Here is a 57671-nt window from a genome sequence, read left to right on the forward strand (position 1 = left end):
AAAGGCCGCGCTGCCTGCAGATGTAAACGCACCAAAAGCTGCTTAGTCTCTCGCGCTTTTACGTCAACTGCTTCCGTTTAACTCATTGCTTAAACGGAAGCAGTTTTTGGCGTTTTGAGATCGAAAAGTGGGGCTCGTAATCACCGGTACAGATGTGTGTGAGCCCCACTTCGGTTTTCACGCTAACTCAGCGATAGAAACAGCTTTTCCAGTTTTGCTTGGTCTAGTTCCGTGCCTTCTTCGCGGAGACATTTTTTCATGCCTACCGCAATGATGGAAAAACCAGCTTTGTCTATTGCTTTGGAAACGGCCGCCAGTTGGGTGATTGCAGCTTCACATTCCTCACCGTCCTCAAGCATGCGGATAACGGCTGCAAGTTGTCCATGAGCACGTTTGAGACGAGTGATGGATGCTTTTACTTCTCCTGGTTCTAAATGCATACTGGCCTACACTAATCGAGAATGCGACCATGTTACATAACCACCATCAAGATTTGAAACGGTTATACCGTGACCAGAAAGAAGCGACGTCGCGATATGTCCGCGCAGACCCACTTGGCAGAAAACGATGACTTCGTCTTCGATGTGGGCGATGTTTGCGCGTAATTCGTCGACAGGTATATTGATTGCTCCTGGAATGCTACCAGCAGCGAATTCGGCTGCGGTTCTCACGTCGATAAGTTGCACCCCGGCGATCTGTTCAATTTCGTGCCATTGTATGCTGCGTTCATCGTTTTTTCGGTTGTCTGCAACCATTCCAGCGATGTTGATGGGGTCTTTAGCAGAGCCGAATTGCGGCGCATAGGCCAACTCTAGGTCGGCAAGATCTGTGGCTGTTAGACCCGCATGCATTGCGGTTGCGATGACATCGATGCGCTTATCGACGCCCGCGTCGCCGACTGCTTGCGCGCCGAGGATTGCGTCGGTGTCTGCATCGATAATCAGCTTGATATGGATAGGTGTTGCGCCAGGGTAGTATCCGGCGTGGTCGCCGGGGTGAACATGAACCACACGGACATTGCGGCCCGCGCTTCGGGCGCGCCGTTCATTCCAGCCCGTTGTTGCGGCAGCTATACCGAAAACGCCGACGATTGCGGTTGCTTGAGTCGATGTTCGGCTAACATTTCGGCCGGTTATTATATCCGCGACAAGTCGACCGTTTCGGTTTGCGGTCTGAGCCAGCGGAATAAGTTGGTCGCTGCCGTCTATTGAGTCACGTTTCTCGGCAGCATCACCCAGCGCAAAAATATTAGAAATATTGGTTTGGAGCTGGTCATTGACTTTAATTCCGCCGCGATCGCCAAGTTCGATTCCTGCCGCTTTGGCAAGGCTTGAGTCAGGCGCCACACCTATTGCTGCAATAACTAGGTCTGCTGAGAGTTCTTCACCTGTGGAAAGCGTAATTGTAACGTCGCCTATGGCGGTTACTTCGGTATTAGTCAGCACCGTGACTCCGTTTTCCCGGAGCCGTTGGGTTACTATTCCTGCCATCTCTTGATCAAAAGGTGTAAGAATATGCGGTGCTCGTTCGATAACGGTTACGTTCATCCCGCGATTTCTGAAGTTTTCAGCGAGTTCTAATCCGATAAAACCGCCACCGATGATTGCGGCAGTCTTCGTATTCGCAGTGAGCTTTTCGACGATTGCGTCTGCATCTTCCACGGTCCTCAGCATTGTGGCACGTTCGATACCAGGAATAGGGGGTGTGATAGGGCGAGCGCCAGGGGACAGGACCAGGAAGTCGTATTTTTGGGTGATCTGACCGGTTGGCGTCTGTACGGTTACTATTTGGTTTTCTGGATCAATAGCTGTCACGCGATGGTTGACGTGGACATCGATATTAAAGCGACTGGACAGTGATTCTGGTGTCTGGAGAAGTAGCGACTCCCGCTCGGGGATGATGCTGCCAACATAGTAGGGCAGGCCGCAGTTTGCGTATGAAACATGAGGGGATGCTTCAAACACGATGATCTCCATGTTTTCGTCACGACGCCGCAGTCTGGTTGCAGTGGACATTCCGCCAGCGACGCCGCCAACAATCACAGTTGTAGTCATGGTTAGTTGCCTCCAAACAGTTTGGAAAGAAAACCGCCACCGGTTTTCTGATGGCTGCGATCGCAGGTGCACCACTGTCCGGCGGGCACTTGAGCTTTGACTTGGTCTACGTGTTGTCCGCAGCCCGCCCAGGTTGTTTTACCGCAGGTTTTACAAGGTACTGGTCGGCACATAATTTCTCCGTTTCTGAATTATTTTTTACGAGGTACGCTATACCTTAGATATACCCCAGGGGGTATATTTTTCGCAATTTTTAACCGTGCTACAGTCTGAGGAATGGATCTACATTTCGACGAGGCTTTCACGGAACGAACTCCACGCGTGGTAAACGCTGCAAAACTTCATAAGACGCAGGCGCGTAAGAAGGCGAACCGGTTTATCGTCGAAGGTGAAAATTCGGTGGAGTCAGCGGTAGCCACCGGAGCGGCAACTGATGTTTTTGTTACCGAGACCGCTGCGGAAAAGTTCGAACCAATCATTCGGATGGCTGGCCATATGAATGTGTATGTGCACCCGATTACGGAAAAAGCGGCCAAAAGTTTGTCGGACACATCAACCACCACCGGACTGTTCGCTATTTGTACACCGGTACTGTGGCCGCTAGCCAAAGCCCTCAGCGGAAAACCAACATTGGTGAGTGTTCCGGTGCGAACAAATGATCCTGGCAATGCAGGTACACTGATTCGAGTCTCGGATGCGGTTGGTGCGGATGCTGTGATTTTTGCGGGCGAGACAGTAGATCCCCACTCTTCAAAAGTGGTTCGATCCTCGGCCGGATCGCTTTTTCATTTACCAGTTGCGCGGGAAATAGATACCGATGCGGTCGTGGACAAACTTCGTAACCGAGGGTTGTTGATTATAGCTACTGCCGCAGACGGGGAAGTCTCACTTGATCAGGCTGACGCCATATTGCGTAAACCAACCGCGTGGTTATTTGGAAACGAAGCACACGGATTGGGTGAAGATCTACTACAGCAAGCCGATTATCGGATTCGCATCCCGATTCGTGGCAGGGCGGAGTCACTGAATCTTGCAACTGCTGCTGCGATATGTCTCTATGAGTCTGCCAAGGTGCAAAATCAATTAGACCAGAGCTGACCTTGGGCAAAGCTGCCGTTTGGGCTAGTATAGGTTGGTTGATAAAAACCCCAGGGGAAATAAGGAGACAAGGACATTGTCCATGCTGACTGAAGCTAGCTTAACCGCGGCTGCCGAAGCGGCGGAACAGGCATTCCATGCTGCTGCCAATCTGGAAGAACTGGCCGTCGCTCGTCGAGAGCATTTAGGTGACGATGCGCCGATTCCGCAGGCGCGTCGTACCCTGGGATCATTGCCAAAAGAAGACCGGAAGGAAGCTGGTCGCCTGGTCAACGTGGCACGTGGTCGCGTCGAAAAGCAATATGCAGAGACTAAGGCGCTGTTAGAACAAAAGCGAAACGCCGAGGTGTTGAAAGCTGAGCGGGTCGATGTAACCATCCCCACTACCCGCACGCAAACCGGTGCGCTGCATCCGATAACAACATTGAGCGAAAACATCGCGGACATCTTTATCGCAATGGGGTATGAGGTAGCAGAAGGCCCCGAGGTTGAGGCGGAGTATTTCAATTTCGATTCATTAAACTTCATCCCGGATCACCCAGCCCGTACACTTCAAGATACTTTCCACGTATCGGTGCCTGGATCGAAACAAGTATTACGTACACATACATCTCCAGTTCAGATGCGCACCATGCTGGAACGCGATGTCCCCATCTACATTGTGTGCCCGGGACGAGTGTTCCGAACTGACGAATTAGATGCGACTCATACGCCGGTGTTCCACCAAATTGAAGGGCTGGCAGTAGATAAAGGCCTGACAATGGCTCACTTGCGAGGAACTCTCGATCATCTTGCCAAAACTCTTTTTGGCCCTGAAACACGCACCCGCATGCGAACCAATTATTTCCCATTCACCGAACCTTCCGCTGAAGTCGACGTTTGGTTCGAAAACAAAAAAGGTGGTGCGGGTTGGATCGAATGGGGCGGATGCGGGATGGTCAACCCTAATGTACTCCGTGCCGCAGGAATCGACCCGGAAGTCTACAACGGTTTTGCATTTGGAATGGGACTGGAACGTACCCTGCAATTCCGTAACGGACTTAACGACATGCGGGACATGGTAGAAGGCGACGTTCGGTTCACCCTGCCATTCGGCATTCAGGCTTAATTTCAAAGGACGACAACAATGCTTATTTCGCAAAGCTGGCTTACTAAACTCCTGCGTGCTTCTAACCCTGAATGGCACGGAGTAACACCTGAAGAACTCGACGCAGGATTCGTTCGCGTGGGGTTTGAAACGGAAGGATTCTCAAGTATCCCAGAAACCACCGGGCCACTTGTTATCGGTCGGGTGGAAACTATAGAAGAACTTGAAGGCTTCAAGAAGCCCATCCGACACTGCATGGTGAATGTCGGCGATGCCAACGGCACCGGCGAGCTGCAATCGATTGTCTGCGGTGCTCGCAACTTCATTGAAGGCTCAACGGTGGTTGTTGCGCTTCCTGGGACTGTCCTACCAGGCGACTTCGCTATTTCCGCTCGTGAGACGTACGGCCGGATGTCAGCTGGCATGATTTGCTCAGCGGCGGAGTTGGGTCTTACGGATAAATCTGCTGGCATTATGACGCTTGACCCTAGTGTGGGGGAGCCCGGTGTTGATGCGCGTCCAATCCTGGAATTAGACGATACAGTTTTCGACGTAAACATCACGCCAGATCGCGGTTACGCGCTTTCCGCCCGTGGGCTAAGCCGGGAGCTTGCATCTGCTTTTGATCTCAGTTTTGCTGAGCCGACGGTGATAACCAACAATATCTCTGGCGGAGTTGGAGGCCCTAACCTTAGCATTGATCAGGGAACGAAAACTCGTCGGTTCGGTCTGAAATTGGTTTCCGGAATTGACCCAACGGCACAAACCCCTTACTGGATGCAGCGAGAGTTGATGCTTGCAGGCCAACGCCCAGTAAACGCAGCGACCGATGTGACCAACTACGTCATGTTGTTGTTGGGGCAGCCTATGCACGCGTTTGATGCCGACAAGATTTCTGGCGGCCTGGTTGTGCGTACCGCTGAAGCTGGTGAAAAACTCACCACGCTGGATCACGTCGAACGTAGTCTTGATAGTGAAGATGTCGTAATTTGTGACGATAATGGCATTCAAAGTATGGCGGGTGTCATGGGCGGCTCAACCTCCGAGATTTCCGACGACACCACTAATGTGTACTTCGAGGCGGCCAACTGGGATCCCATAACGACCGCTCGCACTTCACGGCGCCACAAGCTTAGCTCAGAAGCCTCTCGGCGCTTCGAACGGGGAGTTGATCCCGCATTAGTTGAAAGCGCACTGGAACTAGCGTGCACCTTATTACAGGAAATTGCGGGCGGCACCGTTGAACCATGGACCGTACTGGAAGGCGAGGTTCCTCGGCTTCCAACGATTACAATGAGCGTTTCCCGCCCGTCAGAAATCGCTGGTGTCGAGTATTCCCGTGAAACCGTTATCAGTCGACTCGAAGAAGTAGGGTGCACCGTAGCTATTAGCTCTTGTGGCGCAAAACTTGAGGTTACCCCACCATCCTGGCGCCCAGATCTTACTGAATCCTGTGATTTAGTGGAGGAGATTTTACGGCTCGAAGGGTTGGAAGATATTCCATCGATTGTGCCACCTGCGCCAGTTGGCCGAGGGCTCAGTCCCGCGCAAAAGCGTCGGCGTGCGATTGGGCATGCACTGGCGTACAACGGCTACGTCGAGATTCTGCCAACTCCGTTTATTCGCCAAGACACCTTTGATACGTGGGGCTTGGCTGCGGACGACGAACGGCGCAAGGCTGTGACCGTTCAAAATCCACTGGACGCCGACTACGCGGTGCTGGGCACAACGTTACTGCCGTCAATGTTGGAGGCGGTTTCGCGTAATGTTTCCCGAGGCATGACTGATCTTTACCTATTTGGTCAACAACAGGTTTCCATTGCTCGCGGCAATGGAATTTCGCCGATGCCGTCAGTGACTGCTCGTCCAGATGATGAGACGATCCACGAGCTGTTAGATTCTCTACCTGTACAACCGCTCCACGTTGCTACAGTTGGCGTCGGTGCTATAGAGACGGAAGGGTCGTGGGGCAGCGGTCGCGCGTATACCTACGCAGATGCGATTGAATCGGCCAAGATCGTCGCCCGTGCTGCTGGGGTGGAGTTGGAATTGCGTAATGCGGAGTATCTGCCGTGGCACCCCGGCCGGTGTGCTGAATTGATTGTGGACGGTATTGTTGTCGGATACGCAGGTGAATTGCACCCACAGGTTCTCGAACGCCTGGAACTTCCAGCTAGAACCTGCGCGATGGAGCTCAATGTTTCTGCGCTGCCACTGACCGAGGTCTTGCCAGCACCGGTGTTATCGGCTTTCCCAACCGTGAAACAAGATCTGGCGTTGGTCGTTGAGGAAAACATCCCTGCTGAAGACCTACGCAAAGTGATCGTTGAGGCAGCCGGTCCGTTGTTGGAATCTGTTGAGCTTTTCGACGTCTACCGAGCTGAAAGCCTTGGCGAAGGCAAGAAATCCTTGGCCTTTGCACTGACATTCCGGGCACCTGATCGGACGCTGACCGATGAAGAATGCTCAAAGGGGCGCATTGCAGCTGCTGAATTAGCTAAAGAACGTTTCGGGGCGAACATGCGTGCATAGAACCGCATTACCGTAATCCAACACCCGGTCGCATTATAGTGCGACCGGGTGTTTTGTTAACTGCGATGGATGGCGATTTTGGGGCAGTGAATCTGGATTGGGGAAGACGTGGCAATGCACGATTCAAACTCACGGTAGCAGTGAAAAAAATCCTTTCACGATTTTCGTCACTGATTGAAAAAGAAAGCATTACAACCCCTGAGGTTCCACTCCAAAAGAAGCGATTAAGAAAATACCTGTTCAGTGGCACTTTCGTACGCTCAAATTTTCCCAATTTTTACTTTTGGCAAAAAATTAAAATTAAGAAGAAAATAGCTCAGGCCTTAATTTTAGTATCAGACACTTTTTAAAAATAGAGTGCTTGCAGACCTGATTATCTTGGTGGTTTAGGATTGAATAGCGATGGAATACCGAGAAATACGTGATGTTGCCGAAACGAGCGGAGAATTCGAGGCGTGGGCGCTCCTGGCCCGTCGGCTGGGTGCAGAGTCCACAGTTTCTTGGCCCTATGCGCTGGGCAGGGGGCATGCTTTCTGCCAATTAACCCCGCACCTGGTTAGGCAGATGGAAACGGCATACCGGAATGAATTGCACAATCAGGCGTTGTGGCTACGGCTTTCGCCACAAGCGCGACAACATTTTCATTACGGGCTGGTAATTCGCGAAGTGGTGGCAACAACGTCGTTGGCTGGAATTTCCTATAGCCCTAAAACTGTCGACGATGCACTGGTACTAGGGCCAGAGGCCCAACTGCCTATTCGTGAATTGGCGTCAGCATATTTCGAGCTAGCCCAGCAAGCGCATGGGCTAAAAAATCCAGTCGAGAATCTTCAGGGATTCTTTTCTGCGGTGTTTCCAACCAGGATCATTGCGGAATTTTTTCCAGCAGATTCGGATACGGGGGACATAGAAGATGTCCTTGGGAACCTAAGCGATGTGGCGGCAACTGTTCATCCACCATGCTCTGCACTGATAACCAGCGCACTTGTGTATTTTTTGCTGCACCAGTTGATCCCCAACGGCGGCGCTCAAGCGGCTAGGTTCTTAAGCAGTGCATTACTAACAGCTATCTTCTCACCGACAACAGCTTTACAGTTTTCGCAGGCGATTTCCTCCGATCGAGAAAAACACCAGGCGCGTCTAGTAGACGCGAGCGATGAAAGAAACCATGGTGATCTAACGCCGGTCATCGTCGATTTCGTGGGATTAGTGGTGGCAGCCCAAGAACGGATACATGAGAAGTTAGTACGCCTTACTGCGCAACTAGATCGCATCATGCCCTTAGCTATTAGCCAGAAACCAACGGAACGCATTCTGTTTCTGGTTGCACAATCGGTGCTGTGCGGAAACGACTGGGGGATTACTTTAGAAGAGGCGACTCGATTTGTTGCCCGTGGTCCACAACAAACACGAACCTATCTCACCGAGTTAGAAAAACAGAATTTGGTATTTCGCCCCAGGAAACGGCCACAGCGTTTTGCATTGGATTCTTTAGGCTGGACACGGTTGGAAGATTGGGGGATCGGTCAAACAGGAACCGAAAAGTACGATTAGTGACGGAAACATTCCGGGTAGCTACGCGGAATTTCTGTCACTAGGAACTCGTAAAAGGAGTCTGCATATGGTGTGCAAAATTCAGGAGAAAAAGCATCAGCCACGTAGACTTTGTCCAGTGCTTTGCCTTCAATAACAGGGAAAAAGTAGCATTCGTCGCCTTCCCCGGTAACGAGAAACAGCAATTTGTCGTATTCGGTTGGATTGCCCTCACTTGAGTTGCGGTAAAAGGTGAAAATATCTTCCGGATAGTCGTCACTAAATTCAGGTGGCGCAACTGTAAAAGTCCAGTACCCTTGCAATTTTATTGTGTCGTATTCAAGCACAAACCGTCTGAATGATTCTGGTAGCCGCACCTTACTTTTAGCTTCAGCTTCAGTTACCCATTCAAGTTGTACCTTACTGGGGTGGAACGTGGTTTCGGCTGGTAGTTTGGCTATAAGCTGCTTTACCTGTGAATAGTGCTCTAGGTTACCGTCGGACATGTTCTTGGATTTTAGTCCCACAGCCATCGATTTGAGTACTGTCTAGGCGCTGGTTTTTCTCTTCGAATGTGGCTTTGCATTTTATGCAGCATAGTGTTGGTTGGGCGGTCAATTTTTTGTTGTTAGTACGAAAAACCTTGGCCTTTCCTTGCAGTAGTGTGCATGATTTTGTGGAAGTATTACATATAATTCTCAAACGTCGCATAAAAATTATGTTTGCGGAACGGCTTGCGTGTTACGTGTTGTGAAAATTCCCAGGAAAACGCTTAATTAAGAAAAACTTCAGCGCCTTAAGTTATGAATAATTTGCAAATGCGTGCATAATTGCTAGTATTGCTTGGTATGTCGATCAAGGTAGCGGTAGCGGGAGCGTCTGGTTACGCAGGCGGTGAGATTTTACGGTTGTTACTCACACATCCTTTGTATCAGTCAGGTGAAATTGAAATAGGTTGTCTTGCTGGTGCTTCAACAGCGGGGGAATCGGTGGCACGACTTATGCCACATTTGGTGGATCTTGCTGGTCGAGAGATCGAGCCAACTGATCCAAAGGTGCTGGCTGGGCATGACGTCGTCTTTTTGGGATTGCCGCATGGTCATTCCGCAGAAATCGCCAAGCAACTTCCACCAGAGGTACTTGTGATCGATTGTGCGGCCGACTTTCGGCTCCGCAACGAACAGGATTGGGTGAAATTCTATGGTTCTAGCTATTCCGGTAGCTGGCCTTATGGGATCCCAGAGTTGCCCGGAAATCGGGAAGTATTAGCCAAATCGAAACGTATTGCAGTACCCGGTTGTTTTCCGACGGGCGCTACTTTTGCCATGTTGCCAGCAATCGTCAATGATTTAGTCCTACCTGACCTTAATTTTGTATCCATCACTGGGGTGTCTGGCGGTGGGAAGAAAGCAAGCGTTGGACTATTGGGATCGGAAACCATGGGTTCCCTTAAGGCGTATAATACCGCGGGCAAACATCGCCATAATCCTGAAATTAAACAAAACCTTCAGGCCTTCTGCGATAGCGAAGTGTCGGTTAGTTTTACTCCGGTGTTGGCACCGTTACCACGGGGGATACTCACTACTGCCTCAGCTCCGTTAAAAGCACCATTGACTTCCCACGAGGCTCGGAATATCTATAACGAATTTTATCGATCAGAGCCATTTGTATATCTTGTGCCAGATGGCGAACAGCCACAAACCCAGAATGTTCTGGGCTCGAATATGTGCCATCTGCAGGTGGAGGTCGATCACGCAGCCAATAAACTGCTGGTGACTACCGCGATAGATAATTTAACAAAAGGAACCGCTGGTGCAGCGGTGCAATGCATGAACATCGCATTAGGCTTCGAAGAAACTGCTGGTTTGCCGCGTAATGCTGTGGCACCCTGAGCCTTTTCAACATTGAAGTTTTTACACGCCAGAAATTATGAACGGATAACCGATGATTACCGAACCACGTGGATTTGCAGCGGCTGGAACGACCGCAGGGATCAAGCCGTCCGGCAAGCCAGACATGGCTTTAGTAGTAAATGAGGGCCCTAAATTCGCAGCGGCAGCAGTTTTTACCCGGAATAGGGTCGTTGCGGCACCAGTCAAACTATCCCGATCCGCAATTGAAGATGGCCAATTACGTGCGGTCATCTTCAATTCGGGCAACGCCAATGCTTGTACCGGAGCGGTCGGCGAGCAAAATTGTGAAATGACAATAAAGAAAGTTGCCGATACTTTAGGATTTAATTTCCTTGATGTTGCTGCCTGTTCTACTGGGCTTATTGGGGATCAATTGCCGATGGACAAGGTACTGGCGGGCGTCGAAAAGCTTATCCCTGCGCTTGGTGCCAAGGGCGAAGAAGCGGCAGTAGCAATCATGACAACCGACACGGTGCACAAACAAGCCATTGTTTGTGCAGACGGATGGTCGGTGGCAGGTATGGGCAAAGGAGTTGGGATGATGGCGCCAAGTCTAGCGACAATGCTTGTGTGCCTTACAACCGATGCCGACGTGCCCAGTGAAATGCTAGATGAAGCATTGCGGAAAGCTACTGCGACAACCTTCGATTGCATCGATATTGATGGTTCTACCTCGACGAACGATACCGTCATCCTTATGGCGTCTGGTGCTTCTGGAAAAAGCCCTACTCAAGCCGAATTAGACGCAGCGGTATTCGCAGTTTGTGATGACTTAGCTGCGCAAATGCAAGCAGATGCGGAGGGGGTGACCAAGCGGGTAACTATTACTGTCACTGGCACCACGACCGACGAAATGGCGCACAATGCCGCTCGAACAGTCGCTCGGGATAATTTGTTTAAATGCGCAATGTTTGGTTCCGACCCAAACTGGGGTAGAACCCTCGCCGCGGTGGGGATGGCCGACGCTGATATGGACGCGGAAAACATAGCTGTTTATTTCAACAACCAAGCAGTATGTCTTAATTCCAGTGGAACTCCAGAAGCACGATCTGTCGATCTCACGGGGGCAGACATTGATGTCCACATAGATCTTGGAACTGGAGGAACGGGTGTCGCGAAAGTGCGAACCACCGATCTTTCGCTCCAGTACGTTGACTTTAATTCCGCGTATTCCACTTAACCGTAAAACCTATACTTCAGATTTTCGGAAGCAGATGATGAACGATCTCAACCCCCAAAAACGTGCCACAGTTCTTGCTGAAGCATTACCCTGGCTGCAACACCTACGCGACAAAATCGTCGTCGTGAAATACGGCGGCAATGCGATGGTAGATGACGATTTAAAGGCGGCATTCGCTGCTGACATGGTCTTCTTACGCACGGTGGGTGCGAAACCGGTCGTGGTTCACGGCGGTGGGCCGCAAATATCCCAAATGTTGGCGAGATTAGGGTTAGAAGGTGAGTTCCTCGGGGGGTTTCGGGTAACTACCCCCGAAGTGATGGATATTGTGCGGATGGTTCTTTTTGGGCAAGTTGGTCGTGACTTGGTCGGGTTGATCAATTCGCATGGCCCCTATGCTGTAGGGACCTCAGGAGAAGACGCGGGTTTATTCACGGCTGCAAAACGGCTTGTTGAAGTTGACGGTGAATTAACCGACATCGGTTTGGTTGGTGACATAGTTAGCGTCGATGCAAGCAGTTTGATGGACATTATTGAGGCAGGAAGAATTCCTGTCGTGTCTACGATCGCACCAGGTCAAGACGGAGAAATATATAATATTAACGCGGATACGGCGGCGGGGGCGCTTGCTTCGGCATTGGGTGCAGAACGTTTACTAATTCTTACAAATGTAGAAGGTTTATATACCAATTGGCCCGATAAATCTTCAATAATTTCTCAGACTTCCGTGAGTGAACTCAAAGAAATGCTTCCAATTTTGGATTCCGGGATGATTCCAAAAATGGAGTCTTGCATGCGATCGGTCGAGGAAGGAGTGCGTGCCGCGCATGTTATTGATGGTCGAATCGCGCACTCAGTTTTATTAGAACTTTTAACAGCTGGTGGTATCGGGACTATGGTTGTTCCTGATGATGTTGTTGCTGATTCCAGTAACCCCACCATTTATCGGGAATCCCAGGATTAAAGTGAGGACTACGCTGTGACCAATTCTGACAATCTTGCGCACTGGCAAGAAGTAATTATGGATACCTACGGAGCACCAAAAATTGAGGTTGTTTCCGCACTCGGTTCGGTTATCGAGGATTCAGAAGGGCGTAAACACATCGACCTTCTTGCAGGGATCGCAGTTAATGCTCTCGGGCATGCGCACCCTACGATAATCAAGGCTGTTACGGATCAAATCTCTAGATTCGGGCACGTATCCAACCTCATGGCTTCGGCACCCGTGATCGATTTGGCAACGGAATTGATAAAACGGTTCTCCTTAAGCTGCGCAGCTGATGCAAACGAGGCAATCGAAATTGCAGGTGAATCACGGGTTTTCTTCTGTAATTCGGGAGCAGAAGCGAACGAAGCCGCGTTGAAGATTGCCAGGCTGACTGGTCGCAGCAGGATCCTGGCCGCGGAAAATGGTTTCCACGGCAGAACCATGGGAGCGCTGTCGCTCACTGGACAATCGGAAAAGCGGCAGCCATTTTACCCGTTGCTTATGGGCGTGCAGTTCTATCCCTATGGTGACATTGATTATTTGCGCAAGATGGTGGAAATAGACGCCAACGACGTTGCAGCAATCTTCATCGAACCGATTCAAGGCGAAACAGGTGTTATTCCTGCACCTGAGGGATTCTTGCGCGAGGTTCGGTCACTTTGCGACGAATTTGGGATTCTCATGGTTGTTGATGAAGTACAAACAGGTGTTGGTAGGACCGGAAAATTCTTTGCCTTCCAACATGAGGGAATCCGCCCGGATATTGTCACCATGGCTAAAGGGCTAGGTGGTGGATTACCAATAGGCGCATGTCTGGCGTCCGGACCAGCAGCAACACTGCTGGCACCGGGGCAGCATGGTACAACCTTTGGCGGCAATCCGGTATCCTGCGCCGCCGGAAATGCACTGATAAAAGTTGTAGACGATAACTTCTGCACCACAGTTGCCAATCGCGGTGTTATTCTTGCCGAGCTGGCAGCCAACCTGCCCGGGGTAGTGGAGGTACGTGGTAAAGGCCTTATGCTGGGGGTTGTTTTTGAGCATCCAATTGCAAAGGAACTTGCGGCACGCGGAACGGACTACGGGGTTATCATCAATGCCCCAACCGAATACGTGCTTCGGTTGACCCCGCCGTTGATTATCAGCGAATTTGAGATGCAGGAAGCAACCAAGCGCCTTACTTCTTTGATCACAGACGTCTTAGAAGCTTATTTGGCGGAAAATGCTGCGGTTGAAGATTCTGAAAGTGATTCCGAAGAAGCAATCCTCGAGGGGGAGTTCATTCCCCAGGAAGCTGAAGAATAATGACCACTCGTATTTCTATTGACGGATCAACTGCCGGATCGCCGGCGGTAATCAATGGCGTTCGGCATTTTTTAGCCGATGATCATTTATCACCACGCGAACAGGCTGAAGTCTTAGAACTAGCAATTGCCCTTAAATCCGACCCGTTTTCCCATAGGCCATTTGAGGGACCACAATCCGTTGCGGTTTTATTTGATAAGACATCAACCCGGACTCGGTTCTCGTTTGCGACGGGTATCGGCCATCTTGGTGGCAACCCAATTGTTGTAGATTCTGGAAATACTCAATTAGGTAAGGGCGAAACCCTGACCGATACCGCTGCACTTCTGTCAGCGAATTGTGCAGCTATTGTGTGGCGAACCTACGCGCACCAAAATTTCCTGGAGATGGCGAAAACAGCCACGGTTCCGATTATCAACAGTCTGTGTGATGATTTTCATCCGTGTCAGATTTTGGCGGACCTGCAAACCGTCGTCGAAAAGCTCTGCCCGGAAACAGGACCGGCTGGCCTGTCTGGAATTAAAGCGGTGTATCTCGGTGACGGCGATAACAATATGGCTAATTCATATATGTTGGGCTTTGCAACCGCAGGTATTGACATCACGATCATCGCACCTACAGGTTTTCAACCTCGCCAGGAGTTCGTTGATCGGGCACAGCGACGTGCAACCGAGACCGGTGCTACGGTACAGGTCACCGACAATATTGAAGCTGTTACGGATGCGCACGTTGTTATCACTGATACCTGGGTTTCGATGGGGATGGAGAACGACGGTCTGGATCGAAAGACCCCATTCTTGCCGTATCAGGTAAATGATGAAATTATGAAGAAGGCGCATAATAGTGCAATTTTTATGCATTGCTTGCCCGCATACCGTGGTAACGAGGTAACCGCTTCAGTAATTGACGGACCGCAGTCCGTTGTTTACGACGAGCAGGCTAATCGACTCCACGCTCAGAAAGCACTTTTAGTATGGCTCATGGAACATCAACCAGAGGTAGGTGAGTAAATGAATAACAGTCCGATCACTCGGACGGTCCGCCAGGCCCTAATCCTCGATTTGTTGGAACAAAATCTTGTTTCCAGCCAAATGCAACTAAGCGAGCTTTTGAAAGAGAAAGGTGTCGAAATTACCCAGGGCACACTTTCTCGAGATCTAGATGAACTCGGCGCTAAGAAAGTGCGCCCAGAAAATGGTCGCGCGTTTTACGCTGTCGGAAGCGTTGAAGAAACAACGGTTCCGATCAGCGTTGGTACACGAGAAAAACTGCGGAAAATGCTGGATGACCTTTTGGTGTCTTCAGATTATTCCGGGAATATTGCTGTTTTGCGAACCCCGCCGGGGGCAGCGGCTTTCCTTGCCAGCTTTATCGATCGGGTAGGGATGGATGAAGTTGTAGGCACTATCGCAGGTGACGATACCGTTTTTGTTCTAGCGCGTGACCCAATGTCTGGAAGGGAATTGGCGGCGATGCTGAGTAATCGCTAGATAACCCTTTTCATGATTTTTCCAGCTACCGGGTTAACGCGGCTAACCTAGCGGTTTTTGTGGTAGCTGACGCTACATGTGTTACTTATTAAAGTTTCAATCTGTTTTTCATAGGAGTTGTTTCATGACCAATCGTGTCGTTCTTGCATATTCTGGCGGCCTAGATACCTCAGTCGCTATTCCGTATTTGGCGAAGATGACCGGCGGCGAAGTAGTTGCTGTTTCGCTTGACCTCGGCCAAGGCGGCGAAGACATGGAATCAGTGCGGCAACGGGCGCTGGACTGCGGCGCGGTCGAATCCATCGTCATTGACGCCAAAGATGAGTTTGCCAATGAATACTGCTTGCCAACGATCAAGGCAAACGGCATGTACATGAAGCAATACCCACTTTTGTCTGCTATTTCGCGCCCATTGATTGTCAAGCACCTAGTCGACGCCGCAAAAGAATTTGGGGGCACCCATGTTTCCCATGGCTGTACTGGCAAAGGCAACGACCAGGTTCGTTTCGAAGTCGGTTTCCGCTCCTTAAACCCAGACCTGGAAATCATCGCACCTGCTCGTGACTATGCTTGGACCCGGGATAAGGCGATCGCGTTTGCCGAAGAAATCAATCTACCTATTGAACAGTCGAAGAAGTCGCCGTTTTCCATCGACCAAAATGTATGGGGTAGGGCAGTAGAAACCGGCTTCCTTGAGGATCTGTGGAACCCACCTACTAAAGACCTCTATGCATATACCGAGGACCCAGCTTTAGGTAATGCGCCAGATGAGGTAATCATTTCGTTCAAGGCTGGGGTGCCAGTTGCGATTGATGGGCGTCCAGTAACCGTGCTGGAAGCAATCGAAGAAATGAACCGTCGGGCAGGCGCGCAAGGCGTTGGCCGACTCGACATGGTGGAGGACCGGTTGGTCGGTATTAAATCCCGCGAGGTGTATGAAGCCCCGGGTGCAATAGCTTTGATCACGGCGCATGAAGCATTAGAAGACGTCACTGTCGAACGCGAGTTAGCGCGCTACAAGCGGCTTATCGACGCCCGGTGGTCCGAGGAAGTCTATGATGGCTTGTGGTTTGGGCCGTTGAAGCGTTCCCTTGATGCCTTTATCGAATCCACTCAAGAGCATGTCACCGGCGATATTCGCATGGTCTTGCATGCTGGTAACTGCGTGGTTAATGGCCGCAGGTCCGATCATTCTCTCTATGACTTCAACTTGGCCACCTACGACACCGGTGATACTTTCGACCAGACATTGGCGAAGGGCTTCGTCGAACTACACGGATTATCCTCCAAGATCGCGAACCGCCGCGACCGCGAAGCTTAAAGCCTAACGCTAAAAGTTGTGCATTACATTAAAGCCCAAGGGGAGTAACTCTTGGGCTTGGTTAAATTTTAAGGAATACCTTCATGGAACATAACGGTACAAACGAAGGCGCCCTGTGGGGTGGTCGGTTTTCCGGCGGCCCTGCTGAGGCGATGTTCGCGCTTTCGGTTTCCACACATTTCGATTGGGTTCTTGCGCCTTATGATGTTTTGGCATCTAAAGCACATGCAAAAGTTTTGCATAAAGCGGGATTACTCAGCGATGAAGATCTAGAAACAATGCTTGCAGGTCTTGACCAATTGGGTGCAGATGTAGCCAATGGAACATTCGGCCCTGAACCCACGGATGAGGACGTTCACGGGGCTATGGAACGAGGTCTGATAGATCGAGTAGGAAGTGGAGTTGGCGGCAGGTTGCGCGCTGGCCGGTCACGAAACGATCAGGTGGCAACGCTGTTCCGGATGTGGGTGCGGGATGCGATCCGAGATATTGCTGCCCAATTAACCGATGTGATCAGTGCGCTGTCGAAGCAGGCAGCTAACCACCCAGGTGTTATCATGCCGGGCAAGACGCATTTCCAGGCGGCACAGCCTGTGCTCCTTGCTCATTCATTGCTGGCACATGTACATCCGTTGCTTCGGGACATTGAGCGTCTTCAAGACTTGGACAAACGGTTGGCAATTTCTCCATATGGTTCTGGTGCCTTGGCCGGATCATCGTTAAAACTAGATCCGGAAGCCATTGCTTTTGAACTCGGTTTCACGGATGCAGCCGATAATTCGTTAGACGCCACGGCATCTCGGGATTTTGCGGCGGAAACTGCGTTCGTTCTTGCACAGATAGCTATCGATCTATCGCGGCTATCTGAGGAGATCATCGCCTGGTGTACACCAGAATTTGGTTACGTGACACTTCACGATTCTTGGTCAACTGGCTCCTCAATTATGCCGCAGAAAAAGAACCCCGATGTAGCGGAGCTAACCAGGGGTAAGACTGGTCGCTTGATTGGAAACCTCAGCGGGCTTATGGCCACTTTAAAAGCAATGCCGCTGGCCTATAACCGGGATCTCCAAGAGGACAAAGAACCAATTGTCGATTCTGTGGCTCAGCTTAATCTGTTGCTTCCTGCAATGACGGGACTTATTTCCACCCTAACATTCCACCCAGAGCGGATGCGTGAACTTGCACCGGCTGGTTACACTTTGGCAACCGATCTGGCGGAATGGATGGTTCGAGAGGGGGTCCCATTCCGCGAGGCACACGAAGCATCTGGCGCATGCGTTCGTATTGCCGAGGCTCGCGGTGTCGGCTTGAATGAGCTCACGGACGAGGAATTTGCCAGCGTTGACAAACGATTGCACCCAGGTGTCCGGGATGTGCTTACGGTTGAGGGGGCAGTTGCGTCTCGTGCCACCAAGGGGGGTACCGCCCAGGTTCGCGTTGATGAGCAACGCCAGCGAGTCGATACCCTAACCGCAGAATACCTTGCGTGGGCTAATACTCCGGTGCGGGGTGAGAAAGATCATCGCAAGTAATCGTGATCCAGGCTAAGGCTGTGTAACACAATCGATGTGAAAACAACCACTCAAATTTTTGGTTCTAAAACCGATTATTTGAGTGGTTTTACATTTACACTGCAATATGTCAAAAGGAGAGTATAGATGAATCATAGTTTGCTTAACGACGCGCAACTGTGGCGTGGTCGACTCGACGCCTATGGTGCTGCGACGGCAGCTCCAGATCACCTTCGGTCATTGCTAGGTGACGATGATCAGGCGATTGCCTCTGCGCTGCACTATTTAGATAGCGCCATTGTCCATCAGTCAACGGTCTCTCATGCGGCCACCCCGGTTCTTGATTTTCTTGTGGACGCCTTGAAAGGCGGGGAAATCACGAATGAGAACGCCCGCACTGGAGTTATCGATTTTCTTACCTATCTTGGCGAATCCTTGCGCGATGCCAGTGGCCAGGATTACGGAGATGTTGAAATAGACCAAGAGTTGTATAACGAATTTCTCGCACTTGAGGACGCATCGGAGGTCGAAGAGTTCATGGAAGGCGAAGGCCTCGACTTATTTGAGCAAGTGTACTCACTTGCATATAAGGAATGTTCAGCAAAGAAAGACGAAGTTATTACTGTATTGGCAGCGATTCCGGGTACGGAAAACGTGGTTGCCGAATGGGAACGCGTTTAGTGATATAGCAAGGAAAACATCAAATCAAGCTGAATTGGGCGGGCTTTTAACGCTGGCTGTTTCAGTTTGCATGTACAAATATGAAAAAGCACCGAAAGAGCCTTTTGAAAAAGCGTCGGTGGCCGCAGACAGCTGATGGTGGCTACAAGGAAATCCCGCTTTCGTTCGACATTGACTGGTGTAATGCCTCACGATATTGCAAAGGGCTGCCGAACTTCGGATACCCCGTGGAACCTGCGTTGGCAGTTGAGGCGAATGGACCCCGGCGGCTCTTTGTGGGGAATATCCACGTAGGTGGTGGTTTCGACACAATATGGCAAGAGTTCGTGCTGGGGTATTCCGAACTTAGGATCTGGCCGATGATAATCACGGACGATTTTGATCCGACCGTTACCTGCCAACTCGACAGCGTTGGGATTTCTTCTTCCACACTGGAAGCTTTTATGGAATTAACGCGGCTGCACGATCTCACATTTTTCGGTTTAGCGGCTGGCTGTGAAACCAATTCGGAGTTTAGCTATATCCCACCCGATATCGGTTCTGGCGAAAAGCTCCTAACAGTTGCCGCATACTCGCCAGCAGATGTTCCGGCGCACATAGGGTGGATCGGTGCCGGGCATCGAGGAATTTCACCCGCAATAATTTCTTCTGTTCTTGCCAGTTGGCAGGAGCGCTTCGGAGCGGTTCTCATGGCAATGGGAAATAACTGTCTTAAACTTCAGGTCCCTAAATTGCAGCTTTCAACTGAACAGGAAAACCTGCTTGCTTTGGAACATCAACTTTTATGTCCAGACCTGAAGCTAGATTCGCCGGAAACAAAAGCGAACTACAGCCGCACAGTTCTTAAGAGCCGGAACTGGATTTTCCGCTGGTAATTACGCGGAAAAACAGTAGTGGATTTTGTGGTACGTAAGCGCGGCAGCATGATGGTGATCGCGTTTCTTCAAGGCTGCGTCGAAAAGCATTCGGAAAGTTTAAGACCAATCGACTAGGGTAATCCGGTATGAGTATGGATCCGAAATTGCTTGAGGTATTGGCTTGTCCACGTGACAAAGGGCCGCTGGAATATATCGAAGAAGAACAAGTTCTTGTAAATCCGCGCCTCAAGATTGCCTATCGCATTGATGATGGGATCCCAGTGATGCTTTCTGATGAAGCAATCGACTGGCCGAAAAAGTAGGAAAACGCTCCATACTGTTTAGAAAGACTTCAAGAATATGAATATCATCGATGAGCTCTCGTGGCGTGGCCTCATCAACCAATCCACTGATCTGGAAGAATTACGTCAAGCATGTGAATCTCCGATCACCCTTTATTGCGGTTTTGACCCGACCGGTGCTTCGTTGCACGCTGGTCACCTCGTTCCGCTCATCATGTTAAAGCGGTTTCAACAAGCTGGGCATCGGATCATTACACTCGCCGGTGGTGCCACCGGAATGATCGGCGATCCTCGTGATGTAGGGGAACGGTCCATGCTCTCCGACGCAGAAGTGCAAGTGAACGTTGAGTCGATCAAAGAACAGATTCGCAGGTTCATTGATTATGCCGAGGATAAAGCAATCATGGTGAACAATGCTGATTGGCTTGGCAAAATGAGCCTGATCGAGTTCCTTCGGGATCTTGGCAAAAACTTCTCGTTGAACACCATGCTTGATCGTGACACAGTCAAACGACGCTTGGAAAACGATGGCATTTCCTACACTGAATTTTCCTACATGCTACTGCAATCCTACGACTACGTGCACCTTAATCGGCAGTACAATTGTGTACTGCAGATTGGCGGCGGGGATCAATGGGGGAACATTGTGTCCGGCGTCGACCTTAACCGTCGCATGAACCAGAAGAAAGTTCATGCACTCACGGTCCCATTGGTCACTGACGCTTCCGGTGCGAAGTTTGGTAAATCCACAGGCGGCGGAAAACTATGGCTCGATCCGGAACTTACGTCCCCCTATTCTTGGTACCAGTATTTCCTTAACGCTGGCGACACAGTGGTTATTGACTACCTGCGGTGGTTCACATTCCTAAGCCAAGACGAAATCGTGGAATATGAAACTGCGGTTGCTGAGCGCCCACACCTTCGCGAGGCCCAACGCCGACTTGCACAGGAAATGACTACTTTGGTGCACGGTGCAGCGGCAACTGAAGCAGTTGAACTTGCGGCGCAAGCGCTTTTTGGTCGCGCCGATATCAGTGAATTGGATGAATCTACATTGCGTGGAGTGCTCTCTGAAACCCCGATAGCCGAAATCGGAGCAGAAGATCCTCGTAGCATCACGGATCTTTTGGTTGCAACAGGCTTAGCCAACTCAAAAGGCGCAGCCCGACGTACCATCAAAGAAGGAGGCGCCTACGCGAATAACGTTCGGATCGATTCGGATACGTGGGAGCCTGCCGCATCAGATTTGTTGCATGGTAATTGGTTAGTTTTACGCAAGGGGAAAAAGAACTTTGCCGGAGTGCGATTTGTCTAGCCCAACCACACTTTAAGGTCCTGAACTGCATAAGCGGTGACTATTGGGATATCAATAGTCACCGCTTTACCTTTTTGCTGAATCATGCGTTTTCGTTCATTGCTTGGGCTTTCTCAACCGAACGATTGATTGGTAAAACAACCAGTTCGGTAATGCGGATTCTGCTTGCGTTCACGCAAAATATTGTTATGCAAAAACTATTCGCCTCTGCTGCGTCGTATACAGTGCTTGGTTTACTTGCTGGTGTTTTCTACCGTGAGTTCACACGTGCCCAAGATTTCGTAGGGGTAACCCGGCTTTCCACCCTTCACACCCACTTACTTGTTCTAGGAACAATTATGTTCCTAGTCCTCCTTGCGCTCTCCGCAGTATTCAAACTGCATGAACATAAGCAGTTCACCATTTTCTTTATCGTCTACAACGTAGGTGTTCTTTGGACCACCGCATTCATGGTAGTCAAAGGAATTAATCAAGTGCTCGAACCGAATTTCACGATGTCACCAGCCTTAGCAGGAGTTTCAGGGTTCGGACACATCATCTTGACGATTGGTTTCTTCCAATTATTCATGATTCTGGGCAAACAGCTGAAGAAGTATTCGTAACTTGATTTGCAGGTGTAGGTGGCCGTTGAAATGCGCTTGAGAGCTTTTCGACGGCCACTGATTTGTTTTGGATCCATTCTTCGTATTGATTTTATGGTGTTGTGCTGGGGGTTTGTTGTTTGTTGTGGGGGTGTGTAAGTTATAGCGAGTCGCCGGCGGTGCTGGTGGTGTGGGAATCTTATCTTGTTGGGGTTGACGTTTGTGTTGGTCTTGGGGTAGGGTTTTCGGTTATTGTCTCCATTTTTATTCTGCGCGTTGTTTGTGTGGGGTGGGGTGGTGGTCATGTTGTTTGAGAACTCAATAGTGTGCCAATGTACTTTTGTTTTTTTGGTTGTTTTCTTGTTGTTTTTTGTTGTGGCTTTTGGTTGTGGCTGGCAAGTGTGGCTTGCTTGTTAAATGACTAGCTGTGCAGAAGATGATGGGTTGATGGCTTGTTGTTTTTTGTTGGTTTCTTTGCTTATGTTGTGATTTTTGTCCAACGTGGTGAGGGGACTGTTTTTGTTTTTTGGATGATCAATTTTTTTGATGGCGGTTGGTTTTGGCTGATCGTTGTTTTTTGTTGGTTGTTTGTTTTTTGCTGGTTTTGGGCTTTTCGCAGAGCCGTGCAGGAATTGTTTTTGTTCTTGTTTTTTGTGGAGAGTTTGATCCTGGCTCAGGACGAACGCTGGCGGCGTGCTTAACACATGCAAGTCGAACGGAAAGGCCCTGCTTGCGGGGTGCTCGAGTGGCGAACGGGTGAGTAACACGTGGGTGATCTGCCTCGTACTTCGGGATAAGCTTGGGAAACTGGGTCTAATACCGGATAGGACCATCATTTAGTGTTGGTGGTGGAAAGTTTTTTCGGTGCGAGATGAGCCCGCGGCCTATCAGCTTGTTGGTGGGGTAATGGCCTACCAAGGCGTCGACGGGTAGCCGGCCTGAGAGGGTGGACGGCCACATTGGGACTGAGATACGGCCCAGACTCCTACGGGAGGCAGCAGTGGGGAATATTGCACAATGGGCGCAAGCCTGATGCAGCGACGCCGCGTGGGGGATGACGGCCTTCGGGTTGTAAACCTCTTTCGGTAGGGACGAAGCCTTTTTAAGGTGACGGTACCTGTAGAAGAAGCACCGGCTAACTACGTGCCAGCAGCCGCGGTAATACGTAGGGTGCGAGCGTTGTCCGGAATTACTGGGCGTAAAGAGCTCGTAGGTGGTTTGTTGCGTCGTCTGTGAAATACCGGGGCTTAACTTCGGGGTTGCAGGCGATACGGGCATAACTGGAGTGCTGTAGGGGAGACTGGAATTCCTGGTGTAGCGGTGGAATGCGCAGATATCAGGAGGAACACCGATGGCGAAGGCAGGTCTCTGGGCAGTAACTGACGCTGAGGAGCGAAAGCATGGGGAGCGAACAGGATTAGATACCCTGGTAGTCCATGCTGTAAACGGTGGGCGCTAGGTGTAGGGGTCTTCCACGATTTCTGTGCCGTAGCTAACGCATTAAGCGCCCCGCCTGGGGAGTACGGCCGCAAGGCTAAAACTCAAAGGAATTGACGGGGGCCCGCACAAGCGGCGGAGCATGTGGATTAATTCGATGCAACGCGAAGAACCTTACCTGGGCTTGACATACACCAGATCGGCGTAGAGATACGTTTTCCCTTTTGTGGTTGGTGTACAGGTGGTGCATGGTTGTCGTCAGCTCGTGTCGTGAGATGTTGGGTTAAGTCCCGCAACGAGCGCAACCCTTGTCTTATGTTGCCAGCACGTGGTGGTGGGGACTCATGAGAGACTGCCGGGGTTAACTCGGAGGAAGGTGGGGATGACGTCAAATCATCATGCCCCTTACGTCCAGGGCTTCACACATGCTACAATGGTCGGTACAACGCGTTGCGAGCCTGTGAGGGTGAGCGAATCGCTGAAAGTCGGCCTCAGTTCGGATTGGGGTCTGCAACTCGACCCCATGAAGTCGGAGTCGCTAGTAATCGCAGATCAGCAACGCTGCGGTGAATACGTTCCCGGGCCTTGTACACACCGCCCGTCACGTCATGAAAGTTGGTAACACCCGAAGCCCATGGCCTAACCCCTTTTTGGGGAGGGAGTGGTCGAAGGTGGGATTGGCGATTGGGACGAAGTCGTAACAAGGTAGCCGTACCGGAAGGTGCGGCTGGATCACCTCCTTTCTAAGGAGCATGTTTTTTTGGCCACGTGTTGTGGTTGTGGTGCTCGTTTTGTGAGTATTTTTGTTTAATCCAGGTGGAGCATAACCGCCCCTGTTGTGTGGTGCATGCGTTGTGTGTGTGCTGGGTGGGGGTTGTCATGATGAGAAGCAGCGGTATAGAAGATGACTGTGTAGAGAAACTTTTGTGTGTTGGTGTGCTGTTGGGTGTCTGGGATGACGTGTGTTGTTCCGTGTGGTGCCTGTGGTCTGGTGCTGCCTGTGTGGGTGGTGGCAGGTTGCAGGTTGTGTTGTGTGAGAACTGTATAGTGGACGCGAGCATTGTGCCCATGCATGTTTGTGTGTGGGTGTGGTGTGTTTTTTCTTTTTTGTGTTTTAGTGTTTTTTGTTTGGTTCATTTGTGTGTTGTTGTGTAAGGGCGCACGGTGGATGCCTTGGCATGCTAAGCCGATGAAGGACGTGGAAGGCTGCGATATGCCTCGGGGAGTTGCCAATCGAGCGTTGATCCGAGGGTGTCCGAATGGGGAAACCTGGCCATGGTTATGTGTGGTCACCCATCAGTGAATGTATAGCTGGTGTGGGGGTTGACGCGGGGAAGTGAAACATCTCAGTACCCGTAGGAGGAGAAAACAATATGTGATTCTGCTAGTAGTGGCGAGCGAACGTGGAGGAGGCTAAACCGTATGCATGTGATACTTGACAGGGGTTGTGTGTGCGGGGTTGTGGGGCCTGACTTATAAGACGGCTGTTGACGTTTTGCTGTGCGTGTGTGTGTAAGCGGAAGTGGTGTGGAATCGCCTACCGGAGAGGGTGAGAGTCCTGTACGTGAATGCATGTGTGCGTGTGGTTGGTTGGGTGCCCGAGTAGCAGCGGGCTCGTGGAATCTGCTGTGAATCTGCCGGGACCACCCGGTAAGCCTAAATACTTAGTGTGACCGATAGCGGATTAAGTACCGTGAGGGAATGGTGAAAAGTACCCCGGGAGGGGAGTGAAAGAGTACCTGAAACCGTGTGCCTACAATCCGTCAGAGCCCTCTCTTTTTTGTGTGGGGTGATGGCGTGCCTTTTGAAGAATGAGCCTGCGAGTCAACGGCATGTCGCGAGGTTAACCCGTGTGTGGGGTAGTCGTAGCGAAAGCGAATCCTAATGAGGGTGTGTTGAGTGGCATGTCTTGGACCCGAAGCGGGGTGATCTACCCATGGCCAGTGTGAAGCAGCAGTAAGATGCTGTGGAGGCGCGAACCCACTTAGGTTGAAAACTGAGGGGATGAGCTGTGGGTAGGGGTGAAAGGCCAATCAAACTCCGTGATAGCTGGTTCTCCCCGAAATGCATTTAGGTGCAGCGTTGTGTGTTTCTTCCTGGAGGTAGAGCTACTGGTTGGTTGAGCGGGACTACAATCTTAGCAATGTCAGCCAAACTCCGAATGCCGGTGAAGTGTAAGCATGGCAGTGAGACTGCGGGGGATAAGCTCCGTTGGTCGAGAGGGAAACAGCCCAGATCGCCGGTTAAGGCCCCTAAGAGTGTACTAAGTGGGAAAGGATGTGGGATCGCGAAGACAGCCAGGAGGTTGGCTTAGAAGCAGCCATCCTTGAAAGAGTGCGTAATAGCTCACTGGTCGAGTGGTTCTGCGCCGACAATGTAGCGGGGCTCAAGTACACCGCCGAAGCCGCGGCAACCATCATATGTTTTTTGTGTGTGGTGGTTGGGTAGGGGAGCGTCGTGCACAGCTGTGAAGCATCTGGGTGACCGTGGTGTGGAGTGTGTGCGAGTGAGAATGCAGGCATGAGTAACGAATGATATGTGAGAAACATATCCGCCGGATGACTAAGGGTTCCTGGGTCAAGCTAATCTTCCCAGGGTGAGTCGGGACCTAAGGCGAGGCCGACAGGCGTAGTCGATGGATAACCAGTTGATATTCTGGTACCCGTATACATGCGCCCCTAATGAATCCATGGTACTAACCACCCATTTGTGGGATGAGACTGTGTTTTTCATGGTGTTGTTTCATGGTGCGTGGGACCTTCGTGGGTAGTAGTTAAACGATGGGGTGACGCAGGAAGGTAGCCGAGCCACTTATTGGATTGTGGTGTAAGCGTGTGGCCCGTAGGATAGGTAAATCCGTTCTACATGTTGGGTGAGGCGTGATGCGTACCCACGTATGTGTGGGGATGTTGGTGATCCTATGCTGCCGAGAAAAGCCTCTAGTGAGTGTGTATATGGCCCGTACCCATAACCGACACAGGTGGTCAGGTAGAGAATACTAAGGCGTTCGGGTGAACTGTGGTTAAGGAACTCGGCAAAATGCCCCCGTAACTTCGGGAGAAGGGGGACCACTGCTGGTGACAGACTGATGTGAGCTGGTGGTGGTCGCAGAGAAGAGAGGGAAGCGACTGTTTATTAAAAACACAGGTCCGTGCGAAAACGTGGAAGTTGATGTATACGGACTGACGCCTGCCCGGTGCTGGAAGGTTAAGAGGACCTGTTAGTAACACTTTGTGTTGCGAAGCGGAGAATTTAAGCCCCAGTAAACGGCGGTGGTAACTATAACCATCCTAAGGTAGCGAAATTCCTTGTCGGGTAAGTTCCGACCTGCACGAATGGCGTAACGACTTCCCTGCTGTCTCAACCACAGGCCCGGTGAAATTGCACTACGAGTAAAGATGCTCGTTACGCGCGGCAGGACGAAAAGACCCCGGGACCTTCACTATAGCTTGGTATTGGTGTTTGGTTCGGTTTGTGTAGCATAGGTGGGAGACTACGAACCCGGCACGCCAGTGCCGGTGGAGTCATCAAGTGAAATACCACTCTGATCGGATTGAGCACCTTAACCTTGGCCCATGATCTGGGTTGGGGACAGTGCCTGGTGGGTAGTTTAACTGGGGCGGTTGCCTCCTAAAACGTAACGGAGGCGCCCAAAGGTTCCCTCAGCCTGGTTGGCAATCAGGTGTGAGAGTGTAAGTGCACAAGGGAGCTTGACTGTGAGAGTGACAACTCAAGCAGGTACGAAAGTAGGGACTAGTGATCCGGCACCTACATGTGGAAGTGGTGTCGCTCAACGGATAAAAGGTACCCCGGGGATAACAGGCTGATCTTCCCCAAGAGTCCATATCGACGGGATGGTTTGGCACCTCGATGTCGGCTCGTCGCATCCTGGGGCTGGAGTAGGTCCCAAGGGTTGGGCTGTTCGCCCATTAAAGCGGCACGCGAGCTGGGTTTAGAACGTCGTGAGACAGTTCGGTCTCTATCCGCCGCGCGCGTAGAAACTTGAAGAAAGCTGTCCCTAGTACGAGAGGACCGGGACGGACGTACCTCTAGTGTGCCAGTTGTCACGCCAGTGGCACAGCTGGTTAGCTACGTACGGAAAGGATAACCGCTGAAAGCATCTAAGCGGGAAGCCTGTTCTAAGATGAGGTTTCACTAATGAGGTGCCCGGAAGACTACCGGGTCGATAGGCCAGAACTGCACGCATAGTAATATGCTCAGGTGACTGGTACTAATACACCCACAAACACCACCCAAAACAACCCAAACAAAACAAACACAAAAAACCGCGTCCACTACACAGTATCTGACACAACACCACCACAAAACAAAAACAACAATAATAATAATGATCGTGTCGGTGGCAATAGCGTCGGGGACACGCCCGGACCCATCCCGAACCCGGAAGCTAAGCCCGACAGCGCTGATGGTACTGCAAACGGAAGTTTGTGGGAGAGTAAGACACCGCCGACCAAAAAACTTAACAGTGAACAAGAAAGCGTGATGTATCGATAAACCCACAACGGAAATCAATACATCACGCTTTCGTTTATGCACAAGAAACAGGAAAAACATGGCAGATCACAACAAGAGTCGGTCTTCCCACTCACGAGGCAATCATGATTCGGATCGCCATGGCGGTTCCTCTCGATCTGGTGATTTCAAGAAGCGCAACCACCAGCGTTCTTTTAATAAAGATCGAGATCGCCGAGAAGAGGGCTTTGGCGGGGAGACAGGTCGCCGCGATGATAGGAATCGAGGTCGCCGCCACGGTTCGGATGACCGTCGCCACTCAAATCGCGGTGGCTCAAAGCGGAACAAATCTGTGATTCATGCACAACGTCCAGGCTATCGGGAAGAGCGCATTAATAAGCGGGTTAACGAGCCTGATCTGCCGTCAGATCTCGACATTCGTGATTTGGATCCGCTAGTTTTGCAAGATTTGAAAGTGCTTTCTAAAGAAAATAGTACGGCTGTTGCAAAGCACATGCTTATGGCAGCACTGTTGATGGAAGATGATCCACAATTAGCGCTACGTCATGCTCGCACTGCAAAGGACCGCGCTGGCCGAGTTTCAGTTGTGCGTGAAACCTGCGGAATCGCAGCCTATCATGCTGGCGAGTGGAAGGAAGCTTTATCGGAACTACGTGCTGCTAGGCGGATGAGCGGCGGACCTGGACTACTAGCTGTCATGGCTGATTGCGAGCGTGGGCTAGGTCGGCCAGAAAAGGCCATTGAACTGGCGAAGACAGAAGATTTAAGTTCGCTTTCAATTGCTGATCGAATTGAGTTGGGTATTGTTGTGTCTGGGGCACGGCAGGATTTAGGGCAGGTAGATTCGGCAATTATAGCTTTAGAAGAACTAAAACCTGATCCATCTAAGATCGCACTGTCCTGGGCTCGGTTGTCCTATGCCTATGCGGATGCGTTGCTTGCGGCAGGACGGGTACCAGAGGCACGGACATGGTTTGAAAACGCTGCTGCTCAAGATCCAGACGAGTATCTAGATGCACGGGAACGAATTGCTGAGCTTAATTAGAGATTTGTTCTTGTAGGATATTGGTTATGAATTCAACAGTGCTTGATCGCTACGACAGCTTGCTTTTTGATTTGGACGGTACAGTTTGGGAAGGCGGCAGGCTCTTGCCGCACGCGGAATCTCTGTTGAATTCGTCGCAGATTCCGGTGATGTACATAACCAATAATGCTTCCCGAGGCCCAGAAGCCGTGGCCGAGATACTGAAATCTTTGGGTGTGTCTGCTACGGAACAACAGGTATTAACCTCCGCTCAGGCAGCTATAGACTTGGCACTTTTAAATCTCGAACCTGGTGCTTCGGTCTATGTGTTGGGTGCGGAATCGTTTAAGACCTTGGCAGTCCAGGCCGGTTTTCGTGTAGTAGATTCCGCCGATGATAGTCCCGCAGCGGTTCTTCACGGACATAATCCTGAAACAGGCTGGTCACAGCTTTCTGAGGCAGCATTGAGTATTCAACGCGGTGCGTTGTATTTTGCTTCAAACTTGGACACGACTTTGCCGATGGAACGTGGGTTGATGGTGGGAAACGGTTCTATGGTTGCGGCAGTGGTCGCAGCCACCGGAGTGCATCCAACTTCAGCGGGCAAACCTGAGCCAGCAATGTTTCAGTCAGCTGCGCGGCGGCTTTCTTCTGAGAGGCCGCTGGCTGTAGGAGATCGGCTGAACACTGATATTGCAGGTGGCGTCGCTGCCGGGATGGACACATTTCATGTACTAACCGGTGTTTCTAAGCATTGGTCTCTAGTGTATGCCCCTGTAACGCAGCGCCCTACATACGTTGCCAAGGATCTCTCAAGTTTATCGTTGGCTCCGGAACTGCTGATGCCTGGTATCCAAGGTGACTATCGCGTAACTCTTGATGGTAAAGATATTCGCATTGCCGAAGGTAGTGGAAACCCAGAAGCCGCGCTTCGCAGTGTGTTGTCACTGGCTTGGCGTGACGGTTTTACATTTGATGGAAAAGTCATCGCAGATGGTGAAAAAGCTGAAAAAGCCTTGAAATTGTGGGGGGCCTAATGACTTCTCCGAAGCCTACGCCGCTATCTGTTGTTCAGGGTGTGCAGTCGCCAACGGAGATCGTCGAAAAGCTAAATGTTATTCTTGATCAGCCGGTTAATTCGCTATCGGAGGAGGCACAACAACTATCTGCAGCCCACGATGTGCTCCAACAAGCATTGCAATAAGTAAGGAATTCGGTTAATGGCTTCACTTAAACGCTTGGATGCTGAATTGGTGCGTCGTAAAATTGTCCGATCACGGGAGCATGCACAGAAATTAATCAAGGAAGAACGGGTTTTCGTTCAAGGGATTCTAGCAACAAAACCCGCAACTCAAGTCTCTTCGGATGTATCTATTCGGATTGAGGGTGAGGCTAGTGAGGATTGGGCATCGCGGGGAGCGCACAAGTTACTTGGAGCATTACGTGAATTCGAGCCTCTAGGGCTAAGCATTGCGGGTAAGAAAGTAGTAGATGCAGGCGCATCTACAGGGGGGTTTACTGATGTTTTACTGCGGCGTGGTGCACAAGAGGTCGTTGCAGTTGATGTTGGTTACGGTCAGTTAATCTGGCGTCTTGCTAATGACCCTAAGGTCACGGTAGTGGACCGAACCAATATTCGTAATCTGACCGAAGAAACATGTGGTGGTTTGTGCGACATGATGGTCGGTGACTTGTCGTTTATTTCTTTAAAACTCGTACTGCCTGCAATCGCGAATTGCCTCAAAGACGGTGCTGATTTGCTGCCAATGGTAAAACCGCAATTTGAGGTAGGCAAAGATCGATTAGGAGCTGGCGGCGTTGTACGCAGCGCTGACTTGCGTATGAAAGCCACCGCAGAAGTTGCTGCATTTGCTCAGGAGCTAGGGTTATCCTTGAAACGGGTGGTTGCTTCTCCATTACCGGGACCTAGCGGCAATGTGGAGTATTTCCTGTGGCTAGTCAAGGATGGTGGTGCCACGATGATGGACTCCGAGCAACTACAACAAATGGTTGCTGCGGCTGTGTCGGAAGGACCTCAGTAATGGTCGAAGATTCTAGTACTCCTCGTAAGGTTCTATTAGTTCCGCATTCTGGTCGGCGGTCAAACGTTGCTACAGCGGCGCTTGCGGCAGAATTGCTTTACGACGCCAATATCGCGGTTCGTATTTTGGTTCATGAAAAGGACCAAATCATCCCAACACACCCGATTCTTAGTCTGTTTGAAAAAACATCCCATTGTCCTGAAGCCGTAGATGGGGTCGATTTTGTATTGGTCATGGGCGGTGACGGTACCTTCTTGCGGGCAGCCGACTTGGCTCATCATGCCGACCTTCCTGTTCTGGGCATTAATTTGGGACATATCGGATTCCTTGCCGAATGGGAGCGAGATTCCCTTGATGAAGCCGTGAAGCGTGTTATTAGTGGCGAGTTTCGTATTGAGGAACGAATGACAATCGATGTGGAAGTCCACAATGCAGAAGGAGATTTGATCGGAACAGGCTGGGCGCTTAATGAAGTAAGCGTAGAAAACCAGAATCGCAGTGGTGTATTGGATGCAATTTTAGAAGTTGATGGCCGTCCGGTTAATGCGTTTGGCTGTGATGGAATTTTGGTTTCAACTCCAACCGGTTCAACAGCTTATGCATTTTCCGCTGGTGGACCGGTTCTATGGCCGGAATTGGATGCGATTTTGGTAGTTCCAAATAACGCGCATGCGCTGTTTACCAAACCACTTGTAGTTAGCCCACAATCAGTTGTGGCAATCGAATCCCGGTCTGAATCATTCCCAGCCGTAGTTGTGATGGATGGATTTCGTAGAATCGACATGCCTCCTGGCTCCCGAGTGGAAGTTATACGGGGTAAGCGGAGTATTAAATGGGTGCGATTGGATCAACGCCCCTTTACTGACCGGCTAGTTTCTAAACTTCGGTTGCCGGTGGATGGTTGGCGCGGGCCAGCAAAGAAACGAAACACGCCCTGATACTTAGTACAAATGTTCGCAGTAAAAGCGAAGCTGCGGTACCATGTTGACATGCTCGCTGATATTGCGATTGAAAACCTAGGAGTCATTCCTAGGGAACGTGTAGAACTTAGTAATGGACTGACCGTGCTTACCGGCGAAACAGGTGCCGGTAAGACCATGTTTGTCACCGGTCTTCGGTTACTGATCGGTGGACGGGCTGACGCGAGTCGGGTACGCACTGGTGCCGAAAATGCTGTCGTTGAAGGGCGCTTCGTGCTAACCCGCACGCAGGAGGCGGTAGCGTCACATGCAGAGGCTATCGTTGCGCAGGCGGGTGGGCAGCCAGATGAAAACGGGGAATTCATAGCGTCACGGATCGTTAGCTCTGCGGGGAGGTCCCGCGCACACTTAGGTGGTCGGGCTGTGCCAGCTTCCATTTTGGGTGACTTCACAAGTGAACTTTTGACCATCCACGGGCAAAACGACCAATTACGGTTGCTGTCACCGGATAGACAGCTTGCTGCATTGGATCGTGTCGACCCGAAAATCCTTCCGCTGTTAGAAAAATACAAAAAAGCGTATCAACAATGGCGGAAGTTGGATCGCGATCTAGCAAAACGAACTGCGTCTCGTCGTGAACTCGCGCAGGAAGTAGATCGCCTGCAATTCGCAATATCAGAAATCGACGATATCGATCCGCAACCAGGTGAAGATGAACAACTCGTGTCTGATATTCGACGTTTGCAGGATGTTGACGAACTTAGAGAACAGGCTGTGAATGCTTTAGGGGCTATCGACGGAACCGGCGGACTAACAGATTTTGGGTTTAGCGGCGGTTCTGAGAGCGAAGGTGCGTCTGATTTGCTCGGGCAAGCCAGTGGCTTTTTGCGCAATAGTTCCGATCCTCACTTAAAAGAATTACAGCTTCGGTTAGACACTGTAACCGCCGAATTATCGCAGATCGCTGCAGAATTGGGTGGTTTTTTGTCCGAATTGCCTGCCGACCCAGAAGCGTTAGATTCCTTGTTGCTTCGACAACAGGATCTGAAAAATTTAACTCGCAAATATGCGCCCAGCATTGACGAGGTTTTGGAATGGTCAGAAAGAGCAAAAGCGAAACTTCATTCGATAGACACGTCACCGGAAGCCTTGAACCATTTAGCGCAGGAGGTGGCCACCGCAGAACTGTCGATGAAGAAGGCGGCGGTTGCGTTAACTAAAGCTCGTAAGAAAGCTGCCAGTTTCCTAGAGAAGAAAGTTACTGAAGAGCTACATGGTTTAGCCATGCCCAAGGCTGTATTTTCTGTAGCGCTTCATGACGTGGTGTGTGGTGAGGTAGGTGCCGACGAAATCGAATTTTTATTGGCTCCGAATACCAGTGCAGATCCGCGACCATTAGCTACTTCTGCCTCAGGAGGTGAATTATCACGGGTCATGCTAGCTCTTGAAGTGATTTTGTCGGCAGGTAATCACGGTTCAACGCTGGTATTTGACGAAGTGGATGCAGGTGTAGGAGGACGTGCCGCAGTAGAGATCGGTCGTCGGCTGGCACGGCTGGCTCAGAATAACCAGGTGATAGTGGTGACCCATTTACCGCAAGTCGCTGCTTATGCTGACAGTCATCTACACGTTTCGAAAGACGTGAGCGAAGAATCAGTAAGTTCTGGAATCGAATTATTAACAGAAGATCGTCGGGTGGAAGAACTTGCTCGTATGCTGGCTGGGCTTGATGACACAGATACAGGTCGGGCCCACGCACGTGAACTGTTGGATAAAGCGCAGGAAGAGGTTGAGAAATTCCGTTCTCATGGGTGATTTTGGCGTCTTTCCTGCGTGGCTACCACATTTTCGGATTCTAAGCCGCAACAATAGTGCCCATGAGTCTGTTCTCCCGTTCTTCTGATCTACCTGGCGTACAAGGTGTGACTCGTGATCTTTCCACAAATGGAAAAGGGTTCAAGCGCCTATCACAGGGTGATTTCGCCATCATCGATGCCCCAGATATTTCTAGGGCCATGGCACAACGCCTTATCGACGCCCGCCCCGCGGCCGTTGTTAATGCCGCCAAATTTAGCACAGGTTCCTTGCCTAACTTTGGTCCCCAAATGTTACTTGAAGCAGGTATTACTTTGGTGGAGGCGGTTGGCGCTGAAGTATGGCTTCCGCTTAAAGACGGCAAGAAAGCCAGGCTGACCGATGACGGTCAATTGTTCTACGGCGAGAAGTTAATCGCATCTGGTCACGTAGTTTCACAGACAGAAGCCGAATCAACCTTTGTTGAAGCTCAGCAACATCTGGTTGACTACATGGAAGCGTTTTTTGGAAACACTATCCAATTTATTCATTCCGAGGCGCCGTTGCTTATCGACGGATTAGGGGTGCCCGAAGTGGGGGAAGCATTACGCGAGCGCAAAGTAGTTGTCGTTAGCCCTGGTTCGGGTTATCAAAACCAGCTAAAAGAGTTGCGTAATTTCATTCGGGAATTTGAACCCGCAATTATCGGCGTCGATAGCGCCGCCGACACACTGGTGGAAATGGGTTATAAACCCGATTTCATTGTCGGCGATCCCTCAAACATCGGTGCGGAAGCACTACGAAGTGGTGCCCGGGTTGTGTTACCCGCCGATCCAGACGGACACGCTCCGGGTTTAGAACGTATTCAAGATCTTGGTATAGGTGCGATGACTTTTCCGTCAGCTGTTGAAAACTCAACAGATTTAGCACTATTGCTTGCTGACTATCACGAGGCCCAGATTGTTGTGAATATTGGTGCTCCGGTCACTCTTGACCAGTTATTTGCGCAAGCAGATAATGCGAGTCCATCGGCATTGCTGTCGCGTACTAAGCTCGGTCCTCGCCTTGTCGATGCCTCCGCGATTTCCAACCTCTACATGCTACGTAGTTCGGGAAGCATTGGCTGGCTCTGGGCCTTATTAGGAATCTTGGTCGCTGTGGCGACAATTGTTGCTATTGCGGGAAGTTCAGGCGATGGGTCATTTAGCGAAAACTTGGTTGACACATGGAACAACGTCGCAATCTGGTTCCAAGGGCTATTCAGTTCTGGAAAGGCAGAATAAACAATGAAAAAGGGTCGAAGCAGTATTCTTATTGCTGGCATTGCGCTAGGACTAGCGGGTGGTGTGGCATTCAGCACGTTTGTTTTGTCACCTAACCTTGCGGGTGGTTTCAACCAATCCTTAAACTTCCTATCAACCGAACGCGATATGGCTCAGGAGTCCGCACGTGTTGCGGAAGCCCAGGCGAATAGTGCAGATTCGTTCATACAAGCAGTTTCTGAGCCAGCGGTGAAAAATAGTCTTTCCGGAAAGACAATTGTGGTTCTTCGCGCTGCAGACGCTAATGATGAAGACGCGAAAAAGCTCGATGAATTGCTTAAGTCAGCCGGAGTGGAAAATGTAGGTACTATCACGCTAAAGGAAACATTTTTCAGCCAACAAGGTGCCGACGGAATAAAAAACGTAGTGTCTAATACGTTGCCAGCAGGTGCGAAGCTTTCAGAGGATAAACTCGATCCTGGTACACACTCGGGAGAATCCTTAGGCTCGACTTTGATGCTTAATCCGGAAACCGGTCAACCCCAGGCGACTGAAGAAGAACGAGAACTTGGATTGACAGCATTACAGGATGCCGGGTTTATCGAATATGAAAAAGGGACGGTGCAGCCTGCGGATGCCGCTATCTTGCTCATAGGCGATGGTAGTGGTGTTGCCGACGACGGATTTACCGAGACCAGTCAGGCTGCCTTTGCTGCAGCTTTCGACCAGCGCAGTGGGGGATTCGTGGTTGCGGGTCGCATTCATAGTGCCAGTGATACAGGTGCGATTGGTAAGATTCGAGCAAATCAGCCGGTTCGGGATAATGTGTCAACCGTTGATTCGATAGATCGTAGCCTGGGTCTTATTGCGGCAGTTTTGGCAACTGCGGAACAAATTGGTGGAAACGCAGGCGCCTATGGTTCTGCGGCAAGCGCCGATGCAGCTGCGCCCTCACCAAAAATTCTTACCGAGTGAAATAGACGGGAAGGATGAACTACGACCATGGCTTTTGAATATGAAGTGATAAATTCACGGCTTGTTGCCGAGAATTCAATCCTCGCGCTTCGCCGCGATGAAGTGACGATGCCAGATGGCACTACAAGTCACCGAGAAATTGTCGAACACTTTGGGGCAGTCGCCATCGTCGCCTACGACGGAAACAATATAGCGATGGTGCGTCAATATCGGCACGCGGTGAAAACTCGATTGTGGGAATTACCTGCCGGATTGTTGGATATCGCCAATGAAGATCCCCTCGTGTGTGCACAGCGAGAACTAAAAGAAGAAGCGGGAATCGGTGCTCGAAACTGGGCAGTGCTGGTTGACGGCATCAACAGTCCTGGTTTTTGCGATGAAGCGGTACGGATCTATCTAGCCACGGACTTGTTCTCCGTGCAGCAGCCTAATCGGCAGCACGAAGAGCTTGACATGGAAAACGAATGGGTTCCCCTTGTGGAAGCGGTTGAGATGGTAATGAATGGAAAAATTCATAATCTCACTGCTGTTGCCGGGATAATGTGCGCAAACAACGTATTATCCCACAACGCACAGCCCCGGGAATATGATTGTGATTTCGCCTTGCGGCCAACAGCATTATCCAGCCGACGCCAAGCGCAAGGGTTGTTGGGCGACATGAAACAGGTTGTTCGTGATTAATCCGAATGATCTTGCCGTAGAGTGGTTGATGCATTTAAACGTCGAAAAAGGGGCTAGCACCAACACTCTAAGTAACTATCGGCGCGATCTGCAACGATATACAACATGGTTGGAATCTCTTGGCATTGATGACCTCGGGGCTGTGTCCACAAACCATATCGAAAGTTACGTGGCGGATCTTCGTCGTGGAGATGAAGCCGAAGGAAGAAAACCACTGGCGGCAAGTTCTGTTGCCAGAGCGTTGATAGTGGTTCGAGGACTGCACAAATTTGGGTTGACCGAGGGAAAGTTGTCTGTCGATGTTGCTTCGGAGGTTTCTCCGCCAAGTACTGGACGCCATTTGCCCGATACGTTGAGCATAAGTGAGGTTGCTAAACTCATCGAGTCTATTCCGAATGGTGAGTACGCTGGTCCTACCGAGCTTCGTGATCGCGCGTTGCTTGAATTGCTCTATGGAAGCGGCGCCCGCATAGGTGAAATAATGGGGCTTAGCGTCGATGATTTCAACTTTGCCGAAGAATTTCTTCGGATAACTGGTAAAGGCAATAAACAACGGTTAGTTCCGGTTGGTTCGCTAGCACGGGCAGCTATTGACCAATATCTCGTGCGGGGTCGACCAGTTCTAGCGACCGGGGCATCACATGCATTGTTCCTCAATAAACGTGGTGGCTCATTGTCACGTCAAAGTGCATGGACAATCATTAAAAATTCTGCGGACCGTGCAGGGATAACGAAGAAGATATCGCCGCATACCCTTCGGCACAGCTTCGCAACCCACATGTTGGAAGGGGGAGCTGATGTGCGAGTTGTGCAGGAACTTTTAGGTCATTCATCGGTGACTACTACCCAAATCTATACACACATAACAGCTGAAAATCTCCGCTCAGTTTGGGCTACTGCCCACCCACGTGCTTAATGCGCGTTGCCAAACTTATTATTTTATTTTTTATAGATATTTCCCTCACTGATTGAGTGGCTTTGAGGGGGACATGTTGGGCACTGAGCCTTTCCCAATAGGGGAGTGTAGCGCAAATACTGTGTTCAATTTGGGGGTAATTCCATTCGAATTTTCCGTATAGAGAGCCGTTTTGTGAGCGCAGGACACGCGTGAATCCAAGAGTAGGGTTAATATTTGCCGTTACCCCCATGGGGCAAAAAGCTGCGAAGCTTAAAAATCTATATAAAAATACTGAGGCATAACCTCCGGATCGGCCGGAGGGTTCTTTAAGGAGATTCATATGTCCACTGCACGCCACAGGCTCATGGCAATCGTGCTTTCTGCAGCTGTTGCAACATCGTCAAGCGTTGTCGCCGCACACGCACAGGATGCTGGAATGCCTAATGCCGAAGTTCAATGCGTTCCAGGCCGTATGGCTGCAGAACCAATCGATAACAGCGGCGCAACTTTCTTTGTCGTCGGCAAGGATCGGGTAAAGGTTACCGACACTGGCGTTACCATCAATCTCGGTGTCCGCGATCTAGCTTCTCTAATCACTGGACTGGGAGTGAAGTCGATCGATGGAATCAGCCGTATTCTTGACGGACTTGAGTTTCGGGTCATTGACGTTGATGGCAATTTGATTGAGAACGCAGAGTTTAAGCTCAATGAGTCCGACCGTACAATCTCCGTGGATTTCAAAGCTAAACCAGATAACCCGTTCTACATTGAAATTATTGGAACTGAAGAAGTACCTGAAGCTAAGCCAGAAACACCAAAAGCACCTGCTGAGGAATCAGGAGATAAGGCGGATAATGGTGCTGAAAGCTCTCAGCCGGGCGGCAAGCAAGCTGCAGCTGAGGCCGGCGCTACAGGCGAAGCTTCAGTTGAAACCCAGGCCGATTCGGATGCTGGAGCCGAAGCGGCTGCGCCGTCAGGAGATGCCGAGAAGCCAGATGCGGAAGTTAAAAGCAAAAAGGCAGTCAAGGTCTTCATTCGGGTAACTCACTCCGACAACTTCACCGGTTGCAAAAATAAAGAAGGTCGTGACCCGGAGCGGGAAAAAGGCCACACTGCGGTTGGTCTCGGTAACCTTTCCTCGATCGCTAAGAATGGATCCTCCACCCTCGCGGGGATTGGCAAAGAGCAGTTGTCTTCCGATAATAGCAAATTGCCTAAAGAAGCCCGTACCGGCATTATCGCAGGCATTGCGGCAATTGCAGTAATCGTTGTTGGTGCATTGCTTGCAACCATTGGTGGATTTGCCCACTTTGTGAATAAGTTTATTCGCCGCTAATTTTTCCCATATAGCGGCTATGGGATTCTGGCCCCCAGATGTTTTAACCTGATCGCAGTTAAAGTCTGGGGGCTTGACCTATGCTGGGCTACCGTACCGGTGGTGGATTCACGCTAGACTTTCAAGCGGGCAGATTCAAAATTACAATTGTGTCATTCATTCCGACATTGGTCGGTATGTCAACATGGTTGTAGGGAAGCCGAAAAGCTAAAATAACCAACAAGTAGCGATCTTAGTCAAGGAAGAGGGATTGTCATGACAAACTCGGGCAAGAAGGAAAACCCCGAGCAGGAGGTCGGACTGACCGGTCGCCCGTTACGTGAATTCCCAGAGCCACGACCGCTTGACCACCACGGCCCAGCGAAGATTGTGAGCATGTGTAACCAAAAAGGCGGCGTTGGGAAAACTACTTCAACGATCAACCTTGGTGCCTGTTTGGCGGAAGCTGGCCGCAAAGTTCTGCTTGTGGATTTGGATCCACAAGGTGCTCTTTCAGCTGGCTTAGGGGTTGCATACAACGAACTAGATCTAACTGTCTACAACTTGCTGGTAGACCCGAGTACGTCGATCCATAACGCAATTCATAAAACTGGCGTGCCTGGTCTAGATTTGGTGCCGGCAAACATCGACCTTTCTGCTGCGGAAATACAATTAGTTAACGAAGTAGGTCGTGAGCAAACTCTTGCTCGGGCTCTCCGGCCAGTAATGAAGGACTACGACTTTATTATTCTGGATTGCCAGCCATCGCTTGGGTTATTGACGGTCAATGCGTTGGCGTGTTCCCATGGTGTTCTCATTCCCATGGAATGTGAATATTTTTCGCTTCGCGGATTGGCGCTGTTGACAGATACGGTTGAAAAAGTTCGTGATCGCCTTAATTTTAACCTTGAGATAATAGGTATTTTGGTGACCATGTTTGACCGTCGGACTTCACATGCCCGTGAAGTTATGTCTCGGGTTGTGGAGGTCTTCGATGAATTAGTTTTTGACACCGTAATTACCCGCACTGTCCGGTTTCCGGAAACGTCAGTGGCAGGCGAACCAATCATCATGTGGGCACCTTCCTCCCCCGGCGCGCAACAGTATCGCCAACTTGCCAGGGAAGTGTTGGAACGCACCAACGGATAGTAAGGCTTAGACTCCGTTTAAATTTATGTCCGTAATCGCAAGGAATAGTCTGCCCATGGGTGTGAAATCAGATGATTCTACGTCGTCTGGAGAACAGGAGAATGCGTCAGCGCAGCCAGAGATAACCGGTTTTCGGATCGTTTTGAATAACTTTGAGGGGCCTTTCGATCTGTTATTGCAGCTGATTTCTGCTAAGAAAATGGACATCACAGATGTGGCGTTGGCACAAGTGACAGACGATTTTGTGGCATATACAAAAGCTCTTGGTGAGTCAGCGGATCTCGACGAGGTGACGGAATTCCTTGTGGTTGCAGCGACGCTTTTAGATTTAAAAGCTGCCCGCTTAGTTCCGCGCGGTGAAGTAGACAGTGAAGAAGATCTAGCCTTGTTAGAAACTCGGGATCTTCTCTTTGCCCGATTGCTTCAGTATAAAGCTTATAAGCAAGTCGCTGATCTATTTGCTAGATGGCAAACTCAGGCTCAGGCTCGGTATCCTCGAGCAGTTGGTATGGAGGATCAATTTGCTAATTTGCTTCCACCGGTGACCTTGGGGCATAGCCCAGCGAGTTTTGCGCAGGTTGCTGCCGGGGTTTTCCGCCCGAAGCCGCCTGAGGTTGTTGGGGTGGATCATATTCACACGGTCGCGGTGTCGGTGCCGGAGCAGGCGGGTAAGATTCTTGATTTGTTGCGATTAATGGGGCCTCATACATGGTTGAACTTTAACGCTTTAACGAGAGACTGCACTGCTTCTATGCAGGTAGTTGGTAGGTTTCTTGCGTTACTTGAGTTATACAAGGCACAAGCTATTGGTATTGAACAAGAAGAATCTTTGGGGGAACTTCGCGTGAAATGGACTGGATTGGATGTTGATCCTGCTGTTGTGGCGGCTAGCAATTGGCAATAGCGTAAATCCGATTCCCAGATTCTCTTGAGCTAAATATAAGATTGTAACTGAGCAAGGCCCGGTTCAGTCCGATCAATATCAATAAATGTGGACTGGTTTAAAGTGCGGAGTGAGTCATGGGGATAATTGTGGTGTCTGGTTTGGCATCAGGAGTAGGAAAAACTACCGCAGCTGCTGCAATTGTTCGGGTTTTGCAAGATCGAGGTCGCAATGTCATCCCGGTGAAGGTAGCACGATTGCAAAAGCCGCATGTACAAATGGACATCGGAACAATTAAAAAACTTACAGGGATTTCTGGTGTGGATTTCTCGGACGACCCTAGTCCACTTGACCGGATTAGAGATCTAGTTAAAAACGGGCGAACAGTTGTCGTCGAAGGCTCAGGTGGGTTGAGTGTGCCGTTGCGAGGTTCAGCCACAATAGCGCATATTGCGAACCGGTTGGACGCTCCGCTAGTGGTGGTTTCGGGTATGGATCCGGGAGCGGTTGACCTTGCCGTGGCCGCTGTGAGGTTTGCGCATTCGTGCGGTGCGCGAGTAGAAGGATTGCTTGGTGGTAAATTGCCAGCAGGCGCCGACTTGCGTACCAGGTTGAGGTTAATGGAAGTGTCCAAAGCAACTGGTGTGCCGTTTTTGGGGAGCTTAAATGACGGTGTTGGTGCGTTAGGAGAGGAAGCCTTTGCGCAGGCTACTCGAACCATCTTCCTTCCGGAGCATTGGTGAAAACACGCCATTAGCGTGCCCGTGTTTTCTGATAGCAGTAATTGAAAGATGGTCGCTACACTTAATACCGCTTATACAACATGATGGTTTTAACCGATGGCATTTAAGGAATTAACACGATGGAAATAATGGTGGGTCTTATTGGATTGCTATTTGCCACAGTAATAATGGTTGCTATTGGTGATCGGTGGGGGCTACCGTGGCCTGTTTTGCTCACTATTCTTGCAGCGGGAGCCATTTTTATTCCAGGCATTCCGCAGGTTCATATTGATAGTGAACTGATGTTGCCGGTGTTTATTCCGCCGTTGTTATGGGCCCTAGCTCGCCGAACGTCGTGGGCCCAGATTAGACATCATTGGCGCTCGATAATGTTGTTGTCCGTGTTATTGGTACTTGTAACAGCATTCGCAGTAGGTGTTACAGCCTACCTTTTGGTTCCTGCGTTGTCGTTAGCTGGTGCGATCGTTATCGGTGCCGCAGTTTCCCCTCCTGATCCAGTTGCAGTTGATGCTGTTGCTGAACCCGCAGGGGTACCTCGCAGGTTGACAAATACACTGCAGACTGAGGGTCTGTTTAATGACGCCGCTTCGATTCTTGTTTTTAACCTGGGCTTAAGTGTATTGGTTCAGGGAAATTCAGTGACATGGTGGCAAGCGATCTTGACGTTTATTTACTCCGCAGGTGTTGCCATTTTGATCGGCTGGTTGATCGGTATTTCGGCGGCTCGGTTAACAGGGTGGATGACTTCTTCGGTTGCGCGTAATGCTTTTACGTGGGTTATTCCATTTGCAACTTTTCTTGCTGCCGAAGCGTTTCATGCGTCTGGGGTGGTAGCAATCGTTATTGCTGCAATTGAATTTAACTCTCGTGTGGATGTTGAGGCAGAGGACCGGTTGTCTGGTACGGCTTTCTGGGAAATTGTCGAAATGTTGTTTACTGGCTTGGCTTTCGGCTTAATCGGAATTATGGTGCGCGACGCTATCGTCGAAGTTGGTTCCGATTTGTGGAATGCTGTGTGGCTTGGCCTTGTACTATCTGTCGTCGCAATCGTGGTTCGCGGGCTTTGGTTCTGGGTCATTTATCGGGTTAATAAGCACTTTAATCGTAGATGTGGTGCCCCACTTAGGCTGCAAGAAGTTTTGTTATTGACATGGGCAGGAATGCGCGGGTTAGTGACGTTGGCCTTAGTATTGTCTATCCCGGTTACTTCAGGTTTTGGCTTGTATCATGAATTACCAGTGATCGCCTTGGTTGTGGTGTTTATTACCATGGTTATTCCTGGTTTAACCCTTCCGTGGTTGATGAAACGGCTGTCCTTAGATGCAGGCCCCGATGCGTTTGGTGATATTGCTAGGGAGGAATTGGTAAATCGGGCTCGGCAGGCCGCATACGAGCACATTCTTTCCCGGGCGGATGAAATTGGACAAGGGCGTGCTCAAGCTATGATGACGCGCTTCGATGAAGTATCACATTTGGAAGATTTTGAAGATGAGAGACTGCCACCAGAAAAACGTCGCGAGCGGCTACTGCAGATTCGATCGATTATGCAGGAGACACATTTAGAAGCGTTGGAGGCTGCCCAAAAGGAACTGCTTTCTGCGCGTCGCGAGCGTTATGTTGACCCTGCAATCTTGGATGAAGTGCTTTTCGACGTCGATAGGCAGATCATAGGGGCGAAAGCGAAGCGGGCACATTATCAAAACATTGATGTCAGTCGCAATCATTAATCTATTGGCGGTAAGCTAACAGCCAACATATTCCCTGGAGAAAATCTTTTCATGTCTGCTGAATCCGAAGAATCAACGATTTCGCCGTTGCGATCACAACTAGAGTCGATACTTCTTGTTGTGGATAACCCTACGACGGTTACGGCTTTGGCTTCTGCCACTGAAAGTCAGCCGGAAACGGTGCTTAGCCAACTTCGTAGTATCCAAAAGGAATTAAACGATCGGGGCAGTGGTATGGATCTACGCGAAACATCCGATGGATGGCGGCTGTACACTCGCCAAACCAATGCGCCAGTAGTTGAAAAGTTTTTGCTTGATGGTACCCAATCGAAACTATCGCGGGCGGCATTAGAGACACTTGCTGTTGTCGCTTACCGCCAACCTGCAACACGCGCCCAAGTGTCTGCAGTTCGAGGTGTTAACGTCGACGGAGTGATGCGTACGTTAGCATTGCGCGGGCTTATTCGGGAGGTCGACACGGAACCGATTTCAGGAGCACATCGTTACGAGACAACGGAGCTGTTTTTGGAGCTTCTCGGCATCGACTCTCTTGAAAGATTGCCTGACTTAGCGCCGTTACTTCCAGAAATTGATTCTATTGACGAATTTGAGCTGCCATGACCAGTAAAAAGATGGTTGTTGGCATCCTTGATCGGTACTCCTCTACGGCTTTAGCTTTTCTGTGTCACGTAGACTAGAGTAATCGTGTTTATAACCGCATATTTTATTTGATAGGAAGCATAGTGACTCCACCCGCTCGCCGTGACGGCACACCGGAAGGCAACCGTAGCCGAAAAACTCAAGGCAAGGCCACTAAGAAGAAGTTAAGTGGGAATAAGCCCGTAAAACAGAAGAGACAACGTTCGGCGGATATTCTGATTTCAAATGCACGCCCGGCACGAAAGCAATATGTCTCAGAGCACCGTGCAGCAGACAGTTTCGATTCGTCCTCTGAACAGTCGGAGGGGGTTCGGCTGCAAAAGGTTTTGGCGCAAGCTGGTGTGGCATCTCGTCGTCACGCAGAAATCCTCATTGACGCAGGCCGCGTCGAAGTAAACGGCAAGAAAATTCGGCGCCAAGGGGTTCGAGTGAATCCCAGTACTGATGTGATCCGAGTTGATGGAGTGCGTGTCAACGTTAACGAGAATTTTCAGTATTTCGTTTTGAACAAACCCCGAGGCGTGCATTCGACAATGAGTGATGAGTTGGGACGGCCCTGTATCGGCGATTTGATATCCGAGCGGGTAGTTTCCGGGCAACGTCTGTTTCATGTCGGACGCCTTGATGCAGATACCGAAGGGCTGATTTTGCTAACTAATGATGGCGAATTGGCTAACAGGTTGATGCACCCTAAATACGAAGTTTCCAAAACTTATTTGGCTACCGTTTTGGGTGAAGTTGATAAAGGTATCGTTCGCCAGTTGCGTAATGGCATCGAATTGGAGGATGGAATTGCCAAAGCGGATTACGTGCAAATAATTGACATCCATCAAGGAAAGTCTTTGGTTCGGGTTGAGTTGCATGAAGGTCGCAAGCACATTGTACGACGAATGCTCAAGGCCGCTGGTTATCCTGTTCAGCGTCTGGTTCGCACAAAGCTGCATACCGTTCAGCTTGGTGAGCAAAAGCCCGGCACGATCCGAGCACTAAACGACAGCGAACTAACAAGCTTGTATAAGGTGGTGGAGATGTAATGACAGCAATCACAAACTCTTCGGCATTGGAACTGGAAAATACTGATGGTGGTCTAATCGTTGCTGTAGACGGCCCGTCTGGCGCGGGAAAATCTACTGTCTGCCGCGCTGTGGCGAAACATTTTGGTGCTAAATATCTCGATACGGGCGCTATGTATCGTGTTGCGACACTCCATGTGCTGGATTCTGGGATCAACCCCCATGATGCTGCAGCGGTAGCTGAGGCTACAAAGAATCTTCCGGTTTCTGTGGCGGATGATCCGGATTCCAAGTCGGTATTACTGGGCGGCGCCGATGTCTCGATTGAGATCCGAGATGAAGACGTGACTCGTTTTGTTTCAGCGGTATCTGCTGTTCCGGAGGTTCGCGAAAATCTAGTGGATTTACAGCGTTCATTGGTAGCCGAGGCTGGCAGGTGTATTGTTGACGGCCGGGACATCGGAACGAACGTGCTAGTCGACGCTCCTTTGAAGATCTATCTCACGGCATCTGCCGAAGTTCGGGCCCACCGGAGATTTACACAAGACCAAGCGGCCGGCCGAAACGTTATTTATGAATCCGTCCTTGCTGATGTTGTTCGGCGAGATGCGCTGGATTCTTCCCGTCCCCTTAACCCGTTACGGCCTGCGGAAGACGCCGTTGTAATCGATACTTCGGAGTTGAGTCTTGACGAGGTGTTAGACGTCATTATCGAGCTAGTAGAACAATCGGCGAAAGGGACAACAGAAAAATGAGCGAAAGCGTAAACTCGGCTGCATCTTCGCACGATGAATCTGATTTTTCTAGTGAAAAGAGCCACATTGATACCTCTAATGGCAGCGATATTTATGACGACTACATAGATGAAGTCTTTGATGATGGTTCGTTTGACGAATCGGAGTTTTCTGACCCGGATTTCGGCGAAAACTACTCCGAAGAAGACTGGAAACAACTTGAAGAAGCTTTTGGGGTAGGTACCGACGGGCATGTTGAGGAGAACCTTTGCACGGTCGCCATAGTCGGGCGGCCTAATGTAGGAAAATCTACTCTGGTTAACCGTTTTATCGGCCGCCGGGAAGCCGTTGTCGAGGATTTTCCTGGTGTAACCCGTGACCGGATTTCTTACCTTGCAGATTGGGGTGGCCAGCGCTTCTGGGTTCAGGACACTGGCGGTTGGGATCCCAACGTTAAAGGTATTCACGCCGCGATCGCACGTCAGGCGGAAAACGCAATGGAATCCGCTGACGTTATCGTCATGGTAGTCGACACCAAAGTCGGAATAACCGAAACCGACTCGGTGATGGCAAAGAAACTTCAACGCTCCGATGTTCCAGTTATTCTGGTGGCGAATAAATTCGACTCCGATAGTCAATATGCAGATATGGCGGAATTCTATGCGTTAGGTTTGGGTGATCCGTGGCCTGTGTCCGCACAGCACGGACGTGGTGGAGCAGACGTGTTGGATGAAATCCTTCGACTGTTTCCAAAGGAGCCACGTTCAGCATCAATTACGGAGGGACCGCGCAGAGTAGCCTTAGTAGGAAAACCAAACGTCGGAAAGTCTTCGCTGCTGAACAAAATAGCGGGGGAAGAACGCTCAGTTGTCGATAACGTTGCTGGGACTACAGTCGACCCAGTGGATTCCATAGTAAAACTGGAGAACCACCTGTGGAAGTTCGTTGACACTGCTGGATTGCGCAAAAAAGTCAAGAATGCTCAAGGACATGAATACTATGCATCACTTCGGACTCGAAATGCCATTGATGCAGCCGAAATTTGTATTTTTATGATCGATTGCTCGGACCCCGTTTCGGAGCAAGATCAGCGTGTATTAAATATGATTCTCGAGTCCGGTAAAGCTTTGGTCCTGGTTTTTAACAAGTGGGATTTAATGGATGAGGATCGACGTTGGGAGTTAGAACGAGAAATCGAGCAACAGCTAGCCCATATTTCGTGGGTGAAGCGCATCAATATATCGGCTAAGACCGGGCGTGCGTTGCAGCGACTCGAACCCTATATGTTGGAAGCCTTGGAAAGCTGGGATAAACGAATAAGCACTGGTCAGCTCAATAACTGGTTGCGTGCAACAATCGCCCAAAATCCGCCTCCGATGAAAGGTGGCCGGGTGCCTCGGGTCTTGTTCGCAACGCAAGCGTCGACCAGGCCTCCCGTTGTGGTGCTTTTTACAACTGGGTTCTTAGATGCTGGTTATCGTCGTTATCTGGAACGAAAGTTCCGGGAGACGTTTGGTTTTGAAGGATCTCCGGTTCGGATCGCAGTTCGCGTGCGTGAGCGTCGGTCAAAGAAATAGGGCCATTGCCTAGGAATGCTTTGGCTGTTCTAGAGTGTCTCAAGGAGAAAAAAACCGTTGGGGTCGTCGGCTACAAGCGATGACCCCAACATTTCTTTATACGCGCATATTTGGTTATGATTTTACATTTCGATATTTTCGATAGATTTCATGGAATCTAGCTTTTCTAGATTTTTCTTTTATTTTTGTTTTCTATAGATGAACGCATCGCAACGGTAGGGAAGAAGGATTTCCTGATCTGGCTGGAAACCGAGGTGTTCATTCAAATACCAACGCAGATTTGCAGTCATCTTCTCTCGAATAGCTGTTGTCGATCGTAGCCAATATGACCGAGTATGCATTAGCTGATGCACTAATTCCGGGGTGACTGGCTGACTCCACCGTAGCCGCAACTCGTCGTAAAGCTGCCACGGTGCATGAACCGATGGAAAGAAGCCCTCGGCTAAAGTGTCACCTGAATGCATTATTCTGCTCAACCGATGCACCCAGGGAATGTTTACATCCAAGGTATTCCACACCAGCAATAGCTGGGCGTGAGATGTACTGATCCGATCACATTCTGCGCTAGCAATCCTCGAATCAACCCAATGCCATGTCTGCGCACACGTAATTACATCGAAAGTCTCGTCTTGAGCCGCTGAAACCTCAGCGGTCGCCTGCCATGCACAAAAGCCGCAGTCCAGCAACGTTCTTAACATGTTGATGCTGGGATCTAATGCATAAATTTCAGCGCGGTCACCAAGAACGGTGTCTAATGCCGAAGTAAGTTTTCCGGTGCCAGCCCCCACATCCAGAATTCGGTAAGGGCTATTACTTTCGGTAGTAATTAGTTCTATCACTTCGGGTGGGTAGCCAGGGCGGACATCGTGATAAAGCTCAGCTCCGCTTTTAAATGCACCTGCTGCCTCATTACGGTGCACATCAGAAACGAATTTTGGCATGTTTTTTCGGGACACCGGCGGAATGGTGCGAATCGGTTGCGGTGCATCTTTATCGGAAACGGAGTTCATAGTTTAAAGAATTGTACTGTGATTGCGCAGCGATAAGGGTACTTTACTAGCGGAGGTTTCATTCATTATCAACTGCTATAGTGGGCACTAGTCGTTACAACTCCACACATTTATATGAGCTGTTAAAGCAGAAAGGAAAATCAAATGAGCTTAATGGATAAAGCAAAGGGAATTTTGAATACCGACAAGGGAGAGGAAATTTCTGACCACATCCTTGATAAGGCATCCGAACTGGCTAAAGGCGCATTAGGCGAGGATAAATCCGCCAAAATTGATGAGGTCCGTGATTCGATCGACAAGAAGATTGGCACTGACGGAGTTTAGTCAGGAAGCACACCAGCTTTTCGACGCCCCAAAGAGACATTTGGATACGCTTGCTGGATCTAAAGGGACGCTGTGGGCGTCGATAAGCGTTAGTGCGAATGATCCGAATGATCGTGGACTACGCTGAGAAAATCGTGGTCATGATCATGTACAGCTTCCGATGAATCACTGTTGTGGGTATGAGCGTGTAAATGGCTATGCGCATGTTCATGACAATGATAAACATCTCCGTGGGAATGGAAGTGAGTATGCGTGTGCGAATGCAGGTGAGAGTGCTGCAACTCAATCGAATCCTTTACCATAAGGTACGTTGCACAGACCATGATTAATAGCGCCAGCCAGAACTGTGAATTAGGAATTTCACCGAGGATAATCATGCTGAAAGCCACCCCTAAAAACGGAGCGATAGCGTAATAGGCCGAAGTTTTTGCAGCACCTAAGTTTCGTTGTGCGAAAATATAAAATGTAATGCTCAATCCGTAACCGACGAAGCCAACGAACATCGCTCCGGCAACGATCCCAATGTTTGGAACCTCCTCCGCCAGAATTTTGGCGACGACGAAGCATCCTAATCCGGAAAACATGCCTTTGATTATCACTAATTGCTGCGGTGATTTGGAGGACAGTCGCGTTGTACAGTTGTTTTCTACTCCCCAACACACGCATGCGGCCAAAACAAAGATAGCACCATAATTCAGGCTAAAGTTAGCGTCACTTTCGACACTTAAAATAATGCTGGAAACAGTAACTGACGCGATCGCAAGCCACAATCGCCGCGAAACTTCTTCTTTGAAAGCAACAAAAGCTATCACTGATGTTGCAACAATTTCAAAGTTGTTAAGAAGCGAAACCGTTGCCGAAGTGGTTAACGAGACCCCAAACATTAGCAAGATCGGCGCTGCGATATCGAGAGCTATCATTGCAAGAACGAAAGGAAGATCTTGTTTTTCCCAGGAACTATGCCCCGTCCCTGTTGTGACTTCAACGCGTGAGCTCTGGCGGGAAGACCTTATAAACATCCAAGGTACAAAGACGCTAAGAGTCATCCCGACGCCCGCACCGAGATAGAGAAACGCTGCCAGCATCGCAGGCCGAACGTCTGCAATGAATAGTTTTGACATCGGCACCGAAACTGCATAGAACGCTGCCGCCAGCACGGCACACAAAGTTGCTTTAGTTTTCGTACTGCTTGACGCGTAGCTTTTCATAGAAATAAGGGTAGTTCAAAAATATAAGACCGGGATGGATAACTGGTACACGAGCCACCTTGGCCGTTTATTACCCTAAAACGCGAGGTCAAAACGTTTTCTATAGCCTAAGTATCGGGGTAAGTCTTACAATGGAACTTATTTGGTTATAACATTTCAACCACTCTCAACTAGATCTCCCAAAAGAAGGAGCAAATATAGTGGCTACCTCCACTTCATCAGCTTTCCATGCAGAATCTTTTGAATCTGCATGGAAAAAGTTCGAAACCGAGCACTTCGACCTAGTTATTATCGGTGGTGGTTCCGTCGGCGCAGGTGCGGCTTTAGACGCGGCCACACGAGGGTTGAAAGTAGCAGTAATTGAGGCGCGAGATTTTGCAGCTGGAACATCATCAAGGTCTTCAAAGATGTTTCATGGTGGGTTGCGTTATCTGGCCATGCTCGATTTCCGGCTCGTTGCAGAGTCACTTCGGGAACGTGAGCTTTCCATGTCAACCTTAGCGCCACACCTAGTGAAACCGCTGCGGTTTATCTTCCCCCTCACCCATCGATTCTGGGAACGGCCGTATATGGCATCGGGCTTCATGCTGTACGATCTGATGGGCGGAGCAAAGAGCGTTCCGATGCAAAAGCATCTGAGCCATAGGACAACGATGAAAATCGCTCCAGGCTTGCGGGATGACGCGCTAGTCGGCGGGGTACGCTATTACGACACTCTTGTTGACGATGCCCGGCACACCATGACGGTACTGCGCACTGCGGCAGAATTCGGGGCGGTTGTGCGCTCCTCCACACAGGTCGTGGGATTTGAAAAAACCGGTGAAAGAATAACTGGTGTTACAGTAAGAGACACCAACAGCGGTGATGAAACAACCATTCATTCCGATGTCTGCATTAATGCAACCGGAGTGTGGAATGACGAGCTACAAAAACTTGCCGGTGTTTCCGGTAAGTTCAGCGTGCATACCTCAAAAGGGGTTCACATCGTTGTGCCGAAATCCTGTCTCGAAGCTGATGCTGCCTTGTGCTTCGTAACCGAAAAATCAGTACTGTTCGTTATCCCATGGGGGGAGTACTGGATCATTGGCACAACCGACACCGATTGGGATAAGAACCTAGCCAATCCAGCAGCTACCAGGTCTGATATTGACTATATTCTTGAACATGTTAATGCAAAGGTTCGTCGACGCATTCGTTACGAGGATATCGTTGGGGTTTATTCAGGGCTGCGTCCTTTGCTGAGTGGCAAATCAGACTCGACCACCAATCTATCCCGCAATCACGCTGTTGCTCGAGTTGCACCCGGCATGGTTTCCGTGGCGGGAGGAAAATATACAACGTATCGCGTTATCGGAAAAGATGCCGTGGATAAAGCGGTAGAAGACATAGCTAAGAAGGTTCCCGGTTCCGTCACTGAACACACTCCGCTACTTGGCGCAGATGGATACCACGCCCTAGCAAACCAAATTCCAGCTTTAGCTTTACGATTGGGAATTTCGGAGGCGCAAGTTGACCACCTGCTAGGTCGGTATGGCTCACTGATATTTGAGGTCCTTGCACCAGCCCACGACGACCCAACGTTGCTGGAACCCATCCCAGGCGCAGAGCAATACCTCAAGGCCGAAGCAGTTTACGCCGTGACACACGAGGGAGCGTTGCATCTGGAAGACATTCTCCACCGACGGTTACGGATATCGATGGAATACGCCGATCGCGGGGTGGGATCGGCGGAATCGGTAGCACGCTTGGTTGGCCCTTACCTGAACTGGGATGATAACAACATTGCCGCAGAGATCAATCAATTCCGTACTGCGACCGAGGCAACACTTGCAGCGGAAAAAGAGCTCACCGACGATGCCGCTAATAGTATCGCCACTCAAGCATCCGACGCGCGTCCGCTAATCGACACAGGCCAGGATCGTTAAATGAGTGACCAACGATACGTAGCTGCAATCGACCAAGGCACCACATCCACCCGGTGTGTTGTTTTTGATGAAGAAGCCAACATGGTTGGTGTTGGGCAATTCGAGCATCGGCAAATCTTTCCGCAAAAAGGATGGGTGGAGCACGACCCGCTAGAAATATGGGACAACACTCGACGTGCGGTTGCGGCGGCGCTTGCCGAAGCGAATGTACCTCGGGAAGATATAGCGGCAGTTGGCATAACCAATCAACGGGAAACCACCGTCGTCTGGAATAAGCACACGGGCTTACCTGTCTACAACGCAATTGTCTGGCAAGATACACGAACCAGCGTGCTATGTGAAGAACTGGCTGGAGACCACGGAGCCGATCGATGGCGAGATATCACAGGTTTACGGCTAAATTCCTACCCAGCTGGTCCAAAAATTCGATGGATCTTAGACAACGTTGCTGGTGCTCGTGAACAAGCGGAGAACGGTGATCTATTATTCGGAACGATTGATACCTGGTTGCTTTGGAACCTAACCGGTGGGCCCGAAGGCGACAATGGAGTAGAGGCTGTTCACGCAACCGACGTAACGAATGCTTCTCGGACTCTCATGATGGATTTATCAACTCTGCAATGGGATGAGTCGATCTGTTCAGAAATGAAAATTCCATTGGCAATGTTGCCAGAGATCAAACCTAGCGTCACGACTTTTGGTCATGTACGTGGCCGAGGAACCTTGGCAGGGGTAGCAATTTCCGGAATTCTGGGCGATCAGCAGTCGGCAATGTTCGGGCAAGCATGCTTTGAACCTGGCGATGCAAAGAACACTTATGGAACTGGGTTATTCTTGTTACTCAACACCGGGCAATCACCCAAAAAGAGCGAACACGGACTTATCACGACCGTGTGCTATCAGATTGAGGGGAAACAGCCGGTTTACGCGCTTGAGGGGTCGGTTGCCATGGGTGGGGCTCTTGTTCAGTGGTTGCGGGACAATTTGGGCATTATAGGTAGCGCGAAGGAAATTGAGGAATTCGCCGCCCAAGTGTCGGATAATGGCGGTGTCTACATCGTTCCTGCTTTTTCTGGGCTATTTGCGCCCCGGTGGCGACCAGATGCTCGTGGCGTGATTGTTGGTCTAACACGTTTTGCTAATAAGCACCATTTAGCTCGCGCAGTGATTGAAGCAACCGCTTATCAAACACGTGAAGTAGTTGATGCCATGGTTGCGGATTCCGGAGTTGAAATTTCCCAGCTCAAAGTAGATGGCGGAATGGTCCGAAACGAACTGCTGATGCAATTCCAATCTGACATTTTGCGGATGGAAGTCATTCGGCCACGAATTATTGAAACTACTGCACTAGGTGCTGCTTTCGCAGCTGGCCTTGGTGTTGGTTTTTTTGAGAATTTAGATCAGCTTAAACAACAATGCTCAGTAGGTAAATCCTGGAACCCGGCAATGCCTGATTCTGCTGCGGAACAGCTATTTCGCGATTGGAATAAGGCAGTGGAACGAACCTTTGATTGGGAAGAATAATGTAAAAAGGGCCAAGGAAACCTTGGCCCTTTTTACAATTGGTCGGACTGACAGTGTGTGGAGTCATGACATAGTTGACATTTCTGTTCTGGGGTTTTCTGAATGATAGTTGACAGGTCAGTCGCGACATCGTTGACAGTTGTGGTGTGGCCGAAAAACTATTGGCACTTGACACATCAGTCGCGACATCGTTGACACATGAATAGTCCTCATCGAAACCTTGCAATCGTTCGATATGTTGTTGATCAAGGGCACACTGTTGCCGAAGCTGCCCAACATTTCAAAGTGTCACGTCAATGGGTTTACACCATCCTGCATCGGTTTGAAGCAGGTGGAGAAGCTGCGGTGCAACCTCGATCGAAAAAGCCTTGTGTAAACCCACGGGCAGTGACCGACTCAGTGCGCCACGAGATCATCACAATCCGCATAAACCTCACCAAAGCAGGATTTGACGCGGGCCCAGATACCATTGCCTCGCATCTTCGTCGTCAAGGAATGCACGTTCTGTCAACATCAACGATCCGTCGTATCATAACCGCAGCTGGACTGGTGAAACCACAACCGCAAAAACGCCCGAAATCCTCCTATGTGCGGTTCGAAGCCGCACTACCGAACGAATGTTGGCAAGCAGATGTGACCTACTGCTACCTTGCAAACGGGCAACGGGTCGAAATTCTTGATTTCCTCGACGATCACTCCCGCTACCTGCTTTTTATCAAAGCATATCCAATATGTACTGGTGTGGATGTTGTTGACGCTATGCAACAGCTGATCAGCACCTACGGAACGCCACAATCAACCTTGACTGATAACGGCATGATTTTTACCGCCCGATTCGCAGGCATGCGTGGTGGACGCAACGGGTTTGAGGTTTTCCTTAACAAACACCATATCCAGCAGAAAAACGGTCGTCCTGGGCACCCACAGACCCAAGGAAAAATCGAAAGGTTTCACCAAACGCTGAAAAAATGGCTCAAAGCCCAACCAACCGCGCGGACAATAACACAACTACAACACCAACTCGATGCATTCGCCAAGTACTACAACACCCAACGACCACACCGAGCGTTGGCCAAAAGAACCCCTTATGAGGCGTATACACACCTTCCCAAAGCCTCACCGCTGACCCGTACCGATAACGAATGGCGCACCCGGAAAGACAAAGTAGACAAGGCAGGACGTGTCACACTCCGATACGCTGGACGGCTGTACCACCTAGGAATTGGACGCCCATACAGTGGGCAAAAAGTCACCATGGTCATAGTAGATAAACACATCACCACCGCGCTTACCGCCACCGGCGAAATCCTCACCGAACACGTCATCGACGAAACCCGCGACTACCAAAAACCCATCTGGAAAAACACACAAAAATAACCGGTGATCGGTGTTCATATTCCAGAACACAGACCACCGGTTATGTCCACCATGTCGCGACTGATATGTCAACTATGTCCCGACTGATGACAATTGGTCGGACTGACAGGATTTGAACCTGCGACCCCTTAACCCCCAGTCAAGTGCGCTACCAAACTGCGCCACAGTCCGATTGCTGCTTAAGAAAGTAGCTCCCACAGATTACAGCATTGTTATCCCAAAGCGCCAATTCTGCCTATGAGCTGGTATTAACCTGTTACAATGCCTGATTCATAAACCCAACGTTTCTCCCAGCGCGAGAAATGAGATTTTTCGGTAAGAGTGTTTTTGACGCCAGCGCATTCGTAGTAGGCCATAAACGTTACGGATCCAACTGCATCAAAGGGGCCACCGCCACTTGTGTGGGTGATGGACAGTCCATTCCAGGTTAGATCTCGATCGAATTCCAGAGTCGTTGGAGCGGTTGAGGGATGCCAAGAATAAAGCAAGTAGTCAGCGTTGAGAAGCACAAAAGCGCTATAGCGGGAACGCATGAGAGCTTCAGCGGTAGGGGCGGAACGCATTTTGCGATGCAGCAAGAAGCAGCAATCGCCATAGCATAGCCCGGATTGACATGGGCAGGCATCAGATAGTGGGAAATCACTCACTGAAAAGTATCCTCAATAACCACCGAATCACTAAGAAACGTAGATATTTCACAGGGCTGGGCGGCAGAAAATAAAACTTTGCGTTCGTCTTCGGTGAGGCTATCACCAGTAATTTTTATTGATCGTTTAAGGTGAAGCGTCCCGAGGGTTGACGCAATTGGAGATATTGTGACCTCAATGTTTGTCAATGGTTTCATTCGGGCGGACTGCGCGGCTGTTTGGATCGCTTGTTTAGTTGAAGAAGCAAGCGCAGCAATCAATAACGAAGTTGGGGTCACGCCAAGATTCTTTCCACCATCGGCTTTATCTTTGTCTGTGGCAATCGGCTGTGCGCCGACGTGAACCAGGCCAGAGAATTTTCCAGCCTTTGTGGAATGAGCTACAACGGTATTGGCAGGGATAAAAGGCGAATCCGAAGATTGTGGAACAATATGTTGTTCCACCCAGTTGCGGATGATGCGGGCAGCGAGTTGGGCGGCTCCGGTCTTGGTACACAGATGGTCAACTTTATGTAGTGACACCAGAGATTTGGGATATCTTGTTTTCAGAAAGATATTTTGTGCGTTATCGATGCCAACGGTTTGGTCGGTAGGCGAGTGCATGATAAGCAATGGCTTACGAAGCGTGGGTAGGTACGCTTCTGGATTGGTTTCGGCCAGATCTTCCAGGAACTCCCGGGAAATAGTGATGTCCCGACCACCCAACGTGAGTGTAACCGCACCTGTCTCATCTACCTCACTGATACGATCAGCAAAGTGGAGAACCGCATGCGCTGGATCGAAAGGAGCACCGATAGTGGCCACAGCTTTGAGATTGGGAATCATTGTTGCGGCTTTTAGTGCTGCGGCGCCGCCCAATGAATGTCCAATCAACAATTGAGGTGCAGAATAGTTTTCGGAAAGCCACTGATTAGCCGCGATAATGTCGTTTACGTTTTCAGAGAAACTGGTTTTATGAAAATCACCTTCAGACTGACCTAATCCTGGAAAATCAAAACGTAAGCATGCAATTCCGGTTTCCGCGAGGGTTTTGGATACCCGAGCAGCAGCTGGCGTAAACCGAGAGCCGGTAAAACAATGAGCAAACATTGCATACGTAAATGGTGGGGTATCCGGCATGTCGAGTGTCCCAGCCATCATGTAACCATTGGAACTTGGTAATTTAACGCTAATGGAATGCACAAAGGTCTCCCTGTGGATCAACCGATCTAACTTTATGGTGGCACTATTAAACCAGCTGTACACAAGCCAGGAAACAGTGCAAAATATCATTCCTTAAAATATTAAGGCACTCAGCTGGAAACCACCGCACGCGATCGATGTCATATTCGTTAATGCGGGCGCGAAATGAAATCTAAGTCACGTCATGGGCTATCAGGTGATTGATTTTGAAAAGAATTGTAAACCAGCTAGGGGAATGCACACTGAACCTGTAGCGTTAAGATTTAAAAGGCTAGATTAAAACTCACAAACAACAACGGAGGCTCAGGTGGCTGGTTTCGATTGGTTTTGGAAAGCGATGGGCGGCAAACAAGGGCGAAATCAAAAGCGTAGCCTAGCTATCGTCGACCAAGCAGAAACGAAGAAACTTGAGCTTGCAGCGTTGACTGATTCCGAACTCGTTAATCGTGCGGTTGCGGCGACAAAAAATGGAACCCTGGACGACCCTGCTGAGTTTCTCGCCGTTTTGGCGATTGCTTCTGAACGCACCTTAGGACTAACACCTTTTCCAGTGCAATCCCAGGCAGTGCTGCGGCTTTTGGAAGGCGATGTTATTCAAATGGCGACTGGGGAAGGCAAGACTCTTGTAGGCGCTATGGCTAGCACTGGCTTTGGTCTAATGGGCAAGCGGGTTCACACGATTACGGTTAACGATTACTTGGCTGAACGAGATGCGGATTGGATGGGGCCGCTGGTTCGGTACTTTGGCCTTACTATTGCAGCGATCACAGAGGACATGTCGAGTGTCGAACGTCGAAAAGCATATGCTGCCAATATCGTCTATGCGCCAGTTAACGAACTGGGATTTGACGTTTTGCGTGATCAATTGATAACTGAACGGGCACAGGCGGTTCAACATGGTGCGGACGTCGCAATAGTGGATGAAGCCGATTCTGTTTTAGTAGATGAGGCATTAGTGCCGTTGGTGTTAGCCGGAAATGAGCCTGGACATGCCCCTGGGGGGAGGATAACCGAGATCGTGCGGAGACTGCGCGAGGCCGAGGACTATACCGTTGACGATGATCGGCGTAATGTATTCCTCACTGAGTCTGGTGCTCAAAAACTTGAATCCGCACTCGGGATTGAATCGCTTTACGACGACGAAAACGTCGGGAGTACACTTGTGCAGGTTAACTTAGCGCTCCATGCACAAGCATTACTCATACGCGATGTTCACTATATCGTTCGGGATGGAAAAGTAGCTCTCATAGATGCATCAAAAGGTCGAGTTGCTGATTTGCAGCGGTGGCCCGATGGCGTTCAAGCCGCTGTGGAAGCAAAGGAAGGCTTGGCGGTTACCGAGGGAGGTCGGATTCTCGACACAATCACGTTACAAGCGCTCATGCGACGGTACCCG

Annotated in this window: 49 protein-coding genes, 1 tRNA gene, 3 rRNA genes and 1 pseudogene (2 of these 54 cut by a window edge); 46 read left to right on the forward strand and 8 right to left on the reverse strand. The window is 50.1% G+C overall.

Going from position 1 to position 57671, the window contains the following annotated elements; translation table 11 throughout:
• On the forward strand, positions 1-46 hold the 3' end of the coding sequence (rplT, locus tag CMUST_RS07375; protein ID WP_047261974.1) for a 50S ribosomal protein L20. Its footprint begins 338 nt before the window's first position; 46 of the gene's 384 nt are visible here — the last part of the coding sequence; its start codon lies beyond the left edge, outside the window; it ends in the stop codon at positions 44-46.
• 136 nt (positions 47-182) lie between these two features.
• Here the strand turns inward: rplT and CMUST_RS07380 are convergent, their stop codons facing one another.
• Positions 183-440 (reverse strand): metal-sensitive transcriptional regulator, encoded by a 258-nt coding sequence (locus tag CMUST_RS07380; RefSeq protein ID WP_047261975.1) that lies wholly within the window; start codon positions 438-440, stop codon positions 183-185.
• Positions 441-446: 6 nt separating this feature from the next.
• Positions 447-2054 carry an FAD-dependent oxidoreductase gene (locus tag CMUST_RS07385; RefSeq protein ID WP_047261976.1) on the reverse strand — a complete coding sequence of 536 codons (1608 nt, stop codon included), beginning with the start codon at positions 2052-2054 and terminating at the stop codon, positions 447-449.
• A 276-nt stretch (positions 2055-2330) separates the two neighbouring features.
• Between CMUST_RS07385 and CMUST_RS07390 the strand changes: the two genes are divergently transcribed.
• From CMUST_RS07390 to CMUST_RS07410, 5 genes are all read left to right on the forward strand, one after another.
• Complete coding sequence (locus tag CMUST_RS07390) at positions 2331-3152, forward strand: TrmH family RNA methyltransferase (protein ID WP_047261977.1); 822 nt, start codon at positions 2331-2333, stop codon at positions 3150-3152.
• A gap of 82 nt (positions 3153-3234) precedes the next feature.
• Positions 3235-4260, forward strand: coding sequence for a phenylalanine--tRNA ligase subunit alpha (pheS, locus tag CMUST_RS07395; protein ID WP_047261978.1), 1026 nt, complete (start codon positions 3235-3237; stop codon positions 4258-4260).
• 18 nt (positions 4261-4278) lie between these two features.
• Complete coding sequence (gene pheT, locus CMUST_RS07400) at positions 4279-6771, forward strand: phenylalanine--tRNA ligase subunit beta (protein WP_047261979.1); 2493 nt, start codon at positions 4279-4281, stop codon at positions 6769-6771.
• A 65-nt stretch (positions 6772-6836) separates the two neighbouring features.
• The gene (locus tag CMUST_RS07405) at positions 6837-7121 is read left to right on the forward strand and encodes a hypothetical protein (protein ID WP_047261980.1); all 285 of its coding nucleotides are present in this window, start codon (positions 6837-6839) and stop codon (positions 7119-7121) included.
• A gap of 52 nt (positions 7122-7173) precedes the next feature.
• Positions 7174-8325: a hypothetical protein gene (locus CMUST_RS07410; RefSeq protein ID WP_047261981.1), complete on the forward strand. Its 1152-nt coding sequence runs from the start codon at positions 7174-7176 to the stop codon at positions 8323-8325.
• On the opposite strand, the gene CMUST_RS07415 is transcribed toward CMUST_RS07410, so the two are convergent.
• A complete protein-coding gene (locus CMUST_RS07415) occupies positions 8322-8810 on the reverse strand; it encodes an SMI1/KNR4 family protein (RefSeq protein WP_158408209.1) in 489 nt (162 codons plus the stop codon). The genes CMUST_RS07410 and CMUST_RS07415 overlap by 4 nt on opposite strands.
• A gap of 342 nt (positions 8811-9152) precedes the next feature.
• Here CMUST_RS07415 and argC point away from each other — a divergent pair, with 342 nt between their 5' ends.
• From argC to der, 35 genes and pseudogenes are all read left to right on the forward strand, one after another.
• The gene (gene argC / locus CMUST_RS07420) at positions 9153-10196 is read left to right on the forward strand and encodes an N-acetyl-gamma-glutamyl-phosphate reductase (protein ID WP_047261983.1); all 1044 of its coding nucleotides are present in this window, start codon (positions 9153-9155) and stop codon (positions 10194-10196) included.
• A 52-nt stretch (positions 10197-10248) separates the two neighbouring features.
• Positions 10249-11397, forward strand: a complete 1149-nt coding sequence (gene argJ / locus CMUST_RS07425) for a bifunctional glutamate N-acetyltransferase/amino-acid acetyltransferase ArgJ (RefSeq protein ID WP_047261984.1) — start codon at positions 10249-10251, stop codon at positions 11395-11397.
• A gap of 37 nt (positions 11398-11434) precedes the next feature.
• A complete protein-coding gene (gene argB / locus CMUST_RS07430; protein WP_083987467.1) occupies positions 11435-12361 on the forward strand; it encodes an acetylglutamate kinase in 927 nt (308 codons plus the stop codon).
• Between the two features lie 15 nt (positions 12362-12376).
• Entirely contained in the window at positions 12377-13690 is a 1314-nt protein-coding gene (locus CMUST_RS07435) for an acetylornithine transaminase (RefSeq protein ID WP_407921999.1), read from the forward strand.
• Positions 13690-14700 carry an ornithine carbamoyltransferase gene (gene argF, locus CMUST_RS07440; RefSeq protein WP_047261986.1) on the forward strand — a complete coding sequence of 337 codons (1011 nt, stop codon included), beginning with the start codon at positions 13690-13692 and terminating at the stop codon, positions 14698-14700. Before CMUST_RS07435 ends, argF begins: the two co-directional genes overlap by 1 nt.
• A complete protein-coding gene (locus CMUST_RS07445; protein WP_047261987.1) occupies positions 14701-15180 on the forward strand; it encodes an arginine repressor in 480 nt (159 codons plus the stop codon).
• Positions 15181-15304: 124 nt separating this feature from the next.
• Positions 15305-16501 carry an argininosuccinate synthase gene (locus CMUST_RS07450; RefSeq protein ID WP_047261988.1) on the forward strand — a complete coding sequence of 399 codons (1197 nt, stop codon included), beginning with the start codon at positions 15305-15307 and terminating at the stop codon, positions 16499-16501.
• Positions 16502-16584: 83 nt separating this feature from the next.
• Positions 16585-18036 (forward strand): argininosuccinate lyase, encoded by a 1452-nt coding sequence (gene argH / locus CMUST_RS07455; RefSeq protein ID WP_047261989.1) that lies wholly within the window; start codon positions 16585-16587, stop codon positions 18034-18036.
• Positions 18037-18162: 126 nt separating this feature from the next.
• A complete protein-coding gene (locus CMUST_RS07460) occupies positions 18163-18696 on the forward strand; it encodes a hypothetical protein (RefSeq protein ID WP_047261990.1) in 534 nt (177 codons plus the stop codon).
• An 80-nt stretch (positions 18697-18776) separates the two neighbouring features.
• A complete protein-coding gene (locus tag CMUST_RS07465) occupies positions 18777-19571 on the forward strand; it encodes a DUF4253 domain-containing protein (RefSeq protein ID WP_047261991.1) in 795 nt (264 codons plus the stop codon).
• Between the two features lie 128 nt (positions 19572-19699).
• Positions 19700-19876 (forward strand): Trm112 family protein, encoded by a 177-nt coding sequence (locus tag CMUST_RS07470; RefSeq protein WP_047261992.1) that lies wholly within the window; start codon positions 19700-19702, stop codon positions 19874-19876.
• Between the two features lie 37 nt (positions 19877-19913).
• A complete protein-coding gene (tyrS, locus tag CMUST_RS07475; protein WP_047261993.1) occupies positions 19914-21170 on the forward strand; it encodes a tyrosine--tRNA ligase in 1257 nt (418 codons plus the stop codon).
• A gap of 188 nt (positions 21171-21358) precedes the next feature.
• Positions 21359-21772: a DUF2871 domain-containing protein gene (locus CMUST_RS07480; protein ID WP_047263471.1), complete on the forward strand. Its 414-nt coding sequence runs from the start codon at positions 21359-21361 to the stop codon at positions 21770-21772.
• A 629-nt stretch (positions 21773-22401) separates the two neighbouring features.
• A 16S ribosomal RNA gene (locus tag CMUST_RS07485) occupies positions 22402-23931 on the forward strand.
• 398 nt (positions 23932-24329) lie between these two features.
• Positions 24330-27443 (forward strand): 23S ribosomal RNA (locus CMUST_RS07495).
• 101 nt (positions 27444-27544) lie between these two features.
• Positions 27545-27661, forward strand: a 5S ribosomal RNA gene (rrf, locus tag CMUST_RS07500).
• The 16S, 23S and 5S rRNA genes sit together here, the layout of an rRNA operon.
• A gap of 88 nt (positions 27662-27749) precedes the next feature.
• Positions 27750-28727: pseudogene (locus tag CMUST_RS07510) on the forward strand (hypothetical protein); the annotation flags it as partial.
• A gap of 26 nt (positions 28728-28753) precedes the next feature.
• A complete protein-coding gene (locus CMUST_RS07515) occupies positions 28754-29743 on the forward strand; it encodes an HAD-IIA family hydrolase (RefSeq protein WP_047261995.1) in 990 nt (329 codons plus the stop codon).
• Positions 29743-29910, forward strand: a complete 168-nt coding sequence (locus tag CMUST_RS16795; RefSeq protein WP_158408210.1) for a hypothetical protein — start codon at positions 29743-29745, stop codon at positions 29908-29910. The genes CMUST_RS07515 and CMUST_RS16795 overlap by 1 nt, the downstream gene beginning before the upstream one ends.
• 16 nt (positions 29911-29926) lie before the next feature.
• Positions 29927-30748 (forward strand): TlyA family RNA methyltransferase, encoded by an 822-nt coding sequence (locus CMUST_RS07520; protein ID WP_047261996.1) that lies wholly within the window; start codon positions 29927-29929, stop codon positions 30746-30748.
• On the forward strand, positions 30748-31686 hold the full coding sequence (locus tag CMUST_RS07525) for an NAD kinase (RefSeq protein WP_047261997.1): 939 nt from the start codon (positions 30748-30750) through the stop codon (positions 31684-31686). The genes CMUST_RS07520 and CMUST_RS07525 overlap by 1 nt, the downstream gene beginning before the upstream one ends.
• A gap of 51 nt (positions 31687-31737) precedes the next feature.
• Positions 31738-33483 carry a DNA repair protein RecN gene (gene recN / locus CMUST_RS07530; RefSeq protein WP_047263473.1) on the forward strand — a complete coding sequence of 582 codons (1746 nt, stop codon included), beginning with the start codon at positions 31738-31740 and terminating at the stop codon, positions 33481-33483.
• Positions 33484-33536: 53 nt separating this feature from the next.
• On the forward strand, positions 33537-34745 hold the full coding sequence (gene steA, locus CMUST_RS07535; protein WP_236690195.1) for a putative cytokinetic ring protein SteA: 1209 nt from the start codon (positions 33537-33539) through the stop codon (positions 34743-34745).
• Between the two features lie 3 nt (positions 34746-34748).
• Positions 34749-35699, forward strand: coding sequence for a copper transporter (locus tag CMUST_RS07540; RefSeq protein WP_047261999.1), 951 nt, complete (start codon positions 34749-34751; stop codon positions 35697-35699).
• Between the two features lie 27 nt (positions 35700-35726).
• On the forward strand, positions 35727-36380 hold the full coding sequence (locus CMUST_RS07545) for an NUDIX domain-containing protein (protein ID WP_047262000.1): 654 nt from the start codon (positions 35727-35729) through the stop codon (positions 36378-36380).
• Positions 36376-37296, forward strand: coding sequence for a site-specific tyrosine recombinase XerD (gene xerD / locus CMUST_RS07550; protein WP_236690196.1), 921 nt, complete (start codon positions 36376-36378; stop codon positions 37294-37296). The genes CMUST_RS07545 and xerD overlap by 5 nt, the downstream gene beginning before the upstream one ends.
• A gap of 322 nt (positions 37297-37618) precedes the next feature.
• Positions 37619-38614: a hypothetical protein gene (locus CMUST_RS07555; RefSeq protein ID WP_047262001.1), complete on the forward strand. Its 996-nt coding sequence runs from the start codon at positions 37619-37621 to the stop codon at positions 38612-38614.
• Between the two features lie 255 nt (positions 38615-38869).
• Positions 38870-39742, forward strand: coding sequence for a ParA family protein (locus CMUST_RS07560; protein ID WP_047262002.1), 873 nt, complete (start codon positions 38870-38872; stop codon positions 39740-39742).
• Between the two features lie 55 nt (positions 39743-39797).
• Positions 39798-40646, forward strand: a complete 849-nt coding sequence (locus CMUST_RS07565; protein ID WP_047262003.1) for a segregation and condensation protein A — start codon at positions 39798-39800, stop codon at positions 40644-40646.
• Between the two features lie 116 nt (positions 40647-40762).
• Positions 40763-41368 (forward strand): ATP-dependent dethiobiotin synthetase BioD, encoded by a 606-nt coding sequence (gene bioD / locus CMUST_RS07570; protein ID WP_047262004.1) that lies wholly within the window; start codon positions 40763-40765, stop codon positions 41366-41368.
• A gap of 119 nt (positions 41369-41487) precedes the next feature.
• Positions 41488-43095 (forward strand): cation:proton antiporter, encoded by a 1608-nt coding sequence (locus tag CMUST_RS07575; protein WP_047262005.1) that lies wholly within the window; start codon positions 41488-41490, stop codon positions 43093-43095.
• Positions 43096-43146: 51 nt separating this feature from the next.
• Positions 43147-43716: an SMC-Scp complex subunit ScpB gene (gene scpB, locus CMUST_RS07580; RefSeq protein ID WP_047262006.1), complete on the forward strand. Its 570-nt coding sequence runs from the start codon at positions 43147-43149 to the stop codon at positions 43714-43716.
• Positions 43717-43838: 122 nt separating this feature from the next.
• Positions 43839-44789 (forward strand): pseudouridine synthase, encoded by a 951-nt coding sequence (locus CMUST_RS07585; protein ID WP_047262007.1) that lies wholly within the window; start codon positions 43839-43841, stop codon positions 44787-44789.
• The gene (gene cmk / locus CMUST_RS07590; protein ID WP_047262008.1) at positions 44789-45523 is read left to right on the forward strand and encodes a (d)CMP kinase; all 735 of its coding nucleotides are present in this window, start codon (positions 44789-44791) and stop codon (positions 45521-45523) included. Before CMUST_RS07585 ends, cmk begins: the two co-directional genes overlap by 1 nt.
• Positions 45520-47079: a ribosome biogenesis GTPase Der gene (gene der / locus CMUST_RS07595; protein ID WP_047262009.1), complete on the forward strand. Its 1560-nt coding sequence runs from the start codon at positions 45520-45522 to the stop codon at positions 47077-47079. Before cmk ends, der begins: the two co-directional genes overlap by 4 nt.
• A 179-nt stretch (positions 47080-47258) precedes the next feature.
• On the opposite strand, the gene CMUST_RS07600 is transcribed toward der, so the two are convergent.
• Positions 47259-48089: a class I SAM-dependent methyltransferase gene (locus CMUST_RS07600; RefSeq protein ID WP_047262010.1), complete on the reverse strand. Its 831-nt coding sequence runs from the start codon at positions 48087-48089 to the stop codon at positions 47259-47261.
• Between the two features lie 144 nt (positions 48090-48233).
• Here CMUST_RS07600 and CMUST_RS07605 point away from each other — a divergent pair, with 144 nt between their 5' ends.
• Positions 48234-48413 (forward strand): antitoxin, encoded by a 180-nt coding sequence (locus CMUST_RS07605; protein ID WP_047262011.1) that lies wholly within the window; start codon positions 48234-48236, stop codon positions 48411-48413.
• An 89-nt stretch (positions 48414-48502) separates the two neighbouring features.
• On the opposite strand, the gene CMUST_RS07610 is transcribed toward CMUST_RS07605, so the two are convergent.
• Positions 48503-49621 (reverse strand): DMT family transporter, encoded by a 1119-nt coding sequence (locus CMUST_RS07610; RefSeq protein ID WP_047262012.1) that lies wholly within the window; start codon positions 49619-49621, stop codon positions 48503-48505.
• Between the two features lie 200 nt (positions 49622-49821).
• Between CMUST_RS07610 and CMUST_RS07615 the strand changes: the two genes are divergently transcribed.
• The 3 genes from CMUST_RS07615 (at position 49822) to CMUST_RS07625 (ending at position 54447) form a co-directional block, all read left to right on the forward strand.
• Complete coding sequence (locus tag CMUST_RS07615) at positions 49822-51546, forward strand: glycerol-3-phosphate dehydrogenase/oxidase (RefSeq protein ID WP_047262013.1); 1725 nt, start codon at positions 49822-49824, stop codon at positions 51544-51546.
• A complete protein-coding gene (glpK, locus tag CMUST_RS07620) occupies positions 51547-53070 on the forward strand; it encodes a glycerol kinase GlpK (RefSeq protein ID WP_047262014.1) in 1524 nt (507 codons plus the stop codon). It abuts the gene before it with no gap.
• Positions 53071-53268: 198 nt separating this feature from the next.
• A complete protein-coding gene (locus CMUST_RS07625; RefSeq protein WP_047262015.1) occupies positions 53269-54447 on the forward strand; it encodes an IS481 family transposase in 1179 nt (392 codons plus the stop codon).
• A gap of 94 nt (positions 54448-54541) precedes the next feature.
• Here the strand turns inward: CMUST_RS07625 and CMUST_RS07630 are convergent.
• The 3 genes from CMUST_RS07630 to CMUST_RS07640 form a co-directional block, all read right to left on the reverse strand.
• A tRNA-Pro gene (locus CMUST_RS07630) sits at positions 54542-54618 on the reverse strand.
• Between the two features lie 77 nt (positions 54619-54695).
• Entirely contained in the window at positions 54696-55094 is a 399-nt protein-coding gene (locus CMUST_RS07635) for a YchJ family protein (RefSeq protein WP_047262016.1), read from the reverse strand.
• A complete protein-coding gene (locus CMUST_RS07640; RefSeq protein WP_047263475.1) occupies positions 55091-56275 on the reverse strand; it encodes a bifunctional alpha/beta hydrolase/OsmC family protein in 1185 nt (394 codons plus the stop codon). Before CMUST_RS07640 ends, CMUST_RS07635 begins: the two co-directional genes overlap by 4 nt.
• 307 nt (positions 56276-56582) lie before the next feature.
• Between CMUST_RS07640 and secA2 the strand changes: the two genes are divergently transcribed.
• On the forward strand, positions 56583-57671 hold the start of the coding sequence (secA2, locus tag CMUST_RS07645) for an accessory Sec system translocase SecA2 (protein WP_047262017.1). It continues 1203 nt past the right edge of the window; 1089 of the gene's 2292 nt are visible here — the first part of the coding sequence; the start codon lies at positions 56583-56585; its stop codon lies beyond the right edge, outside the window.

This window comes from Corynebacterium mustelae, from assembly GCF_001020985.1.
Lineage (GTDB): Bacteria > Actinomycetota > Actinomycetes > Mycobacteriales > Mycobacteriaceae > Corynebacterium > Corynebacterium mustelae.

What these genes read in the sequence shown, in the direction of transcription:
- CMUST_RS07465 (WP_047261991.1), top strand. Translation starts at nt 18,777, where the DNA reads ATGAAAAAGCACCGAAAGAGCCTTTTGAAAAAGCGTCGGTGGCCGCAG.
- CMUST_RS07390 (WP_047261977.1), top strand. Translation starts at nt 2,331, where the DNA reads ATGGATCTACATTTCGACGAGGCTTTCACGGAACGAACTCCACGCGTG.
- CMUST_RS07480 (WP_047263471.1), top strand. Translation starts at nt 21,359, where the DNA reads ATGCAAAAACTATTCGCCTCTGCTGCGTCGTATACAGTGCTTGGTTTA.
- argJ (WP_047261984.1), top strand. Translation starts at nt 10,249, where the DNA reads ATGATTACCGAACCACGTGGATTTGCAGCGGCTGGAACGACCGCAGGG.
- tyrS (WP_047261993.1), top strand. Translation starts at nt 19,914, where the DNA reads ATGAATATCATCGATGAGCTCTCGTGGCGTGGCCTCATCAACCAATCC.
- CMUST_RS07405 (WP_047261980.1), top strand. Translation starts at nt 6,837, where the DNA reads ATGGATGGCGATTTTGGGGCAGTGAATCTGGATTGGGGAAGACGTGGC.
- pheT (WP_047261979.1), top strand. Translation starts at nt 4,279, where the DNA reads ATGCTTATTTCGCAAAGCTGGCTTACTAAACTCCTGCGTGCTTCTAAC.
- CMUST_RS07625 (WP_047262015.1), top strand. Translation starts at nt 53,269, where the DNA reads ATGAATAGTCCTCATCGAAACCTTGCAATCGTTCGATATGTTGTTGAT.
- CMUST_RS07605 (WP_047262011.1), top strand. Translation starts at nt 48,234, where the DNA reads ATGAGCTTAATGGATAAAGCAAAGGGAATTTTGAATACCGACAAGGGA.
- CMUST_RS07460 (WP_047261990.1), top strand. Translation starts at nt 18,163, where the DNA reads ATGAATCATAGTTTGCTTAACGACGCGCAACTGTGGCGTGGTCGACTC.
- CMUST_RS07555 (WP_047262001.1), top strand. Translation starts at nt 37,619, where the DNA reads ATGTCCACTGCACGCCACAGGCTCATGGCAATCGTGCTTTCTGCAGCT.
- argC (WP_047261983.1), top strand. Translation starts at nt 9,153, where the DNA reads ATGTCGATCAAGGTAGCGGTAGCGGGAGCGTCTGGTTACGCAGGCGGT.
- CMUST_RS16795 (WP_158408210.1), top strand. Translation starts at nt 29,743, where the DNA reads ATGACTTCTCCGAAGCCTACGCCGCTATCTGTTGTTCAGGGTGTGCAG.
- CMUST_RS07380 (WP_047261975.1), bottom strand. Translation starts at nt 440, where the DNA reads ATGCATTTAGAACCAGGAGAAGTAAAAGCATCCATCACTCGTCTCAAA.
- CMUST_RS07610 (WP_047262012.1), bottom strand. Translation starts at nt 49,621, where the DNA reads ATGAAAAGCTACGCGTCAAGCAGTACGAAAACTAAAGCAACTTTGTGT.
- bioD (WP_047262004.1), top strand. Translation starts at nt 40,763, where the DNA reads ATGGGGATAATTGTGGTGTCTGGTTTGGCATCAGGAGTAGGAAAAACT.
- CMUST_RS07560 (WP_047262002.1), top strand. Translation starts at nt 38,870, where the DNA reads ATGACAAACTCGGGCAAGAAGGAAAACCCCGAGCAGGAGGTCGGACTG.
- CMUST_RS07385 (WP_047261976.1), bottom strand. Translation starts at nt 2,054, where the DNA reads ATGACTACAACTGTGATTGTTGGCGGCGTCGCTGGCGGAATGTCCACT.
- CMUST_RS07600 (WP_047262010.1), bottom strand. Translation starts at nt 48,089, where the DNA reads ATGAACTCCGTTTCCGATAAAGATGCACCGCAACCGATTCGCACCATT.
- CMUST_RS07470 (WP_047261992.1), top strand. Translation starts at nt 19,700, where the DNA reads ATGAGTATGGATCCGAAATTGCTTGAGGTATTGGCTTGTCCACGTGAC.
- argB (WP_083987467.1), top strand. Translation starts at nt 11,435, where the DNA reads ATGAACGATCTCAACCCCCAAAAACGTGCCACAGTTCTTGCTGAAGCA.
- CMUST_RS07445 (WP_047261987.1), top strand. Translation starts at nt 14,701, where the DNA reads ATGAATAACAGTCCGATCACTCGGACGGTCCGCCAGGCCCTAATCCTC.
- CMUST_RS07415 (WP_158408209.1), bottom strand. Translation starts at nt 8,810, where the DNA reads ATGTCCGACGGTAACCTAGAGCACTATTCACAGGTAAAGCAGCTTATA.
- cmk (WP_047262008.1), top strand. Translation starts at nt 44,789, where the DNA reads ATGACAGCAATCACAAACTCTTCGGCATTGGAACTGGAAAATACTGAT.
- argH (WP_047261989.1), top strand. Translation starts at nt 16,585, where the DNA reads ATGGAACATAACGGTACAAACGAAGGCGCCCTGTGGGGTGGTCGGTTT.
- CMUST_RS07545 (WP_047262000.1), top strand. Translation starts at nt 35,727, where the DNA reads ATGGCTTTTGAATATGAAGTGATAAATTCACGGCTTGTTGCCGAGAAT.
- CMUST_RS07515 (WP_047261995.1), top strand. Translation starts at nt 28,754, where the DNA reads ATGAATTCAACAGTGCTTGATCGCTACGACAGCTTGCTTTTTGATTTG.
- scpB (WP_047262006.1), top strand. Translation starts at nt 43,147, where the DNA reads ATGTCTGCTGAATCCGAAGAATCAACGATTTCGCCGTTGCGATCACAA.
- CMUST_RS07520 (WP_047261996.1), top strand. Translation starts at nt 29,927, where the DNA reads ATGGCTTCACTTAAACGCTTGGATGCTGAATTGGTGCGTCGTAAAATT.
- CMUST_RS07410 (WP_047261981.1), top strand. Translation starts at nt 7,174, where the DNA reads ATGGAATACCGAGAAATACGTGATGTTGCCGAAACGAGCGGAGAATTC.
- argF (WP_047261986.1), top strand. Translation starts at nt 13,690, where the DNA reads ATGACCACTCGTATTTCTATTGACGGATCAACTGCCGGATCGCCGGCG.
- CMUST_RS07575 (WP_047262005.1), top strand. Translation starts at nt 41,488, where the DNA reads ATGGAAATAATGGTGGGTCTTATTGGATTGCTATTTGCCACAGTAATA.
- CMUST_RS07565 (WP_047262003.1), top strand. Translation starts at nt 39,798, where the DNA reads ATGGGTGTGAAATCAGATGATTCTACGTCGTCTGGAGAACAGGAGAAT.
- pheS (WP_047261978.1), top strand. Translation starts at nt 3,235, where the DNA reads ATGCTGACTGAAGCTAGCTTAACCGCGGCTGCCGAAGCGGCGGAACAG.
- CMUST_RS07540 (WP_047261999.1), top strand. Translation starts at nt 34,749, where the DNA reads ATGAAAAAGGGTCGAAGCAGTATTCTTATTGCTGGCATTGCGCTAGGA.
- der (WP_047262009.1), top strand. Translation starts at nt 45,520, where the DNA reads ATGAGCGAAAGCGTAAACTCGGCTGCATCTTCGCACGATGAATCTGAT.
- CMUST_RS07450 (WP_047261988.1), top strand. Translation starts at nt 15,305, where the DNA reads ATGACCAATCGTGTCGTTCTTGCATATTCTGGCGGCCTAGATACCTCA.
- CMUST_RS07525 (WP_047261997.1), top strand. Translation starts at nt 30,748, where the DNA reads ATGGTCGAAGATTCTAGTACTCCTCGTAAGGTTCTATTAGTTCCGCAT.
- glpK (WP_047262014.1), top strand. Translation starts at nt 51,547, where the DNA reads ATGAGTGACCAACGATACGTAGCTGCAATCGACCAAGGCACCACATCC.
- recN (WP_047263473.1), top strand. Translation starts at nt 31,738, where the DNA reads ATGCTCGCTGATATTGCGATTGAAAACCTAGGAGTCATTCCTAGGGAA.